General features: G+C 67.6%; 52 protein-coding genes and 1 pseudogene (1 of these 53 cut by a window edge). 34 read left to right on the top strand and 19 right to left on the bottom strand.

Going from position 1 to position 55,477, the window contains the following annotated elements; genetic code table 11:
• The 7 genes from CGK74_RS05910 to mgtE all read left to right on the top strand — a co-directional run.
• Positions 1–635, top strand: the 3' portion of a protein-coding gene (locus CGK74_RS05910) for a class I SAM-dependent methyltransferase (protein ID WP_094267576.1). The gene continues 262 nt to the left of window position 1, outside the view; 635 of the gene's 897 nt are visible here — the last part of the coding sequence; its start codon lies beyond the left edge, outside the window; the stop codon is at positions 633–635.
• Positions 636–781: 146 nt separating this feature from the next.
• Positions 782–1,699, top strand: coding sequence for an EamA family transporter RarD (rarD, locus tag CGK74_RS05905; RefSeq protein WP_276206043.1), 918 nt, complete (start codon positions 782–784; stop codon positions 1,697–1,699).
• A gap of 64 nt (positions 1,700–1,763) precedes the next feature.
• Entirely contained in the window at positions 1,764–3,671 is a 1,908-nt protein-coding gene (locus CGK74_RS05900; RefSeq protein WP_094267591.1) for a ribonuclease catalytic domain-containing protein, read from the top strand.
• A gap of 9 nt (positions 3,672–3,680) precedes the next feature.
• A complete protein-coding gene (locus tag CGK74_RS05895; RefSeq protein ID WP_094267574.1) occupies positions 3,681–4,589 on the top strand; it encodes an energy transducer TonB in 909 nt (302 codons plus the stop codon).
• 8 nt (positions 4,590–4,597) lie between these two features.
• Positions 4,598–5,431 (top strand): shikimate dehydrogenase, encoded by an 834-nt coding sequence (aroE, locus tag CGK74_RS05890; RefSeq protein WP_094267573.1) that lies wholly within the window; start codon positions 4,598–4,600, stop codon positions 5,429–5,431.
• Positions 5,432–5,437: 6 nt separating this feature from the next.
• The gene (gene mtgA, locus CGK74_RS05885; protein ID WP_094267572.1) at positions 5,438–6,139 is read left to right on the top strand and encodes a monofunctional biosynthetic peptidoglycan transglycosylase; all 702 of its coding nucleotides are present in this window, start codon (positions 5,438–5,440) and stop codon (positions 6,137–6,139) included.
• Between the two features lie 144 nt (positions 6,140–6,283).
• The gene (gene mgtE, locus CGK74_RS05880) at positions 6,284–7,726 is read left to right on the top strand and encodes a magnesium transporter (protein ID WP_094267571.1); all 1,443 of its coding nucleotides are present in this window, start codon (positions 6,284–6,286) and stop codon (positions 7,724–7,726) included.
• Positions 7,727–8,136: 410 nt separating this feature from the next.
• Here the strand turns inward: mgtE and hemL are convergent, their stop codons facing one another.
• The 3 genes from hemL to thiD form a co-directional block, all read right to left on the bottom strand.
• Positions 8,137–9,420, bottom strand: a complete 1,284-nt coding sequence (gene hemL, locus CGK74_RS05875) for a glutamate-1-semialdehyde 2,1-aminomutase (protein ID WP_094267570.1) — start codon at positions 9,418–9,420, stop codon at positions 8,137–8,139.
• A 107-nt stretch (positions 9,421–9,527) separates the two neighbouring features.
• Positions 9,528–10,178 (bottom strand): thiamine phosphate synthase, encoded by a 651-nt coding sequence (gene thiE / locus CGK74_RS05870; RefSeq protein WP_094267569.1) that lies wholly within the window; start codon positions 10,176–10,178, stop codon positions 9,528–9,530.
• Entirely contained in the window at positions 10,171–11,034 is an 864-nt protein-coding gene (gene thiD, locus CGK74_RS05865) for a bifunctional hydroxymethylpyrimidine kinase/phosphomethylpyrimidine kinase (protein ID WP_094267568.1), read from the bottom strand. The genes thiE and thiD overlap by 8 nt, the downstream gene beginning before the upstream one ends.
• A 114-nt stretch (positions 11,035–11,148) precedes the next feature.
• Here thiD and CGK74_RS05860 point away from each other — a divergent pair, with 114 nt between their 5' ends.
• The 6 genes from CGK74_RS05860 (at position 11,149) to CGK74_RS05835 (ending at position 20,717) form a co-directional block, all read left to right on the top strand.
• Positions 11,149–11,301 (top strand): rubredoxin, encoded by a 153-nt coding sequence (locus tag CGK74_RS05860; protein ID WP_276206042.1) that lies wholly within the window; start codon positions 11,149–11,151, stop codon positions 11,299–11,301.
• A gap of 82 nt (positions 11,302–11,383) precedes the next feature.
• A complete protein-coding gene (locus CGK74_RS05855; RefSeq protein ID WP_094267566.1) occupies positions 11,384–11,773 on the top strand; it encodes a response regulator in 390 nt (129 codons plus the stop codon).
• A 26-nt stretch (positions 11,774–11,799) separates the two neighbouring features.
• Positions 11,800–12,165: a response regulator gene (locus CGK74_RS05850; protein WP_094267565.1), complete on the top strand. Its 366-nt coding sequence runs from the start codon at positions 11,800–11,802 to the stop codon at positions 12,163–12,165.
• 7 nt (positions 12,166–12,172) lie between these two features.
• A complete protein-coding gene (locus tag CGK74_RS05845) occupies positions 12,173–12,682 on the top strand; it encodes a chemotaxis protein CheW (RefSeq protein WP_094267564.1) in 510 nt (169 codons plus the stop codon).
• Between the two features lie 56 nt (positions 12,683–12,738).
• Positions 12,739–14,877 carry a methyl-accepting chemotaxis protein gene (locus CGK74_RS05840; protein WP_094267563.1) on the top strand — a complete coding sequence of 713 codons (2,139 nt, stop codon included), beginning with the start codon at positions 12,739–12,741 and terminating at the stop codon, positions 14,875–14,877.
• A 26-nt stretch (positions 14,878–14,903) separates the two neighbouring features.
• Entirely contained in the window at positions 14,904–20,717 is a 5,814-nt protein-coding gene (locus tag CGK74_RS05835) for a hybrid sensor histidine kinase/response regulator (protein WP_094267562.1), read from the top strand.
• A gap of 102 nt (positions 20,718–20,819) precedes the next feature.
• Here CGK74_RS05835 and CGK74_RS05830 read toward each other — a convergent pair whose 3' ends face one another.
• On the bottom strand, positions 20,820–21,983 hold the full coding sequence (locus CGK74_RS05830; RefSeq protein ID WP_094267561.1) for a MalY/PatB family protein: 1,164 nt from the start codon (positions 21,981–21,983) through the stop codon (positions 20,820–20,822).
• 61 nt (positions 21,984–22,044) lie between these two features.
• A complete protein-coding gene (locus tag CGK74_RS05825) occupies positions 22,045–23,484 on the bottom strand; it encodes a cryptochrome/photolyase family protein (RefSeq protein WP_094267560.1) in 1,440 nt (479 codons plus the stop codon).
• A gap of 127 nt (positions 23,485–23,611) precedes the next feature.
• On the opposite strand from CGK74_RS05825, the gene CGK74_RS05820 reads away from it, so the two are divergent.
• The 5 genes from CGK74_RS05820 to CGK74_RS05800 all read left to right on the top strand — a co-directional run bounded on the left by CGK74_RS05820 (position 23,612) and on the right by CGK74_RS05800 (position 27,487).
• Positions 23,612–24,187, top strand: a complete 576-nt coding sequence (locus CGK74_RS05820) for a YqgE/AlgH family protein (RefSeq protein WP_094267559.1) — start codon at positions 23,612–23,614, stop codon at positions 24,185–24,187.
• Complete coding sequence (gene ruvX / locus CGK74_RS05815; RefSeq protein WP_094267558.1) at positions 24,180–24,659, top strand: Holliday junction resolvase RuvX; 480 nt, start codon at positions 24,180–24,182, stop codon at positions 24,657–24,659. The genes CGK74_RS05820 and ruvX overlap by 8 nt, the downstream gene beginning before the upstream one ends.
• Positions 24,646–25,149 (top strand): bifunctional pyr operon transcriptional regulator/uracil phosphoribosyltransferase PyrR, encoded by a 504-nt coding sequence (pyrR, locus tag CGK74_RS05810; protein ID WP_094267557.1) that lies wholly within the window; start codon positions 24,646–24,648, stop codon positions 25,147–25,149. The genes ruvX and pyrR overlap by 14 nt, the downstream gene beginning before the upstream one ends.
• 70 nt (positions 25,150–25,219) lie before the next feature.
• Positions 25,220–26,179, top strand: a complete 960-nt coding sequence (locus CGK74_RS05805) for an aspartate carbamoyltransferase catalytic subunit (protein WP_004292185.1) — start codon at positions 25,220–25,222, stop codon at positions 26,177–26,179.
• A gap of 27 nt (positions 26,180–26,206) precedes the next feature.
• Positions 26,207–27,487, top strand: coding sequence for a dihydroorotase (locus CGK74_RS05800; protein WP_094267556.1), 1,281 nt, complete (start codon positions 26,207–26,209; stop codon positions 27,485–27,487).
• Positions 27,488–27,580: 93 nt separating this feature from the next.
• On the opposite strand, the gene CGK74_RS05795 is transcribed toward CGK74_RS05800, so the two are convergent.
• The 3 genes from CGK74_RS05795 to CGK74_RS05785 are packed head-to-tail and all read right to left on the bottom strand — an operon-like array spanning position 27,581 to position 29,741.
• On the bottom strand, positions 27,581–28,162 hold the full coding sequence (locus tag CGK74_RS05795) for a YggT family protein (RefSeq protein WP_094267555.1): 582 nt from the start codon (positions 28,160–28,162) through the stop codon (positions 27,581–27,583).
• 6 nt (positions 28,163–28,168) lie between these two features.
• Entirely contained in the window at positions 28,169–28,993 is an 825-nt protein-coding gene (gene proC / locus CGK74_RS05790) for a pyrroline-5-carboxylate reductase (protein ID WP_094267554.1), read from the bottom strand.
• A 46-nt stretch (positions 28,994–29,039) separates the two neighbouring features.
• Positions 29,040–29,741, bottom strand: coding sequence for a YggS family pyridoxal phosphate-dependent enzyme (locus CGK74_RS05785; RefSeq protein WP_094267553.1), 702 nt, complete (start codon positions 29,739–29,741; stop codon positions 29,040–29,042).
• 91 nt (positions 29,742–29,832) lie between these two features.
• Between CGK74_RS05785 and CGK74_RS05780 the strand changes: the two genes are divergently transcribed.
• Positions 29,833–30,876, top strand: coding sequence for a type IV pilus twitching motility protein PilT (locus CGK74_RS05780; protein WP_094267552.1), 1,044 nt, complete (start codon positions 29,833–29,835; stop codon positions 30,874–30,876).
• A gap of 81 nt (positions 30,877–30,957) precedes the next feature.
• A complete protein-coding gene (locus CGK74_RS05775) occupies positions 30,958–32,091 on the top strand; it encodes a PilT/PilU family type 4a pilus ATPase (RefSeq protein ID WP_094267551.1) in 1,134 nt (377 codons plus the stop codon).
• A gap of 53 nt (positions 32,092–32,144) precedes the next feature.
• On the opposite strand, the gene CGK74_RS05770 is transcribed toward CGK74_RS05775, so the two are convergent.
• Positions 32,145–33,314 carry a THUMP domain-containing class I SAM-dependent RNA methyltransferase gene (locus CGK74_RS05770; protein WP_094267590.1) on the bottom strand — a complete coding sequence of 390 codons (1,170 nt, stop codon included), beginning with the start codon at positions 33,312–33,314 and terminating at the stop codon, positions 32,145–32,147.
• Positions 33,315–33,526: 212 nt separating this feature from the next.
• On the opposite strand from CGK74_RS05770, the gene CGK74_RS05765 reads away from it, so the two are divergent.
• Positions 33,527–35,197 (top strand): FecR family protein, encoded by a 1,671-nt coding sequence (locus tag CGK74_RS05765; RefSeq protein ID WP_240498638.1) that lies wholly within the window; start codon positions 33,527–33,529, stop codon positions 35,195–35,197.
• Complete coding sequence (locus CGK74_RS05760) at positions 35,197–38,064, top strand: EAL domain-containing protein (RefSeq protein ID WP_094267550.1); 2,868 nt, start codon at positions 35,197–35,199, stop codon at positions 38,062–38,064. The genes CGK74_RS05765 and CGK74_RS05760 overlap by 1 nt, the downstream gene beginning before the upstream one ends.
• 131 nt (positions 38,065–38,195) lie before the next feature.
• Here CGK74_RS05760 and CGK74_RS05755 read toward each other — a convergent pair whose 3' ends face one another.
• The 9 genes from CGK74_RS05755 to CGK74_RS05715 form a co-directional block, all read right to left on the bottom strand.
• On the bottom strand, positions 38,196–39,218 hold the full coding sequence (locus CGK74_RS05755; protein WP_206186190.1) for a formate dehydrogenase subunit gamma: 1,023 nt from the start codon (positions 39,216–39,218) through the stop codon (positions 38,196–38,198).
• 10 nt (positions 39,219–39,228) lie between these two features.
• Complete coding sequence (locus CGK74_RS05750) at positions 39,229–39,465, bottom strand: hypothetical protein (protein WP_094267549.1); 237 nt, start codon at positions 39,463–39,465, stop codon at positions 39,229–39,231.
• On the bottom strand, positions 39,462–40,094 hold the full coding sequence (gene fdh3B / locus CGK74_RS05745; RefSeq protein WP_004292194.1) for a formate dehydrogenase FDH3 subunit beta: 633 nt from the start codon (positions 40,092–40,094) through the stop codon (positions 39,462–39,464). Before fdh3B ends, CGK74_RS05750 begins: the two co-directional genes overlap by 4 nt.
• 18 nt (positions 40,095–40,112) lie before the next feature.
• Entirely contained in the window at positions 40,113–43,016 is a 2,904-nt protein-coding gene (locus CGK74_RS05740) for a formate dehydrogenase subunit alpha (RefSeq protein ID WP_094267548.1), read from the bottom strand.
• Positions 43,017–43,029: 13 nt separating this feature from the next.
• The gene (locus tag CGK74_RS05735) at positions 43,030–43,236 is read right to left on the bottom strand and encodes a hypothetical protein (RefSeq protein WP_094267547.1); all 207 of its coding nucleotides are present in this window, start codon (positions 43,234–43,236) and stop codon (positions 43,030–43,032) included.
• A gap of 35 nt (positions 43,237–43,271) precedes the next feature.
• Positions 43,272–43,907: a TorD/DmsD family molecular chaperone gene (locus CGK74_RS05730; RefSeq protein WP_094267546.1), complete on the bottom strand. Its 636-nt coding sequence runs from the start codon at positions 43,905–43,907 to the stop codon at positions 43,272–43,274.
• Positions 43,904–46,000, bottom strand: a complete 2,097-nt coding sequence (locus tag CGK74_RS05725; RefSeq protein WP_094267545.1) for a 4Fe-4S binding protein — start codon at positions 45,998–46,000, stop codon at positions 43,904–43,906. Before CGK74_RS05725 ends, CGK74_RS05730 begins: the two co-directional genes overlap by 4 nt.
• 151 nt (positions 46,001–46,151) lie before the next feature.
• Entirely contained in the window at positions 46,152–46,775 is a 624-nt protein-coding gene (locus CGK74_RS05720; RefSeq protein ID WP_094267544.1) for a DUF3306 domain-containing protein, read from the bottom strand.
• On the bottom strand, positions 46,772–47,239 hold the full coding sequence (locus tag CGK74_RS05715) for a DUF3305 domain-containing protein (RefSeq protein ID WP_094267543.1): 468 nt from the start codon (positions 47,237–47,239) through the stop codon (positions 46,772–46,774). Before CGK74_RS05715 ends, CGK74_RS05720 begins: the two co-directional genes overlap by 4 nt.
• A 159-nt stretch (positions 47,240–47,398) precedes the next feature.
• Here CGK74_RS05715 and CGK74_RS05710 point away from each other — a divergent pair, with 159 nt between their 5' ends.
• The 12 genes and pseudogenes from CGK74_RS05710 to CGK74_RS05655 all read left to right on the top strand — a co-directional run.
• Entirely contained in the window at positions 47,399–48,226 is an 828-nt protein-coding gene (locus tag CGK74_RS05710) for a formate dehydrogenase accessory sulfurtransferase FdhD (RefSeq protein WP_094267542.1), read from the top strand.
• A gap of 41 nt (positions 48,227–48,267) precedes the next feature.
• Positions 48,268–48,906: a molybdenum cofactor guanylyltransferase MobA gene (mobA, locus tag CGK74_RS05705; protein WP_094267541.1), complete on the top strand. Its 639-nt coding sequence runs from the start codon at positions 48,268–48,270 to the stop codon at positions 48,904–48,906.
• 7 nt (positions 48,907–48,913) lie between these two features.
• Complete coding sequence (locus tag CGK74_RS05700) at positions 48,914–49,852, top strand: helix-turn-helix transcriptional regulator (protein ID WP_094267540.1); 939 nt, start codon at positions 48,914–48,916, stop codon at positions 49,850–49,852.
• A 97-nt stretch (positions 49,853–49,949) separates the two neighbouring features.
• Positions 49,950–50,195, top strand: a complete 246-nt coding sequence (locus CGK74_RS05695) for a type II toxin-antitoxin system Phd/YefM family antitoxin (RefSeq protein ID WP_094267539.1) — start codon at positions 49,950–49,952, stop codon at positions 50,193–50,195.
• Positions 50,185–50,487 (top strand): type II toxin-antitoxin system RelE family toxin, encoded by a 303-nt coding sequence (locus tag CGK74_RS05690; protein ID WP_094267538.1) that lies wholly within the window; start codon positions 50,185–50,187, stop codon positions 50,485–50,487. Before CGK74_RS05695 ends, CGK74_RS05690 begins: the two co-directional genes overlap by 11 nt.
• A 27-nt stretch (positions 50,488–50,514) precedes the next feature.
• Positions 50,515–51,855: a glutathione-disulfide reductase gene (gene gorA / locus CGK74_RS05685; RefSeq protein WP_094267537.1), complete on the top strand. Its 1,341-nt coding sequence runs from the start codon at positions 50,515–50,517 to the stop codon at positions 51,853–51,855.
• 88 nt (positions 51,856–51,943) lie between these two features.
• Entirely contained in the window at positions 51,944–52,234 is a 291-nt protein-coding gene (locus tag CGK74_RS05680) for a type II toxin-antitoxin system Phd/YefM family antitoxin (protein ID WP_094267536.1), read from the top strand.
• A gap of 2 nt (positions 52,235–52,236) precedes the next feature.
• Entirely contained in the window at positions 52,237–52,671 is a 435-nt protein-coding gene (locus CGK74_RS05675) for a putative toxin-antitoxin system toxin component, PIN family (protein ID WP_094267535.1), read from the top strand.
• A 159-nt stretch (positions 52,672–52,830) separates the two neighbouring features.
• The gene (locus CGK74_RS05670; RefSeq protein WP_094267534.1) at positions 52,831–53,118 is read left to right on the top strand and encodes a type II toxin-antitoxin system Phd/YefM family antitoxin; all 288 of its coding nucleotides are present in this window, start codon (positions 52,831–52,833) and stop codon (positions 53,116–53,118) included.
• On the top strand, positions 53,115–53,423 hold the full coding sequence (locus CGK74_RS05665; protein WP_206186189.1) for a type II toxin-antitoxin system RelE/ParE family toxin: 309 nt from the start codon (positions 53,115–53,117) through the stop codon (positions 53,421–53,423). Before CGK74_RS05670 ends, CGK74_RS05665 begins: the two co-directional genes overlap by 4 nt.
• A gap of 65 nt (positions 53,424–53,488) precedes the next feature.
• Positions 53,489–54,615 (top strand): IS3 family transposase gene (locus CGK74_RS05660; protein WP_420823165.1). Its coding sequence is split into 2 segments (ribosomal slippage): positions 53,489–53,747 and positions 53,747–54,615, totalling 1,128 coding nucleotides; the frame shifts between segments, so codons are not numbered across the junction.
• A 141-nt stretch (positions 54,616–54,756) separates the two neighbouring features.
• Positions 54,757–54,957: pseudogene (locus CGK74_RS05655) on the top strand (hypothetical protein); the annotation flags it as partial.
• Between the two features lie 67 nt (positions 54,958–55,024).
• Here CGK74_RS05655 and CGK74_RS05650 read toward each other — a convergent pair.
• On the bottom strand, positions 55,025–55,477 hold a 453-nt coding region (locus CGK74_RS05650), incomplete at its 5' end, for an IS5 family transposase (RefSeq protein WP_133091790.1).

The raw sequence follows: 55,477 nt of genomic DNA, 5'->3' as shown, positions 1-55,477 counted from the left end.
GCAGCGTGCTTGCGACCGACATCGCCGAAGGCATGCTGGCCGAAGGCGCGCGCCGCTGCGGCGCCAAGGCCGACGCACCCTGCTTCGCCGCCGCCGACGCCGAACAGCTGTGCATCGCCGACGCGAGCATGGACCGCGTGCTCGCCGGGCTCGCGCTGTTCATCTTTCCGCATCCCGAGCAGGCACTGGCCGAGATGCGTCGCGTGCTGGCACCCGGTGGGCGGGTCGTGCTGTCGGTGTGGGGGCCGCGTCAGACCGTCCCCTTGATCCATCGCGCGCAGGACTGCATCGCCCGGCTGCTGCCGCCGCCGAAGGTGGCCCGTCCCTCGGTGTTCCGCTACGGCGAGCTCGAAACGCTGCACGCGACGCTGGCGGCCGCAGGCTTCGACGACATCGACATCCGGCCCTGCGAATTCAGCTGCCACTTCGCCAGCGCCGATGCCTACTGGCAAGCCTTCCTCGATCTCGCCGGCGGCGCGGCCGAAGCACTGGGACGTCTGCCGGAAGAAACGCAGCGTGCGCTGCAGGCCGCGGTCACGGAAGACCTCGCGGCGCATTGCTGTGACGACGGCCGGGGCGGCTACCTGCTGCCCGCGCGCACCCTGATCGCCAGCGCCCGCCATCCGGGCAACTGAGGCCTGGTGCCGCTCCACGCCGTGTCTGCATCCCCCGACTCGCGGCGTGCCCAATCCACGAATACCCTGACCGCCTTCTTTCCGTGTCCGCCCCCTCCTCCCCAACGCCCTCCGGCACCGATACGCAACAAGCGCGCAACGGCACGCTGGCTGCACTGGCCGCGTTCTGCATCTGGGGCATGGCACCGCTGTACTTCCGCGCCATCGGCAGCGTGCCGCCGTTCGAGATCGTCGCCCACCGGGTACTGTGGTCGGCCCTGTTCCTCGCCGCCCTGATCGCACTGCTGCCCTTCACCGGCGGCTTCGCCCGCGTGCGCAGCGTACTCGTGCAGCCGAAGCTGCTCGGCCTGCTCGCCATCACCGCCCTGCTCACCAGCAGCAACTGGCTGGTGTTCATCTGGGCGGTCGACGCAGAACGGCTGCTGGAGGCGAGCCTCGGCTACTTCATCAACCCGCTCGTCAGCGTCGCGCTCGGGGCGATCTTCCTCGGCGAACGCCTGCGACCACTGCAAGCCGCCGCGGTGGCGATCGCCTTTGCCGGCGTCGGCTGGCGCGTCTGGCAGCTCGGCAACCTGCCCTGGATCGCGCTCTTCCTCGCCGGCACCTTCGGTCTGTATGGTCTGCTGCGCAAGCGCGCCCCGATCGAGGCCGCGAGCGGGCTCTTCATCGAGACGCTGCTCGTCGCACCGCTGGCAATCGGCTGGCTGGCATGGCTCGCCTACCGCGGCGACCTCGGCTTCGGCGGCGGCGCCCACACCGACTGGCTGCTGCCGCTGTCGGGCATCATCACCGCCGTACCGCTGATGCTGTTCGCCATCGGCGCGCGGCGGCTGCCGCTGGCCACCGTGGGCTTCCTGCAGTACCTCGCGCCCAGCCTCAACTTCATCATCGCGATCTGGCTCTTCCGCGAGCCCTTCGATGCCGCTCAGTTCATCGGCTTCCTGCTGATCTGGGCCGCACTGGCGATCTACTCCGCCGACATGCTGCGCGCCTCCCGGAGTCGCGGCACGGCCAGCGCGGGAAAGCCCCCCGCTGAAACCCCGGTTCGATCCGACGGTCGATAGCGCTTTAGGGCAAGGCGTCCGAATCCAGTAAACTACGCGACTTGCTTTCTCCAGGCGGATGCCGATGTTCGTGCTGTATGAAGAGGACGGGGCCTTCAAGGCCGGTACGGTCCTCACCGATAACGAAGCCACGCTGCAGGTCGAGAACACCCACGGCAAGCGGGTGAAGCTCAAGCGCGCCAATGTGCTGCTCGAGTTCCGCGAGCCTGGCCCCGCCGAGCTGCTGAGCCGTGCAGAGGCCGCTGCGGAGGAGCTGGACACCGAGTTCCTGTGGGATGTCTGTGGCGATGGCGAGTTCGGCTTCGTCGAGTTCGCCGCCGAGTATCAGGGTCGCACGCCGACCGCGGTCGAATCCGCAGCCATCCTGCTGCGCCTGCATTCGGCGCCAATCTGGTTCCACCGCAAGGGCAAAGGGCGTTTCCGCAAGGCGCCGGCCGACATCCTGCAGGCCGCGCTGGCCGGCCTGGAGAAGAAGCGCCAGCAGGCCGCCGCCATCGAGCACATGCGCACCGAACTGGTCGAAGGCCGGCTGCCGCCCGAACTCGCCGCCCTGCTGCCGCAGGCGCTGTATCGCCCGGACCGCAACCGCCTCGAGATCAAGGCGCTGGAAGCCGCCTGCGTCGACACCGGACTGTCCGCTGCCCGCCTGCTGCTGAAATGTGGCGCACTCGGCTCGAGCTACGACTTCCACTACAACCGCTTTCTGTTCGAGCACTTCCCCGAGGGCGCGGGCTTTGCCGCCTTCGCGCCGGCCGCGCTGCCCACCGCGCTGCCGCGCGCGGATGTCGCCGCCTTCTCCATCGACGACGCTTCGACCACCGAGATCGACGACGCCTTCTCGGTCACCCCGCGTGCCGAAGGCGGCTGGCGCATCGGCATCCACATCGCCGCGCCGGCGCTCGGCTTTGGCCGCGGCACCGACCTGGACGCCATCGCGCGCCGCCGGCTATCCACCGTGTACATGCCCGGCGGCAAGATCACGATGCTGCCCGACGAAGTCGTGCAGACTTTCACGCTTGCGGAAGGCCGCGACTGCCCGGCCGTGTCGCTGTACCTCGACGTCACGCCGGGTCTGGCGATCGTCGGCGAGGAAAGCCGGGTGGAAATGGTGCCGATCGTCGCCAACCTTCGCCATCACGACATCGAACCGGTGTTCAACGACGAAACCGTGCATGGCGACGGCCCCGACTTTGCCTGGAAACGCGAACTGACGCTGCTGTGGGACCTCGCTACGGTGCTCGAAGCCGGACGCGGTAAAGCTGGCGGCAACGAGGATCGCATCGACTTCAGTTTCAGTGTGGACTGGACGCAGGAGACCGCCGATGGTCCGGGCCACGTCAGCATCGGCCGCCGTCTGCGCGGCTCGCCGATGGACAAGCTCGTCGCCGAACTGATGATCCACGCCAACGTCACCTGGGGCCGCCTGCTCGACGAGGCCGGCGTGCCCGGCCTGTACCGGGCGCAGGGCGGCGGCAAGGTGCGCATGACGACCGTGGCCGCGCCGCACGAGGGCCTGGGCGTGGAATGCTACGCGTGGTCGAGCTCGCCGCTGCGCCGCTACGTCGACCTGGTCAACCAGTGGCAGATCGTGTCGGTGCTGAAGGGCGAGGCCCCCACCTTCGCCCCACGCTCCGCCGACCTGATGGCCGCGCTGCGCGACTTCGAGCTCACCTACGCCGAGTACGCCGAATTCCAGCGCGGCATGGAGCGCTACTGGTGCCTGCGCTGGCTGCGCCAGCATGGCCGCGGCGAGGTCGATGCCGTGGTGCTGCGCGAGAACGTCGTGCGGCTGACGGAAATCCCGCTCGTATTCAAGGTGCCGTCGATGCCGCTGCAGCTGCCGGGCAGCGAGGTACGCCTGTGCGTCGAGCACACCGACCTGCTCGATGTGGACATCGAGGCCCGCTTCGTGCGCACGCTGTCCGAACCCGACCCTGCAAGCCTGACCGCCGACCCCTTCGGCCCGCTCTGACACGGCGCGATGAAAGCAAGCCAGCCCTCCTCCCCCAAGCCCCCGTCGCCCGCCATGCCGAGCCCCTGGGTGCGACGGCTCGGCGGTCCGCTGCTGGCGATTGCCTTCGTGATCTCACTGGGCGTCCATGCCGCGCTGCTGGGCCTGCAGTTCCGCATGCCTGAGACCAAACCGACCCGGGATCGCGGACTCGAGGTCGTGCTCGTCAATGCCCGCCATGCGAAGGCGCCGGAGCAGGCCGACGTGCTGGCACAGGCCAATGTCGACGGCGGCGGCACCTCGGAGCAGCAGGCACGGCCCAAGTCTCCGCTGCCGCCCCAGCCGGCCCAGCAGGAGGGCGACGCGCTGGTCGAAGCGAAGCGCCGTACGCAGGAGCCCGTACGCGAGCAGAAACAGGTGCTCACGCGCGACAAGGCGCCCGCCAAGGTCGCCGCGGCGCCGAAGCGGGTCGAGCAGCCTGCCCCGACGCCGCAGGTCAGCGGCCTGGACCTGCTCGACAGCGCCGCCGCAGTCGCGCGCCTCGAGGCCGAGATCGACCGAAATCTGGACGAACTGGCCAAGCGTCCGCGCAAGCAGTTCATCGGTGCCAAGGCCAAGGAGTACCGCTTCGCCCAGTACGTCGAGGACTGGCGCCTCAAGGTCGAGCGCGTCGGTACCCTGAACTACCCCGATGCCGCGCGCGGCCGCCTGTACGGCAGCCTGCTGCTGTCGGTCACGATCCGCGCCGACGGCAGCGTGGACAAGGTCGAGGTGCACCGCAGCTCGGGCCACAAGGTACTGGACGAGGCCGCCATCCGCATCGTCAAGCTGGCGGCGCCCTACGCCCCCTTCCCGCCCGACATCCGCAAGGACACGGACATCATCGAGATCACCCGTACCTGGTCCTTCACCAACACCGACCAGGTGCGCGCCAACTGAGGCCCGCCATGGACCGCTACGCCGTCATCGGCCACCCGATCGCCCACAGCAAGTCACCGCAGATCCACGCGGCATTCGCCCGCCAGACGGCGCAGGACATCAGCTACGAGGCGATCCTCGCACCACTCGACGGCTTCGTCGCCACGGTGCAGGCCTTCCGCGCCGCAGGCGGCCGCGGCATGAACGTCACCGTGCCGTTCAAGCTCGAAGCGTTCGCACTCGCCGACCGCCACACACCACGTGCGCGGGCGGCCGGCGCGGTGAACACCCTGGCGTTCGGCGCGGACGGCATCCTGGGCGACAACACCGACGGCGCAGGCCTGGTGCGCGACCTCACGGTGAACCTCGGCTGCGCCCTGCAGGGACGCCGCGTGCTGCTGCTCGGCGCGGGCGGCGCGGCGCGCGGCGCAATCCTGCCCTTGCTCGGCGAACGGCCCGCGGTGCTGGCCATCGCCAACCGCACCATGGCCAAGGCCGAGGAACTCGTCCGTGCATTCGCCGCCGATGTCGGTGAAACCCGGCTGAGCGCCAGCAGCTTCGCCGCGCTGGCCGGGCAGTCCTTCGACGTCATCATCAACGCCACCGCTGCCAGCCTGAGCGACGACGTGCCGCCGCTACCGCCCGGCCTCTATGCGGACGGCGCGCTGGCCTACGACATGATGTACGGCCGGGGCGACACCGCCTTCATGGCCGCCGCCCGCACCGACGGCGCCGCACGTGTCGCCGACGGCCTCGGCATGCTGGTCGAGCAGGCGGCCGAGAGCTTCACCCTGTGGCGCGGCATCCGGCCCGACAGCCGAGCGGTGCTGGCCGAGTTGCGGCGCCAGATCGACGCCGGCTGAGACCGGATGCGGACGCCACGCACCTGGCTGGGCTGGCTCGGACGCGCGCTGCTGGCGGCCCTGCTGTTGTTGCTGTTCTGGCAGATAGTGCTGTTCACCCAGGTCATCTGGTGGAGCCGCTTCGACCCGGACAGCACCAGTTTCATGCGCATGCGGCTGGCCGAGCTGCGCCAGACCGACCCCAAGGCCACACTGCGCCACCAGTGGGTGCCCTACGAGCGCATCTCGGTGCACCTCAAGCGTGCAGTGGTCGCCGCCGAGGACGATCGCTTCCTCGATCACGAGGGCTTCGACTGGGAAGGTATCCAGCGCGCACTGGAAAAGAACGAGCGCAAGGGGCGACTTGCCGCCGGCGGATCGACGATCTCCCAGCAACTGGCGAAGAACCTCTTCCTGTCGCCATCCCGCAGCTGGCTGCGCAAGGCGCAGGAGGCGGTGATCACGGTCATGATCGAGCGCACCTGGGACAAGCGCCGCATCCTCGAGGTCTATCTGAACGTGGTCGAATGGGGTAACGGCCTGTTCGGCGCCGAGGCGGCCGCCAGGCGGTATTACGGCGTTTCGGCCGCGCAACTCGGTCCCGGACAAGCTGCGCGACTGGCCGTGATGCTGCCGAACCCGCGTCGCTACGAGCACAACTACGGCCCGCGCCTCGCGGCCCACGCCGACCGTATCCAGCGCCGCATGGCCGCCTCGCAGGTTCCCTGACGCCGCACCGCGGAGCGACCGCGGTGCAGTGCAGCAAGAATTGCCCTCAAGTGGCGAAACCGCGCCCCCAAGAGGTGCGGGAAGGGTCGCGTGCAGCGCACCAAGCCCGTAGAATTCGGGTTCAAACCGCAACCGGCCGCGCCCATGACGCAGGAAGAGGAACTCCACCCCGACGACGTTCAACAGCACCTGCGTGAAGTGCAGGAGTTGCTCGCACGTCAGAAGGTCGTCGAGGATCTCGTCCATCGTCAGGACATGCCGCGCCACGAGCTGGTCGAGAACCTCGTGCACAAGCAGCACGAGGCCAGCCTGCGCGCCAAGCTCGACGAACTCCACCCAGCGGACATCGCCTACATCCTCGAAGCCCTGCCGCTCGAGGAGCGCCTTTACGTCTGGGACCTGGTCAAGGCCGAGCGCGACGGCGAGATCCTGCTCGAAGTCTCGGATGCGGTGCGCGAATCGCTGATCGAGACGATGGCGCCGGAAGAGCTGAAGGCCGCCGCCGAATCGCTCGACGCCGACGAACTCGCCGACCTCGCGCCCGACCTGCCGCCCGAGGTCATCCAGGACGTCTTCCAGTCGCTCGACACCGAGGGCCGCGAGCAACTGCGCACCGCGATGTCCTATCCGGAGGACTCGGTCGGCGCGCTGATGGACTTCGACATGGTGACGGTGCGTGAGGACGTCACGCTCGAGGTGGTGCTGCGCTACCTGCGCCGCTTCGACGAACTGCCCGACCATACCGACAAGCTCTTCGTCGTGGACCGCGAGGACCACCTGAAGGGCATCCTGACCCTGGAAAGCCTGCTGATCAGCGACCCCGAACTGGAGGTCGCCGAGGTGATGCGCTCGGAGACGGTGATCAGCTTCACGCCCGAGGACGAGGCGGACGAGGCTGCCCAGGCCTTCGAGCGCTACGACCTGATTTCCGCTCCGGTCGTCGACAGCGAGAAGCGCGTGATCGGACGCCTGACGGTGGCCGACGTGGTCGACTTCATCCGCGAGGAGTCCGAGGCCGAAATCCTGAGCAACGCCGGTCTGCGCGAGGAGGAGGACATCTTCGCGTCGGTGTGGGACTCGGTGAAGAACCGCTGGGCCTGGCTGGCGATCAACCTGGTGACCGCCTTCGTGGCCTCGCGGGTGATCGGCATGTTCGAGGATTCGATCGAGAAGCTGGTGGCACTGGCCGCGCTGATGCCGATCGTGGCCGGCATCGGCGGGAACTCGGGCAACCAGACGACGACGATGATCGTGCGCGCGATCGCGATGGGTCAGGTGGAGCAGTCGGCCATGCAGCGCCTGCTGAAGAAGGAGCTGGGGGTGGCGCTGTTCAACGGCCTGGTGTGGGGTGGCCTGCTGGGCGTGCTGGCATGGTGGCTGTACGGCAGCGCATCGCTGGGTGCGGTGATGACCAGTGCAATGACGCTGAACCTGCTGCTGGCCGCGAGCGCAGGCGTGATGATCCCGATGCTGCGCCAGCGCCTTGGCGCGGACCCGGCGATCGGCGGCTCGGTGATGATCACCGCGCTCACGGATTCAGGGGGCTTCTTCATCTTCCTGGGACTGGCGACGCTGTTCCTGATGTAAGCAGCATGCGCCGCCGCAATGGCAGTGCGGCAGGGGCGTTTCTCCGGGGGCTCGCAGGCGTCTCCGCTCGATCGCTCGCTGCGGGGACGTGTGCGGGGTGCTCCTTCCGGGTCTGCGGAACTCGCTTCGCTCGGACAGTCCTCGCCCCTTCAGGAGCACCCCGCACGCATCCTTGAATCGTGCAAGATGCTTAACGCAAAGGCCCCAGCGGGTCATATCTCCCGGCAGTGCTCGAAGCGACGGGACCCACTGCCGACGTGCGCATGTCTTTCAGCCTCCGAGCGAAGACGACGGTAGCCGGGGAGGCGCGGGGTATGCGTGAAGAGGCGAGGACTGTCTGAGCCCGAAGGGCGAGTTCCGCAGCCTCGGAAGGCATACCCCGCACCTCCCAGGCGGATCTCACCCCCCCGTCAACCCAGCTTCGTAAACACCTCGCGCGCCGCCGCCACCGTCGCGTCGATCTCCGCAGCGCCGTGCGCCGCCGACACGAAGCCGGCCTCGAAGGCCGAGGGCGCGAAGTAGTGGCCCGCGTCCAGCATGGCGTGGAAGAAGCGGTTGAAGCGCTCCTTGTCCGACGCCATCACATCGGCGAACGAAGCCGGCACCTTGTCGGCGAAATAGACGCCGAACATGCCGCCTACCGAATCCGCGCTGAAGGTGACGCCGGCGTCCCTGGCCGCAGCGGCAAGACCATCGACCAGGCGCTGGGCGCTGGCGGCCAGGCCTTCGTAGAAACCGGGCTCTCGCGTCAGCTTCAGCGACACCATGCCCGCCGCCACCGCCACCGGGCTGCCCGACAGCGTACCGGCCTGGTAGACACTGCCGAGCGGCGCGATCTTCTCCATGATGTCGCGGCGGCCACCGAAGGCACCCACCGGCATGCCGCCGCCGATGACCTTGCCCAGCGTGGTCAGGTCGGGGGAGATACCGGTCAGCCCGGCCACGCCCTGCGGGCCGACGCGGAAGCCCGTCATGACCTCGTCGAAGATCAGCACCGCACCGTATTCGGTGCAGAGGCGGCGCAGGCCCTCGAGGAAGCCCGGCTGCGGCTTGATAAGGTTCATGTTGCCGGCCACCGGCTCGACGATGATGGCGGCAATCTCGTCGCCGCGCGCCTTGAACACGTCCTCGACCTGCTGCAGGTCGTTGAAGTGGAGCACGATGGTGTGCTTGGCAAAGTCGGCCGGCACGCCACCCGAGGATGGGTTGCCGAAGGTCAGCAGGCCGGAGCCCGCCTTCACCAACAGGCTGTCGGCATGGCCGTGGTAGCAGCCCTCGAACTTGATGATCGCGTCGCGACCGGTGAAACCGCGCGCCAGGCGGATCGCGCTCATCGTCGCTTCGGTGCCGGAGCTGACCAGGCGCACCATCTCGACCGAGGGCAACAGCGCGCAGATCAGCTCGGCCATCTCGACTTCGCTTTCGGTCGGCGCACCAAAGGACAGGCCCTTCAGCGCCGCCTCGCGCACCGCCTCGACGATCGCCGGATGGGCGTGGCCGGCAATGGCCGGCCCCCAGGAGCCGACGTAGTCGATGTAGGCCTTGCCGTCGGCATCCCACACGCGCGCGCCCTCGGCGCGCTCGAGGAAGCGCGGCGTGCCGCCGACCGAACGGAAGGCACGAACGGGCGAATTGACGCCGCCGGGAATGGTCCGCTGGGCGCGCTGGAAGAGGGTTTCGTTGCGACTGGTCATGGTGCGTTCGTCCTGGACTGCATTCGAAAGGCGCCATTGTCGCGCCCGCAAGCCAGGCCGGTCCACCACACGGATCAAGAACGCGGCACGGCGCGGGCAACCCTGCGTCAGAAGAGCGTGCGATAGGCCGCAGCGCGCGCCGTCGGGTCCGCCGCGCCGAACACGTCGCTGACCACCGCGATCAGATCGGCCCCGGCCAAAATCACCTGCGCTGCGTTCTCCAGCGTGATGCCGCCGATCGCGGCCACTGGCAGGCCGAGTTCGTCCCGCGCGCGCGCCAGCAATGCAAGTGGCGCAGGAGGCGCATGCGGCTTGGTGGGAGAGGGGAACATCGCGCCGAAGGCGACATAATCGGCGCCCGCCGCAGCGCCCGCCTTCGCCCGACCCCAGTCGGCGTAACAGGTCACGCCGAGGATGCGGCCTTCGCCCAGCACGCGGCGCGCGGCTGCGGGATCACCATCGTCGCGCCCCAGATGCACGCCGTCGGCACCGATCTCGAGCGCGAGCGCCAGATCGTCGTTGACGATCAACGGCACGCCAGCTGCGCGGCACAGGGCCAGCAACGCCTCCGCCTGTTCCCGCCGCTCGGTGCCAGCGACGCGCTTGTTGCGATACTGCAACAGGGCTGGCCGGCCGGCCAGCACCCTGCGTGTCAGCTCGAGGAGGCGCGCGCCATCGGTCTCGTCGGGGGTGATGGCATACAGGCCACGCAGGCGCCGGCAAGCCAGGACAGGCGACGGCGGCGCCTGCTCACTCATCTTCCGCTCCCTTGCCACGCGCCCAGAAAAAGCGGTCCGGCAGTGCGACGCCCATGCCCGGCCGATAGGCATGACGCAGCGTCTGCTGGGTGAACTCCTGTGCCTCGCGTACCGCCTCAGCAACCGCCATGCCATGTGCCAGCGCAGCCGCCACCGCGGCGGCCAGAGTCGTCCCAGCGCCGAGATAGCGCTCGGCCAGCCGCGGCCACGCATCGGTGCGCAACACGCCGTCCTGCGCCACCAGGGTGTTGACGACCTGCGGTCCGTGCGCGGCGCCATCGGTCAGCAGAATGAACTCGGTGCCGCACGACAGCACCCGTTCGAGCGCATCGTCGACGCCGGGCTCGTCCCCCTCGTCGCCATCGGCGCCGTCATCCTCGGCAGCCCCGGTCATGCCGGCGAGCCGGCACAGTTCGTGGCGCCCCACCACCAGCAGCGTGGTCTGCGGCAGGATCAGGTCGGCCAGCGCCGAGGCCATCTCCTCCCCGCCCTCCGCCGTGTCGTTGGCCGAATAGAGGGCAGGCTCCACCACCAGCGGCAGTTCGGGGTAGTCGGACAGGATCTCCGCGATGGCCGCGATGTTCTCCACGCTGCCCGCGAACCCGAGCTTGAACGCCGCGACCGGAATGTCCTCGAGCACGGCCCGCGCCTGCGCCACGATCACCTCGGGCGACTGCGCCCAAGCCTCCTCGACAGCCCGCGTGTCGCGGGCGATCGCCGCCGTCTGCACGGCAAGCGGATGGCATCCCATGCTCGACAAAGTCAGCACATCGGCGACAATTCCGCCGCCAGCGGTTACGTCACCCGCCCCCAGGCAGAGTACTGCGGGGGGCATTTCCGGAATCTCGATTGGCATGAGCGAGAAGTCCGCCACAGAAGGCGGCGAAAAGTATGCGTTAATATTGCGTCCAATTTTACTCCCGCCCCCGGATTGAGTCGAAAGATGGCCGATACGCCTTACAAGACCTACATGTGTCTGATCTGCGGTTTCATCTATGACGAAGCCGCCGGTCTGCCCGAAGAAGGCATTGCGCCCGGCACGCGCTGGGAAGACGTCCCGCCGAACTGGACCTGCCCTGAATGCCAGGCGCGCAAGGAGGATTTCGAGCTCGTCGAAATCTGACACCCCGTTTCACTCCCCGAGGCTCGTCACCGGATCGCGATCCCGATGGGCCTGCACCACGATCAACCCGAGGACAGCTTGCATGGACCTTGCCGGACTGAAGGTGATGGTCATCGACGACAGCAACACGATTCGCCGCAGCGCCGAGATCTTTCTCGGCCAGTCCGGCTGTCAGGTGCTGCTCGCCGAGGACGGCTTCGATGCCCTGGCGAAGATCGCCGACCACAACCCCGACGTAATCTTCGTCGACATCATGATGCCGCGGCTGGACGGATATCAGACCTGCGCCCTGATCAAGAAAAACCCGCGGCTGGCCTCGACCCCAGTGATCATGCTGTCATCGCGCGACGGATTGTTCGATCGCGCGCGCGGCCGCATGGTGGGCTCGGACGAATACCTCACCAAGCCCTTCACCAAGGACAGCCTGCTGAAGGCCGTCGCGCAACACGCCGGCCGCAGCAGCGCCACTTGAATCAACCTTCCCTAGGACTTCACACGATGCCGATCCGCAAAATCCTCGTGGTGGACGATTCGCCCACCGAACGCCTCGCCCTGCAGGAAGTACTTGCCCGCAACGGTTACGAGATCATCACCGCCGAAAGCGGCGAAGAAGCCATCCAGCGCAGCAAGGCCGACAAGCCCGACCTGATCCTGATGGACGTGGTCATGCCCGGCATGAACGGTTACCAGGCCACGCGCACGATCTCGCGCGACGACGCCACCCGCAACATCCCGATCATCATGTGCACCACCAAGGGCGAAGAGACCGACAAGATCTGGGGCATGCGCCAGGGCGCCTACGCCTATATGGTGAAGCCGGTCGACCACAACGATCTGCTCGCCCGCATCCGGGCCATCGGCTGAGGCGATCATGGCCCGACGCAGCAGCCTGCGCGAATTCCAGGAAGGCCTCGCCCGCCGGCTGGCGGAAGCCCGCAGCACGGACCGACGCGGCCTGCTCGGATTCCAGGCCGGTAACGAGAACTGGTTGATTGACCTGTCCGAGGCTGGCGAAATCCTGCCGCCACCGCCGCTGTCGTCGGTGCCGCTGACCCGCCCGTGGTACCGCGGGCTTGCAAACGTGCGCGGCACGCTTTTCGGCGTTGTTGACCTGTCGCAGTTCCACGGCCACGCCCCGGTCATTGCCGCGGGTCGCGCCCGCCTGCTGCTCGTCGGCGCGAAGCAGGGCGTCAATTGCGCGCTGCTGGTCAGCAGCTCGCTGGGCTTGCGCAGCCAGGACGACTTCGAGCCCGACACGGACGCCGACGCGCGCCAGTGGGTGAGAAACCGGCTGCGTGACGCACAGAACAACCTCTGGCTGCAACTCGACGTCGGCAAGCTCCTGGCCAGCCCGGACTTCCTCGACGCCGGCCTGGCCTGATCCCCGTATTCATTCCCGATCCCCGCACATTCCTCCAACAAGGCGGAGCAAGCATCATGGCATTCAAGCTCTTCGGCAACAAAGCAGCGGCCCTCGAAACCCCGGGCAGCGACACCTCGACAATCATCGATACCGGCGCCGCAGTGGCCGCTGCCAAGGCAAAGGCCAAGCCGAAGGCTGACAGCGCGCCCGCTGCGTCGCTCACGATTGCCGAGCGCCTGCGCAACCTGGGCATGCTGTTCGGCGCACTGGCGATCACCACCGTAGGCCTGGCCCTGTATCAGGGGCAGCAGACGGCAAACGGCACCCTGCACGTCACCGCGTCGAGCGAACTGCAGATGCTCTCCCAGCAGATTGCGAAATCCGCCCAGCTTGCCGTGCGCGGAAACGCCAACGCATTCAACGAACTAGACGGCAGCCGCACCCGCTTCGCCGAGCTGCTGCAGGCGCTGAACCAGGGCGGCGCAGTCGGTGACGCAGTCGCGCCGCCGGCCCCGGCCGCGGTACGGGGGCAACTCGATGCACTGGGAAGCGCCTGGCAGGACACCGAGCGCAACACCGCACAGCTGATAAAGGAACGCCAGAACCTCATCGCGCTGTACTCCGTGGTGTCCGCAATGAACAACTCGAATGCCGAACTGCTCGACATCAGCGAGCGCGTCGTGCAGCTCGCCGAACAAGGGGGCGCGAACCAGGCCGGACAAAGTGCCGCCCACCGCGGCATGATGCTGACACAACGCCTGGCGAAGAACGCCAACGCGCTGCTCGCCGCCGACGTCATCGACCCCGAGGTCGCCTTCGTGCTGAGCCGTGACGCCGAAGCGCTGCGTTCCGAACTCGAGACGCTGTCGCGCACCGCCATCGACAGCGAGCTGCGTCGCCAGGTCGAAGCGCTCGCCACCGCGGCCACGCCGACCTTCGACGCAACAGACGAAATCCTCTCCACGATCCAGAACACCGTGCTGGCAAAGCAGGCCGGCAGCCGCATCTTCAGCGACTCGGTACCGCTGCTTGCCCGCGCGGGCGAGCTCACCGAAGAGCTGAACCGCAACTACCGCGGCCTCACCCTCATTCATCTGCTGATCGCCGCCGGCGCCCTGCTGAGCGTGCTCGTGCTGGTGGCGATGGTGCGTGCCTACCGCACGGACGTGGCCGAACGTAGCGCGGAACTGGAAGCCCAGCGAAGCAGTGCGGAAAACGAACGCAACCTGTCGCAGCAGGCCATTCTGCGACTGATGAACGAAATGGGCGACCTCGCTGACGGTGACCTTACCGTGCGTGCAACGGTGACCGAGGACATCACCGGCGCCATTGCCGACTCGGTCAACTACACGGTCGAGGAGCTCTCGGTGCTGGTGCGTCGAATCAACGACGCCGCAAGCCGCGTGACCAGCGCCACCGAGTCCGCCCAGCGCACGTCCAAGGAACTGCTCGAGGCGACCGAGCGCCAGTCGCGCGAGATCGAGGAAGCCGGTGCCACGGTCCAGCGCATGGCGCAGTCGATGACGGACTCGTCCGAGCTCGCCACCCAGTCCGCTCTGGTTGCACGCCGCTCGCTGGACGCTGCGCGCAAGGGCGCGGAAGCGGTGGAGAACACCATCCGCGGCATGAACGACATCCGTAGCCAGATCCAGGAGACCTCCAAGCGGATCAAGCGCCTGGGTGAGTCCTCGCAGGAAATCGGCGAGATCGTGGAACTGATTTCGGACATTACCGAGCAGACCAACGTGCTGGCACTCAACGCCGCCATCCAGGCCGCGTCGGCCGGCGAAGCGGGCCGCGGCTTCACCGTGGTTGCGGAAGAAGTGCAGCGTCTGGCCGAACGTTCGGCTGAAGCGACGAAGCAGATCGCAGCGATCGTGAAGACGATTCAGACCGACACCCAGGACGCCGTCGGCGCCATGGAGAACGCCACGCGCGACGTGGTCGAGGGCGCCCAGCTGTCCGACGCCGCAGGCCAGGCCCTGTCCGAGATCGACCAGGTTTCGCTCGAGGCCGCACGCCTGATTGAACAGATTTCGACCGACACGCAGCAGCAGGCGGCCACCGCCGACCGCGTTGCCGCAACGATGAAGGACATTCTGACCATTACCGAGCAGACCACGCTCGGCACGCAACAGACGGCAGTGTCGATCGGCCAGCTGTCCGACCTTGCCGTCGAACTGAAGGGCTCGGTTTCGGGCTTCAAGGTCTGAACGCGATCATCGTCGGGAATCAAGTCATGACATTAGCCACCGAGACGGATCTGGGCCCGCTCACCTGGGTGAAGGGCGAGATCGATGCCGCCTTGCAGCGCACGGCGGACGCCCTCGACCAGGCACGGAGCGCGGAGGACGCCGCGGGCCAGGTGCAGTTTGCACAGACGCATCTCCATCAGGTCCGTGGCGCGCTGTCGATCATCGGCCTCGATGGCCTGACCCAGTTCGCCGATGCGACCGAGCTTCTGCTCGGCCTGATGGCGCGCGGCGAGATGCCTGTCGACGAAACGACGCTGTCGCTCTCCACCCGCGCCGTGCACAGCCTGGGCAACTACCTCGAGGAACTCGCGCACGGGGCACCGGACCAGCCCATGCGGCTGGCTCCCCTGTACGAGGAAATCGCCGCTGCGCGTGGCCTGCCCCTGCCCTGCGCCGCGGACCTGTTCTATCCGGATCTGTCGCGCCGTCCGCCACGCCGCAGCGCCGTCGCGCGCGATCCGGCCACATCGCAGGCCATCCTGCGTCAGGCCCGTGCGCGTTTTGAACGCGGCCTGCTCGAGTGGCTGCGCGGCCGCAGCGCTGGCGCCGCCGCGATGCGAGAGGCCATCGCCGATGTCGAGTCGGTACAGGCCTCCGCGGCCAACCGCAGCCTGTGGTGGGCCGCACTGGCCTTCTACGACGCCCTGCTCAACGACAGCCTGGTTGGCGACATTGGCGTCAAACGCCTGTGCACCCAGATCGACGCCCAGTTCCGCCGTCTGCTCAAGGGTGCCCCCTCGGCACCCGACCGACTGTTGCGCGACATCCTCTACCGTGTGGCCGGCAGTCCGGCACGCACCGCGCACCAGCACGAAGTCCGCGCCTGCTGGCAGCTCGATGAACTAATGCCCTTGGCCGGCGCCCGCGTCAGCGATATCCCGCTCGGCCCCCTGCTGCAGAACCTTCAGCAGATCCTTGCCCCGGCGCGCGAGCAATGGGACAGCTTCTGCGAAGGCACGGCGGTGGCCCTCGGCCGTTTCGACGATCACCTGAAGGCGCTGGTCCAGGCCTCCGCCGCACTCGCGCGCCCCGCAACCCTGCAGCTCATCGCCGGTCTGAGCGATCTCGCCCAGTGGCTGCGCCGCGACCCCTTGAAGCACTCGGACGCCATCGCGATCGAGGTTGCGTCCGCCCTGCTGCTGCTCGAAAGCGACTTCGGACAGCGTTTCACCGACGTTGCGCTTGCCGAACAGATGAACCTGCGCCTCGCGCGCCTGGAAGCGCTGCAGCGCGGTGAGCTGCCCCCGGCGGAGACGGCCGGGCACGGCCTGCTGCATGCCCGCGAGAGCCAGGAGAAGGATGCGATCACCCAGCTCTGCCGCGAAATGCGATCGAGCCTGGCGCAGGTCGAGCAGACTCTGGACGACTACTTCCGCAACCAGAACAAGCATGAGTCCCTCGCGCAACTGCACCAGCCGCTGCAGCAGGTCGTCGGCGCGCTGAGCATGCTCGGGGAGACCGAGGCCCTGAGCCTCGTGCGTGACGCCGCGACCCGTATCGCCAGTCTCGCCAGCGCACCGACCGAAGCGGACCCCGCGGAGTTCGAGACCCTGGCGCACCAGCTGTCGGCACTGGGCTTCTACCTCGACGCCCTGCCGCTTGGCGCCGCCCGGCTCGAGGACTTCCTGCACCCCGAACGCCGCCGCACGGAGGCCGAAGCGGCCGAACCGGAACCCGAGTTCGCACCCGCGCTCGAGCCCCAGACCGAGGTCGGCGCCGTGCAAGTGCCGATCGAGCCGGCGCAACCGCTCGAAGTTGCCGCCGGCACGCCCGAGATCGCGGCGGAACCCACGACGGAGCCGGCCGAGGCGATCGAATCGCTGTTCGTCGAGGAACTGGAAGAGCTCGAAGACCTCGCCGTGGAGACCGCACCGGCGCCCCAGCCCATAGCCCCCGCGCCTGCGGCTGCGGCCGTCCTGCCGGAAAGCGACGCCGAGATCGACGCCGAACTGCTGGAGATCTTCATTGAAGAAGCGACCGAGGTCCTCGCCACCATCCGTGAGCACCTCGAGCTTGCGCGCAGTGCGCCGCAGGACAGCGAGCATCTGACCACGATCCGCCGTGGCTTCCATACCCTCAAGGGCAGTGGCCGCATGGTGGGGCTCAGCGCGCTTGGCGAGGCGGCGTGGGGGCTGGAACAGACCATGAACCGCTGGCTGCAGCTCGAATGGCCCGTCACCCCGGCATTGCTGCACCTTGTCGATGCCGCGCATCAGGTCTTCTCCGCGTGGGTCGAGCATCTGCAGACCGGCTGCGGACAACCCGACGCAAGCACCGTGCTGAGCGAGGCCGAACGCCTGCGCAGCAGTGATGCCGCGACCCTGGAACCGGGCGAAGTCTTCGCCGCCCCGGCAGCGCAGCCGGAAATGGCCGCCGCAGCGAGCGTCACCGACGAAGCGTGGCCGCAATTCCCGAACCTCGATCTTTCCGAGACGGGCGAGATCCTGCCGCTGCACGACGAAACCCTGCTGGAACTGGACGCCTCCTTCCTCGACGAACAGGAAGCGCAGCCGGAACCCGAAAGCGCCGGCGTCGCCGAGATCGACTTCGGCGCAGTACCGGAACCCGCCGTGGCAGGAGTGGCATCGACCACCGCCGAGCCAGAAGCACCGACGATCGAGTCGATCGAACTCGAGGCGCCGGAGATCGCCGCCGTCGATGTCGCGCTGCCGCCGGACGAGGTCATCGAAGCCGAACTGCCGGCCGCCGAAGAGCTCGAGCCGGCCGAGGAAGTCCTTGAGCCGTTCGAGGCGCTGGAAGTCGAGGCGCAGCAGCCCGAGACCGCCCAGGAAGAGACCATCCCACCGATCGCGGTAGAAGGCGAAGTCGGCCTCGAAGCCGAAGCCGCAATCGAACCCGAAGCCTGGGCCGAGGCGGAAACCGTGGTCGAGTTCGAGGCGATACCGGAACCCGCTGAGGCGCCCACGCCGTCCGTCGAGGTAGAGACGGAGAGTGCCGCAGCGACGCCAGCCGCCGAGACCTTGCGGATCGGCGATATCGAGATCTCGCCTGCCCTCTACGAACTGTACCAGTCCGAGGCCCGCCAGCACCTGGCGACGCTCGCACAGGACTTCGAGCGCCTGTCCCAGCACACCGACGCACAGCCGACGGAGTCGGCCATGCGCGCCGCGCACACGCTGGCCGGCATCTCGGGCACGGCGGGCTTCAACGCACCGCACGAGCTGGGCCGCGCCCTCGAACATGCAATCGAGCGCCTGCGCGAGCAGGGGCGCGCGCCCCAGCGTGACGAACTCGCGGTGCTGCGCAGGGCCCAGACCGCGCTGCAGGGCATGCTGGCCGAAGTCGCGCTGCGAGCCGTTCCCGAGGCCTCGGGCACGCTTGTCGCCGAACTCAATGCGAGCTGCCACGTCCCGGCGCCCAGTCCGATGCCTGTCATGGCAGAAGAGCCGCTCGCAGAAGAGCCGCTCGCCGAAGCGCAGGCAGTCGCAGCCACGGCGGAGCCGGGCGAACTGGCACCCGCAACGTCTGCCGCAGCGCCGAGCGCGCCCCCAGCCGATCTGCTGCCCGTTCCGCAGGACGAAATCGACACCCAGCTGCTGCCGATCTTCCTTGAGGAAGCGGCCGAGCTCATGGGCCAGCTGCATGCCGCCGTCCGGGCCTGGCATGCGGCGCCGGATGCAACGCAGTACCCGACGACCATCGCGCGCCAGTTGCACTCCCTCAAGGGCAGCGCGCGCATGGCCGGTGCGATGGCGCTGGGCAGCCACCTCCATCAGCTCGAATCCCGGCTGGAGGACGGACTGGCCGACAAGGCCGGCCCGGGCACGCTGTTCGAAGACCTCGCCTTCGGCCTCGACCTGTGCGAACAGATGATCGATGGGCTGGCGGGCCTGCCCGCGCCCGGCGCCGAGCAGGCCGCTGCTGGCGAAAGCGCCACAGCCCCCGCCGCTGCAACGGCGGCGGCGGTCGCCACCGTCACCGGCGAAGTGGCGGCAGAAGGCGAAGCAATCGCTTCGGCGACGCTGCGTGTACGCGCCGAACAGGTCGACCGTTTCGTCAACGAAGCCGGCGAAATCGGCATTGCGCGCACCCGCATCGAAGGCGAGCTGCGCACGCTGCGCCGCTCGCTGCTCGACCTGACCGAGAACGTGATCCGCCTGCGCAACCAGTTGCGCGAGGTCGAGATCCAGGCCGAAGTGCAGATGCAGTCGCGTATCGCCCAGGCCGAATCGCATCACGCCGAGTTCGACCCGCTCGAGATGGACCGCTACACGCGACTCCAGGAACTCACGCGGATGATGGCCGAGAGCGTGAACGACGTGACCACCGTGCAGCAGACCCTGCTGCACAACCTGGACGGCGCCGACCTCGCCCTGAACGGTCAGGGCCGCACCACCCGCGAGCTGCAACAGGGGCTGATGCGCGTGCGCATGCTGCCTTTCGACAGCCTGGCCGACCGCCTGTATCGCGTCGTGCGCCAGAGCGCGAAGGAGCTCGGCAAGCGTGCCAGCCTCGACCTGCGCGGCGGCCGCATCGAGATCGACCGCAGCGTGCTGGAACAGATGGCCGCACCGCTCGAGCACCTGCTGCGTAACGCGGTGGCACACGGCATCGAGAGCCCGGCCGACCGTACGGCTGCAGGCAAGCCCGAAACCGGCCAGATCGTGCTGACGGTCACGCAGGAAGGCAACGAAATCGCCATCGACCTGCAGGATGACGGCAGTGGCCTCAATTTCGAGCGCATCGCCGAGCGCGCGCGCAAGAACGGGCTGATCGGGCCCGACGAGCACCCGGACACCAAGCGCCTGACCAACCTGATCTTCCTGTCCGGCTTCAGCACGGCCGGCCAGCTGTCGGCCGTGTCCGGCCGCGGGGTCGGCATGGACGTGGTGAAGGCGCAGACCGCGTCACTGGGCGGGCGCATCGACGTCGCCAGCACCGCCGGTCAGGGGACGAACTTCCGCATCTACCTGCCGCTGACGCTCGCGGTGACTCAGGCGCTGCTCGTGAAGGCCAGCGGCCGCACTTGGGCGATTCCGTCGAACATGGTCGCGCAGGCGATGGAGCTCAAGCCCGATGCGCTCAAGCGCGTTCAGGACGAACGCGGTATCGAGTGGCAGGGCCAGCATTATGCCTACCGCTACCTGCCGCGCCTGCTCGGCGACCGCGCGAGCCTGCCCGAAGAGCAGCGCTACAACTGGCTGCTGCTGCTGCGTGCCGGCGCGCAGACCCTGGCACTGCATGTGGACAGCATGCGCGGCAACCAGGAAATCGTGGTCAAGAACGCCGGACCGCAGCTCACCCGCATCGTCGGCATGACCGGCGCCACGGTGCTCGCCGACGGCGAGATCGCGCTGATCCTGAACCCGGTCGCCCTTGCCAGCCGCAGCCTCGACAGCGGCACCGAAACGGACGAGGCGCGCATCGTCGCCGAAGCGCCGCCGGTCGCGGTGCACCAGCCGACGGTCATGGTGGTCGACGATTCGCTGACGGTGCGCCGCATCACCGGCCGCCTGCTCGAACGCGAGGGCTACCGCGTGATCACGGCCAAGGACGGCGTGGATGCGCTGGAGCAACTGGTCGACATGGTCCCCGACGTGGTCCTGTCGGATATCGAGATGCCGCGCATGGACGGCTTCGATCTGGTCCGCAACATCCGCGCCGATGCCCGCACCCGCCAGGTCCCGGTGATCATGATCACCTCGCGCCTGGCGGACAAGCACCGCCGCTACGCGGAGGAAGTGGGCGCCAACCACTATCTGGGCAAGCCGTACCAGGAAGAGGAGCTGCTGGCCCTGCTGGCCGGCTACACCCGGCCCGAGACCGCCGCAGCCTGAGCTGCACCGCGGCAGACGCCCCGGTTTCCGCCGCATGCAGGCGGGCCGGGGCGTTTTCTTTCAGGCAGCCCGTTTCAGGCCACCGACGTCAGACCACCGACGTCAGGCGACCAGGGCTGCCGCCATGCGCGCGAGCGCCTCGTCCAATGTCGCCCGCGGACAGCCGAAGTTGAGCCGCAGCCAGCCCGGCGCACCGAAATAACGCCCGTCGGACAGGCCCACGCCGGCCGCCTCGAAGAAGGCCGCCGGGTCCTCGACGCGGCGCGCCGCCATCATGCCGCGGCAGTCGATCCACGCCAGGTAGGTCGCTTCGGGCCGCGTTGCCGTTAATCCGGGCATCGCCGCGACAGCTTCCAGCACGCGAGTACGGTTGCCGCGCAGGTAATCGAGCAGCGCCGTACGCCAGGCTCCGCCGTCGCGGTATGCGGCTTCCGTCGCCACCATGCCGAGCACGTTCACGTGCGGGATCAGCCCGCGCATCGCGTGGCGGTAACGGCGGCGCAGTGCGGCATCGGGAATGATGGCGAACGCGCAGTACAGCGCGGGGATGTTCCAGGTCTTGGACGGCGCCATCAGCGTGATCGTGCGCTTCGCCACGGCCTCGTCCAGCGCGGCGATCGGGCGATGCGGTCTGTCCTCGTCGAGCACAAGGCCGCAATGGATCTCGTCGGAACAGATCAGCAGGTCGTGGCGCGCAGCAAGATCCGCCAGCCGCCGCAGCTCCGTGCTGTCGAACACACGCCCCACCGGGTTGTGTGGCGAGCACAGCAGCAGCATCCGGCTGCGCGCATCCACCGTCCGCTCGAGCGCGTCCCAATCCCATTGCCAACGGCCATCAGCCAGCACCAGGTCGCAGCGCTGCAGCAGGCGGCCGGTGTTGTCGGGTGCGGACAGGAAGGGCGGATACACCGGCGCGGCGGTAACGATGCCGTCCCCCGCTTCACCGGCGATCGCGCATGCGAGATTGAAGCCGGTCACCACGCCGGGCAGCCACACCAGCCAGTCGGGCTCGATCGACCAGCCGTGGTCGCGCCGCAGCCCCTCGACCACCGCCTCCACCAGTGACGGCCAGGCCTCGGTGTAGCCGAACACACCGTGGTCGATGCGTCGGTGCAGGGCCTCGATGACCGTTGGCGGCGCAGCGAAATCCATGTCCGCCACCCACAGGGGCAGCACGTCGCGACCGGCATAGCGGCCCCATTTCTCGCTCGGCAGGCTGCGGCGGTCGATGATGCGGTCGAAGTCGAAAGCGGCAGCGTCGCTCATGGGAACAATCCGGTCGTGAGATCGGAAGGGATTGTCCCGCATTCGCGCGGCAGGCGGGCACTCAGCCCTTGAGCACCCCGAAACGCTGCAAGGTGCGCTCTCGCGCCATGGCATGATCCACGACGGGGCCGGGGTAATCGACGCCGATCTTCGTCCGGCACGCGGTCTGGTCGATGCTGCCCATGGTCCACGGCGCATGGATGAACTTGTCCGGCACCCGCGCCAGCTCGGGCAGGTAGCGGCGGATGAAGCGCCCCTCCGGATCGAACTTCTCCGACTGCGTCACCGGATTGAAGATGCGGAAGTAGGGCTGCGCGTCGCAGCCGGTGGAAGCCGCCCACTGCCAGCCGCCGTTGTTGGCGGCGAGGTCGTAGTCGTTGAGGTGGGTGGCGAAGTAGCGCTCGCCCAGGCGCCAGTCGATGCCCAGGTCCTTGGTCAGGAACGAGGCAACGATCATGCGTAGGCGGTTGTGCATCCAGCCGGTCTGGTTCAGCTGACGCATCGCGGCATCCACGATCGGATAGCCGGTGCGCGCCTCGCACCAGGCGGCGAAGAGCGCCGGCGCGTCGTCCCACTTCACCGCGTCGTACTCGGGACGGAAGGCGCGTTCGACCACCTGCGGGTGGTGCCACAGGATCTGGTGGTAGAAGTCGCGCCAGATCAGCTCCGACAGCCAGGTCTCCGCCCCCTCGCCGCCGTGCGCACGGGCATGGGCGGCGAGCTGGCGGATCGACACGGTGCCGAAGCGCAGGTGCGTCGACAGGTAGCTGACACCCTTCACCGCCGGGAAGTCGCGCGCACGCTTGTAGCGGCCGATGCGTGCGGCGAAGTCCTCGAACAGGCGCTTGCCGCCGCTCATGCCGACCGGCATCTGAAGTTCGCCGAGATTGGTGGGCTCGAAGCCGATGTCGGCCAGGCCGGGCAGGCTCTCGCCCACCGGCTTGGGGGCGAGATGCGCAGCGTACTCTTCCACCGGCCAGGACTTGAGCTGGGCCGCATCCACGGCCTTCAACCAGGCATTCTTGTAGGGCGTGAATACGCTGAAGGGCTTGCCTGCCTGGGTCAGCACCTCGTCACGTTCGAAGATCACCTGGTCCTTGAAATCATCATAGCCGATGCCCTCCCCGGCCAGCGCCTGCGCCACGCGGCTGTCGCGCACGATCGCGTCCGGCTCGTAGTCGCGGTTGGCGAAGACCTTGTCGACGCCGAGTTCGCGTGCCAGGCGCGGGATCTCGTCCTCGGCATGACCATGGCGCACGATGAGTCCGGCACCCGGCACCCCTGCCACCCGTGCCATCGCCTCGAGGGCCACATCCAGTTCGGCCACGCTTGCATGGATGAACTCGACCCGGCGGTCGCGGCGCGAAGGCAGCACATCGAGGATGGCGGTGTCGAAGACGAAGGCGCAATGCACGCGCTCGGCGAAACGCAGCGCGTGATGGAGCGCGGCATGGTCGAAACTGCGCAGGTCGCGGCGAAACCAGACAAGGGCTGAGGGCATGGTTTTGTCCTGGACAAAGTTGGCACATTATGGCGCATCCGCAGGTACGTGGGGTTGAGCCCGGCGTTTGAGCCTGCGCCCATCGTGACAGCGCGCCGGCGCCAAGAACCCCGACGATCGGCGTAAAATGCCGTGCATGGAAACTCCCACGGCCAACTTCACGCATCACTTCCTGATCGCCATGCCCAACATGGCCGATCCTCATTTCGCGCGCACGCTGACCTACATCGCCGAGCACAACGAGCAGGGCGCGCTCGGCATCATCGTGAACCGCCCGATCGACATGACGCTGGCCACGCTGTTCGAACGCATCGAGGTGCCACTCGAGGCTGATGGCTTCGAAGCCCAGCCGGTCTATTTCGGCGGCCCGGTGCAGACCGACCGCGGCTTCGTGCTGCACCGCCCGGTCGGTGACTGGCATTCGACGCTGAAGGTCAGCGAAGACGTCGGACTTACCAGCAGCCGCGACGTGCTGCAGGCCATCGGCGCCCACGGCGAACCAAGGGACATGCTGGTGACGCTCGGCTATGCCGGCTGGGCCGCGGGCCAGCTCGAACAGGAGCTGATGGACAACGCCTGGCTGACCGTGCCGGCCGACATGGCCATCGTCTTCGACCTGCCCCCCGAAGAACGCCTGGCCGCAGCGATGCAGAAGCTCGGCGTGGACTTCACCAACCTCAGCGAGGTCGCAGGGCATGCCTGACGCGGCTGCCGCCGCCCTCGCCCCCCAGGCCGCACTGCCCGCGCGCGGCACCCTGCTCGGCTTCGACTTCGGCCTGGCGCGCATTGGCGTCGCCACCGGCGAACTCGAGACCGGCCAGGCCAGTGCCCTGGTCACGCTGCACGACGAATCGAACGACGCCCGCTTCAAGGCGATCACCAAACTGATCGCCGAATGGCGTCCGGTGGCGCTGGTGGTGGGCATTCCCACCCATCTCGACGGCAGCGAGCACGAGCTCACCACGCGCTGCCGCCGCTTCGCCAACCAGCTGCACGGCCGCTTCGGCCTGCCCGTGTTCGCGACCGACGAACGCCTGTCCTCGGTCGCCGCCGAATCCGAACTTTCCGCCGGCAACCTCAAGGGCTGGCGCCAGCGCAAGGCGGTGCTCGATGCCGCCGCCGCCCAGATCATCCTGCAAACCTTCCTGGACGCACGCCGCCATGAAACAACTTGATGCCGAAGCGCTATGCCGGCAACTCGCCGAACAGATCCGCCCTCACGTCACGCCGGCCACCGCACTGGTCGGCATCTACACCGGCGGCCTGTGGCTGGCCGAGCGCCTGCACAAGGAACTCGGCATCCAGCAGCCGCTGGGTGCGATCGACGTATCCTTCTACCGTGACGACTACGGCAGCAAGGGCCTGCACGCCAAGCCGCAGAAGACGGGGATTCCGTTCAACGTCGATGGCGCGCACGTGATCCTGGTGGACGACGTGCTCTACACCGGCCGCACCACCCGCGCTGCGCTCAACGAGCTGTTCGACTTCGGCCGCCCGGCCGCGGTGGAACTGGCGGTGCTGGTCGACCGCGGCAGCCGCGAGCTGCCGATCGCCGCGCGTTACTGCGCCCACACCCTGCCCGAAGCCCTGCCGCGCGACCAAAGCCTCGAGCTGCAGCGCGACGACACTGGCGGCTTCACGCTGAAGCTGACGCAGCGCACCTGACACACGGCCGAACACCGCATGACACCGACCCACCTTTCCCTGCCCACTCGCTGACTCCGAGGCACGCCCGATGCGCAACCCCCAGCTCAACCAGCACGGCGAACTGCAGCACCTGCTCACGCTAGACGGTCTGCCGCGCGACATCCTCACCGCCATCCTCGACACCGCCGCGCCCTTCACCGAAGTCGCCGAGCGCGAGGTCAAGAAGCTGCCGCTGCTGCGCGGCAAGAGCGTGTTCAACCTGTTCTTCGAGAACTCGACGCGCACCCGCACCACCTTCGAGATCGCCGCCAAGCGCCTGTCGGCCGACGTGGTGAACCTCAACATCAACACCAGCTCGGCGGCCAAGGGCGAGAGCCTGCTCGACACCGTCGACAACCTGTGCGCGATGCAGGCCGACATGTTCGTCGTGCGCCACGCCGCCAGCGGCGCGCCGATGCTGATCGCCCAGCACCTGCAGAACACCGGGCGTGACCACATCCACGTGGTCAACGCCGGCGATGGCCGCCATGCGCACCCGACGCAGGGCCTGCTGGACATGTACACGATCCGCCACTTCAAGCAGGACTTCACCAACCTCACGGTGGCGATCGTCGGCGACGTGCTGCACTCGCGCGTGGCGCGCAGCCAGATCGCCGCGCTGACCACGCTCGGCGTGCCCGAGGTGCGCGTGATCGGCCCCAAGACCCTGCTGCCGACCGAGGTCGAGAAGCTTGGCGTGCGTGTCTTCCACGACATGCGCGAAGGCCTGAAGGGCGTGGACGTGGTGATGATGCTGCGCCTGCAGAACGAGCGCATGAACGGCGCGCTGCTGCCCACGCCGCAGGAGTACTACAAGATCTGGGGTCTCACCGCCGAGAAGCTGGCACTGGCCAAGCCCGACGCCATCGTGATGCACCCCGGCCCGATGAACCGCGGGGTCGAGATCGACTCGGCGGTGGCCGACGGCGCGCAGGCGGTCATCCTGCCCCAGGTCACCTTCGGCATCGCCGTGCGCATGGCGGTCATGAGCATGCTGGGCAGCCACTAAGCGCCCACTACCGATAGGCAATCAAGCATGAACATCCTGATTTCCAACGGCCGCGTCGTCGATCCGGCCAACCGCAGCGATGCGGTGCAGAACGTCTATGTTTCCGGCGGCAAGATCGTCGCGCTGGGCGCGGCACCCGACGGGTTCGTCGCAGAGCGCACGCTCGACGCCAGCGGACTGGTCGTCGCCCCCGGCTTCATCGACCTCGCCGCGCGCCTGCGCGAGCCCGGCTTCGAATACCGCGCCACGCTCGAATCCGAGATGGAAGCGGCGATGGCTGGCGGCGTCACCAGCCTCGCCATTCCGCCCGACACCGACCCCGCGCTCGACGAGCCTGGCCTGGTCGAGATGCTCACCTACCGCGCCAAGAAGCTGAACCGTGCGCACATCTATCCGGTCGGTGCGCTCACGCTCGGCCTCAAGGGCGAGCGCCTGTCGGAGATGGCCGAACTGGTCGAGGCGGGTTGCGTCGCTTTCTCGCAGGCCAATGTGCCGATCGTCGACAACGCCGTGCTGATGCGCGCACTGCAGTACGCCGCCACCTTCGGTTTCCGCGTCTGGCTGCAGCCGATCGCGCCCTTCCTCGCCCGCGGCGGCAATGCCCACGACGGCGAGGTCGCCACGCGGCTTGGCCTGGCCGGCATTCCGGTCGCGGCCGAAACGGTGGCGCTGTACACCTACCTTGAGCTGGCCAAGATCACCGGCGCACGCCTGCACATCACCCGCCTGTCGTCCGCTGCGGGTCTCGCGCTGATAGAACAGGCCCGGGCGGAAGGCATGGACGTCACCTGCGACGTGTCGATCAACCATGTGCACCTGTGCGACTTGGACATCGGCTACTTCAATTCGAACTGCCACCTGATCCCGCCGCTGCGCAGCCAGCGCGACCGCGAGGCGCTGTGCAGGGGGCTGGCGGAAGGCCGTATCAACGCGCTGTGCTCGGACCACACCCCGGTGGACGACGACGGCAAGCAGGCGCCGTTCTCGGAATCGGAACCCGGCGCCACCGGGCTGGAGCTGCTGCTGCCGCTGACGCTGAAGTGGGCGGACCGTGCCAGCCTGCCGCTGCTCGATGGCCTCGCGCGCATCACGTCCGATGCTGCGAGGATCGTCGGCATCACCAAGGCGGGGCACCTGTCGGTTGGGGCACGTGCCGACGTTTGCGTGTTCGATCCGGCCGCGCACGTCACCATCACGCGCGAGAACCTCAGGAGCCAGGGCAAGAACACGCCCTTCCTGGGTATGGAACTGCCCGGCAAGGTGCGCTACACCCTGGTCGAAGGCCAGGTGATGTACGAGGGCCGCTGAGTCCGGGACGGTGGCGACAAGGTCGTCACCGATTGCCTGAAAAAGGAAGGGGCGGCCATGTGGCCGCCCCTTCCTCATTGGGAACGCTGCGGGTCAGGCGCCGAACAGCAGCGGCGCAAAGCTGTTGCGGATGCCGCCGAGCACCATCAGCACGATCTGCAGCACCAGCAGCAACACCAGCGGCGACAGGTCGACGTTGGCGATGGTCGGCACGATGCGGCGGAACGGGCGCAGGAAAGGCGCGGCGAGCGAATGCAGCAGCGGCGCGAGCGGCGCGTGCGGGCTCACCCATGACAGCACCGCGGAACCGAGCACGACCGCGAACACCAGATACACCATCATGCGCATCAGCTCGATCAGGCCCACGCCCCACAGCCCGAGCAGCACCGCGCCTGCGTTGCCGCTGAAAACCGCGCCACGCAGGCTCAGCTCGAACAGCACCAGAAGCACCTGCACCAGCCAGGCCGGCAGCAGGCTCGCCATGTCCAGCCCGAACAGGCCGGGAACGAAACGGCGCAGCGGACGCACGATCCAGTCGGTCGTGGTGACGACGAACTGCCCGATCTGGTTGCGGAAGGAGATGCGCTGCCACTGCATGTAGAAGCGCGCCAGCAGCATCAGCGTCAGGAAGCCGCCCGCGGTACTCAGGATCAGCAGCAGGATGTTGGTCAGCATGTCGGATCAGTCCCTGCCCAGCTCGGCGCCGAGCTCGCGCCCGCGCATTTCAGCCGCCTTCACCGCGGCAACCAGCGCATCGTGCCAGCCCGACGCTGCCAGGCTGCCGAGCGCGGCTTCGGTGGTGCCGCCCTTGGACGTCACCTTCTGCCGCAGCACCGCCGGGGAGTCCTCCGAACCGGCGGCCAGCTTCGCCGCGCCGAGCACAGTGTCGATCGCCAGCCGGCGCGCGCCCGCCTCGTCGAAGCCCAGCGCACGCCCCGCGGCCTCCATCGCCTCGATGAAGTGGAACACGTAGGCCGGCCCGCTGCCCGAGATCGCCGTGACGGCGTCCATCTGTGCCTCGGTTTCGGCCCAGACGGTGCTGCCCACGGCCGCGAGGATACTTTGCGCGGCATCACGGCCGGCCGCATCGACGCTCGGGTCGGCGAACAGGCCCGTCACCCCCGCGCCGATCAGCGCCGGCGTGTTCGGCATGCAGCGCACCAAGCGGGTGTAGGGCGCACCCGGACCGCCCAGCCAGCGCCCGAGATCGGCCAGGCGCAGGCCGGCGGCAATGCTGATCACCAGCTGGCCGCCGAGGCGACCGGCGATCGGCATCAGCGCGGCCTTCATCTGCTGCGGCTTCACCGCCAGCACCAGCACATCGCAGCCCAGCGCCACGTCGTCCATCGCCTCCACCGCCCGCACACCGAAGCGTTCGCTCAGGCCTGCACGCGCCTCGGCACCCAGCTCGATGACCTGGATGTCCGCCGCGGCAAAGCCGCGCTCAACCATGCCGCCGATCAGCGCAGCCGCCATGTTGCCGCCGCCCAGGAAAGTTATCTTCATGCCTGTGTTCTCGTGTGGATTGCGAGACCGTGCCAGGCGGCCGGTCTCAGTTGGGATTTGCCGGGCGCGCGCGCTCGCCGAAGATCGCGGTACCCACGCGCACGATCGTGGCGCCTTCGGCAACCGCCGGCTCGATATCGTGCGACATGCCCATCGACAGCGTGTCGAGCGAGAGGCCCGCGGCGATCAGTTGCGCCTGCAGTTCGCGCAGCAGCGCAAAGCGCGCACGTAACAGAGTGACATCCCCGGTCGGTTCGGGAATGCACATCAGGCCGCGCAGACGCAGCCGCGGCAAGTCCGCTACCGCTTGCGCCAGTGCGGCGACCTCGCCGGGGGCGACGCCGCTCTTGCTCTCTTCGCCGCTGACATTGACCTGGAGGCAGACGTTGAGCGGCGCCAGATGCACGTCGCGCTGCGCGGACAGGCGCTCGGCGATCTTCAGCCGGTCGATGCTGTGCACCCAGTCGAAGGCGCTGGCGACCAGCCGGGTCTTGTTGCTTTGCAGCGGGCCGATGAAGTGCCACTCGAGACCGAGTTCGCGCAGGGCCTCGATCTTGTCGACGCCCTCCTGCACGTAGTTCTCGCCGAAGGCACGCTGCCCTGCGGCGGCAGCCTCGCGCACGGCCGCGGCCGGCCAGGTCTTGCTGACGGCCAGCAAGTGCACCTCGTCCGGCGTCCGCCTGGCGGATGTCGCCGCGGCGGCCACCCGGGCCCGCACATCCTGCAGCCGGTCCGAAATTGTCTTCATGTCCGTGGTCTTTTTCCTCTGGCGAAGGCCGCGAAAAGTATAACATCGCGACATCAGCGTTCTTTTCGCACCCGCTCGCCAAAGGGATCAGATGGACATCACCGAACTGCTCGCCTTCGCCGTCAAGAACAAGGCCTCCGACCTTCACCTCTCGTCCGGCTTGCCGCCCATGATCCGCGTGCACGGCGACGTGCGCCGCATCAACCTGCCACCCATGGAGCACAAGGAAGTGCACGCCATGGTGTACGACATCATGAACGACGGACAGCGCAAGCAGTTCGAGGAAACCTGGGAGTGCGACTTCTCGTTTGCCGTTCCCAACCTCGCCCGCTTCCGTGTGAACGCGTTCAACCAGAACCGCGGCGCGGGCGCCGTGTTCCGGACCATTCCGTCCAAGGTGCTGACGCTCGAGGAACTGAACTGCCCGAAGATCTTCAAGGAGATCGCGAACCAGCCGCGCGGCATCGTGCTGGTGACCGGCCCGACCGGCTCCGGCAAGTCGACCACGCTCGCGGCGATGATCGACTACGTCAACGAGAACGAGTACGGCCACATCCTCACCGTCGAGGACCCGATTGAATTCGTGCATGAATCCAAGCGCTGCCTGATCAACCAGCGCGAGGTCCACCGCGACACCATGTCCTTCAACAACGCGCTGCGTGCCTCGCTGCGCGAGGACCCGGACGTGATTCTTGTGGGCGAAATGCGCGACCTGGAGACCATCCGCCTGGCACTGACCGCAGCGGAAACCGGTCACCTCGTGTTCGGCACGCTGCACACCTCGTCCGCCGCCAAGACCATCGACCGTATCGTCGACGTGTTCCCGGCGGCGGAGAAGGACATGGTTCGCTCGATGCTGTCCGAATCGCTGCGCGCGGTGATCTCGCAGACCCTGCTCAAGACCAAGGACGGCTCGGGCCGGGTCGCCGCACACGAGATCATGATCGGCACGCCCGCCATCCGCAACCTGATCCGCGAGAACAAGATCGCGCAGATGTATTCGGCGATCCAGACCGGCCAGAACGTCGGCATGCAGACGCTGGACCAGTGTCTCGCCGACCTCGTACGCCGCAACGTGGTGTCCGCTGCCGAAGCGAAGCTCCGCGCACAGAACAAGGACAACTTCGCCGTTTGATCCCAGGGTCGCGCACGACCGCGACGCAACCACCGGACACGCAAACGGGGCCGCGACGCCCCGCCCGCAGGAGCAAGACAAATGGAACGCGACCAGGCACTCAAGTTCATGCACGACCTGCTGCGGCTGATGCTGCAGAAGAACGGCTCCGACCTCTTCATCACCGCCGGCTTCCCGCCGGCCGTGAAGGTCGACGGCCGCATCACGCCGCAGTCGAACCAGGCGCTGCAGGCGCAGCACACGGCCGAACTGGCCCGCGCGATCATGAACGACCGCCAGGCTGCCGAGTTCGAAGCGAGCAAGGAATGCAACTTCGGCATCTCGCCAGCCGGCATCGGCCGCTTCCGCGCCAACGCCTTCATGCAGCAGGGCAAGGTCGGGCTGGTGTTGCGGACCATCCCGCAGCGCATCCCGAATTTCGATGAACTCGGCCTGCCCCCCGTGCTGACCGACATCGCGATGAGCAAGCGCGGCCTGGTGATCTTCGTCGGCGGCACCGGCACCGGCAAGACGACCTCGCTGGCGTCGATGGTCGATTACCGCAACGAGAACAGCTACGGCCACATCATCACGGTCGAGGACCCGATCGAGTTCGTGCATACGCACAAGAACTGCATCGTTTCGCAGCGGGAGATCGGCATCGATACCGACTCGTGGGAAGCGGCGCTGAAGAACACCCTGCGCCAGGCGCCGGACGTGATCCTGATGGGCGAGATCCGCGACCGCGAGACGATGGACTACGCGATCGCCTTCGCCGAAACCGGCCACCTCTGCCTTGCGACGCTGCACGCCAACAGCGCCAACCAGGCCATCGACCGCATCATCAACTTCTTCCCCGAAGAGCGTCGCCAGCAGCTGCTGATGGACCTGTCGCTGAACCTGCGCGCCATGGTCTCGCAGCGCCTGCTGCCGCTGAAGGACCGCAAGGGCCGCGTACCGGCCGTCGAGGTGATGCTGAATTCGCCGCTGATCTCGGACCTGATCTTCAAGGGCAACGTGCCCGAGATCAAGGAGATCATGAAGCGCTCGCGCGAACTGGGTATGCAGACCTTCGACCAGGCGCTGTTCGACCTCTACGAGGCGGAGAAGATCTCCTACGAGGACGCGCTGCGCAACGCCGACTCGATCAACGACCTGCGCCTGCAGATCAAGCTGCACAGCAAGCTGGGCGAGCGCGACCTCAGCAGCGGCACCGAGAACCTCGGCATCGTCTGAACGGGCCGCAAAGCGAAGCCGCCGGCCTCAGTTGCCAACCTCGGTTGCCAACCTCAATCGCCGGCGGTTTCCTCGCGTTCCTTGCGCCGGTTGCTGCCGGCCACCATGCGGTATTCGTACAGGCGGCATTCCAGCGCGCCGTTGAACAGCGGCGTGCGCTTGCTGGCCTTCAGCCCGATGAGCTTGGGCAGATTGGCATCCGCGGTGAAGAAGTAGCAGCGCCAGCCGCCCCAGCGCTGCTTGAGCGCATCGCCCAGTCTCGGATAGAGCGCCGCCAGCTCCTCGGCCTCGCCGATGCGCACTCCGTAGGGCGGATTCGTCACCATCACGCCTTCCGCTGCGGGCGGCACGCGCTCGAGCAGATCGGCACGTTCCAGCGTCACGCAATCGGCCAGCCCGCCTGCCTCGAGGTTCACCCGGCTGCGCCGCACCCACTCACCGACGATGTCCGAGCCATGGATCGCCAGCCGGCGCGGTGCCTGCCGCCGGTTCTCGGCCGCCTTGCGCACCGCCGCCCAGCCGGCGCGGTCATGATGACGAAACTTCTCGAAGCCGAAGTGCCGCCCCAGCCCGGGCGCGATGTCCAGTGCCATCATCGCCGCCTCGATCAGGAAGGTGCCGCTGCCACACATCGGGTCGAGCAGCACCTCGTCCGGCTGCCAGCCTGACAGGCGCAGGATGCCCGCCGCCAGGTTCTCCTTCAGCGGCGCCTCGACGGCGGCCGGCTTGAAGCCACGCTTGTAGAGTGGCTCGCCCGAGGTGTCGATGTAGAGGGTCGCGGTGTCTGCCGTCAGGAACAGGTGGATGCGCACCGCCGGGTTCGCCGTATCGACGCTGGGGCGCTTGCCGCTGACCGTGCGGAAGTGATCGCACACCGCATCCTTAACCCGCAGCGTGATGAACTCGAGGCTCTTCAGCGGCGACTTCTGCGCCGTCACGTAGATGCGGATCGTGTCGTCGGGCGTGAACCACTTCGCCCAGGTCACGCTGTAGGCCAGCTTGTAGATGTCGACCTCGGCACGGTAGCGCCCCTGCGCCACCCGCCACATCACGCGCGTCGCCAGCCGGCTCTCGAGGTTCGCGCGATGGCAGGCCGCCCAATCGCCTTGCCAGGCAACCCCACCGTGCAGGGTCTGGACGCCCGACGCACCGAATGAGCGCAGTTCATCTGCGAGCAGGGTCTCCAGTCCGCGAGGACAGGGGGAAAAGAACGCTTCGGCCATCGCGGGCTCCTTGCACAGTACGGCCCGCATTGTACCTTCCGCCACCCGCCATGCCGCGTCCTTCGTCTGCGCACCGTCCCCGCCGGCGATGCCCGGAATTTTCTCTCGCGAGCCGGCGCTCGGGCGGACGATCCGCGCAGTATCGGAATATGATGAAGGGGTTGCTTCACGCTGCCGTTTGCCGCCCCTGCCGCGGCCCCCGGAGGACTTCGATGATGAACCTTCTCGCCTTGCCGAATCGCCCGATTCGCCGCCGGGCCCGGACGCTTGCGCTGATCCTCGCCGCACTGCTCGGGACCGCACCCGCCGCAGCGGCACAGGACTTCATCTACGTGGCGAAGCCCGGTGACAACCCGTGGAACCTCACCCAGCGCTACCTGAAGAGCATCGACTACTGGCCGCGCATCCAGCACTACAACGGCATCACCGAGCCCAACTCGATCCCGACCGGCACGCGCATACGCATCCCGCACGCATGGATGCGGGGCGAGACCGTGCTCGCACATGTCGTCGATGTAAATGGCGACGTCGCCTGCGACATCGGCAACGGCCTCGAACCCGTTCGGTCCGGCATGGCACTCGGCCCCGATGCGCTGATCCGCACCGACGCCAATGGCAGCCTGACGCTCGAGTTTGCCGACGGCAGCCGCAGCCTGATCGGCGGCGGATCGGAGCTGCGCATTCGCACCACGACGCGCCTGAAGGCCTCGGGCGCACAGCAGGTGCATCTCGACCTGTTGCGCGGCCAGGTCGAGAACGTCGTCACGCCATCGACGATCGGCGGCCGACGCTTCCAGATCGAGACCCCCGCGGCAGTCGCGGCGGTACGCGGTACCGATTTCCGCATCGCGCTCGACGCCGATCGCATGCGCGCCGAAACGCTGAGCGGCGAGGTCGCAGTGCGCAACCAGCGCGGCGAAGCCCGCCTGCAAGCAGGCACCGGCATCGCGACAGCGCGCGACGAGCGCCCGGGACGCCCCCTGCCGCTGCTGCCTGCCCCCGCGCTCGACGCCCTGCCCGAACGCATCGAGCGACTGCCCGAACGCATCGAGCGACTGCCCGTCCGCCTGCCCATCGAAGCAGTCGAAGGCGCTGCGGCCTACCGCAGCCGGTTCGCACCGCGCGACCGCCCGGGCGTGCTGGCCTCGGACCGCCAGTCGAACACGGCCGAAGTCGTCGGCAACGCCGACCTGCCCGATGGCCGCTACCAGCTCAAAGTGCGTGCCATCGGCACGCAGGGCCTCGGCGGACTCGATGCCGTACGCGAGATCGAGATCGACGCCCGACCCGAGCCGCCGTTCCCGATGAGTCCGGCGCACGAGACTGCCGCCATCGACGAGCGGATCGCCTTTGCCTGGGCGCAGACTCCGGACGCGCATGCCTATCATTTCGAGCTCGCCGGCGATGCAGGATTCCAGAACCAGATCCTGCGGCAGGACGACTTGAGCTCGACCAGCCTCGTGGTCGACGACGAGCTCCCGCCCGGCGACTACTTCTGGCGCGTCGCGGTCAGCACGGACGAGGGCCGGGGGCCGTATTCCGACATCCAGCGCTTCCGCCGCCCCCCGCCCGGCCCCACGGCCGAGCCGCCGGAGATCGGAGACGAAACGCTGCGACTGCGCTGGCGCGAAGGCAACCAAGGCGACAGTTATCAGGTCCAGCTCAGCCGAGGTGCCGATTTTGCCGCTCCCGAGCACAGCTTCGACACGAACCTTGCGGAACTGCAGGCCCCGCGCCCCGAGCCCGGCACCTGGCATGTCCGCATCCGCACGCTCGAAGGCGGCGTCCAGCCCGGTCCCTGGAGCAAGCCGCAGCTGATCGAGATCCCGCATGACCACTGGCGTGCCCTGTGGATCCTGCTGCCCATCCTGCTTGCACTGTGATGCCCCGGCGACACGGCCCCATCCTCGAGCGCTACGGCGTCTGGCTGGTCGCGGCGCTGTTCGCCTGCATCACCGGCCTCGGCGTCTGGTCGCCGCTGCACCGGCTCGACCTGTTGGCCTACGACGCCATCGAGCCGGTTTTCCGCGGCCCGGCGTTGACGCCCGCATCGGTGATCGTCGCCATCGACGACGACACGCTCGATGCGCTCGGGCAATGGCCGTGGAGCCGTGCCGTCCATGCCGAGATGATCGACCGCCTCGACGCCGCGGGCGTGGCGGCGATCGGTGTTTCCATCCTGTTCAGCGAGCCGGGCCCTGACGATACCCGGCTCGCAGCATCGATCGCCGCCTCCGGACGCGTCGTACTGCCGGTCGCACCGCGGGCGGGCTCGGGAGGCGAAGGGGTCATCGAACTGCTGGCGACCGCGAAACTCGGAGAAGGCGCGGCGGCCTACGGTCATGTCGATGTCGAGCTCGACGCCGACGGCCTGTCGCGTCGCACTTTCGCCCAAGCGGGCAGCGGCTCGCCGCACTGGGATGCGCTCGCACTGGCCACGCTCAAGCAGGCGAGCCGCGCCTCCGACGGCGGCGCGGCCCAGCGTGTCGGCGCCGACACGTGGATACGGCCGGTCACGAGCCGGACGTCATGGATGCGCCGGGGCGAGATCCTTCTGCCCTATCCTGACGGACGCGGCGCCCCCGCCTACCTGTCCTATTTTGACGTGCCGTCCCGCCCGGAACTGCTCCGCCAGCTTCAGGGCAAGACGGTGTTCATCGGCGCCACGGCGAGCGGCATCGACGCCGCATTGGCAACCCCGGCCGGCGCCCAGGGCGGACGGATGGCGGCGGTCGAGTTCCACGCCCGCGCTTTCGAGGCCTTGCGCAGCGGCCTCGTCTATCGCAGCGCAGACCCTGTGTGGACCGTGGTCCTGAGCCTCGCCTTCCTCGTTCTGCCCGCAACGCTCTTCGGACGGGTTCCGGCGACGCTGGCCTTTGCCGGGCTGCTCGTGGCGCCGCCGCTGGGAAGTGGCCTCGCCTTGAATACGCTGCAGCTCTGGATTCCGCCGATGACGGCGCTCGTCGGCCTGATCCTCGGCAGCATCCTGTGGTTTGCGCTGCATCTGGTACGCACGCGCGGCTCGCTGAACCTCGCGCTCAACGACGCCGACGCCACGCTGCGGTCCATCGCTGATGCCGTCATCACGCTCGACGCCAGCGCCCGCATCACGCTGACCAATCCTGTCGCCGAGCAGCTGAGCGGCCTCAGCCGCAGCGGCGCGCGCGGACAGTCGATCGACGCCCTGGTGCGCAACCATACCGAACAGGCAGGGTGGGCCATCGAAGCCGTGCTTGCCTGCCTGAAGACACGCCGGACGATCCGCGTGCCCGACCCGATCCGCTGGACGACCCCGGACGGCGAAGCCCACATGCTGCGCCTGACGGCCACGCCTGTCGGGGGCACCGGCGACGGCGCGGTGCTGGCCCTCACCGACGTCACCGACACGCTCGCGATGACCGCCCGGTTGCAGCATGAAGCCACCCATGACCCGCTCACCGGCCTGCCCAACCGCGCCCTCCTGCTCGACCGCCTGCACCAGGCACTGGCAAACGCGGAGCGGCGCGGCTCACTGCTTGCCCTGCTGTTCGTCGACCTCGACCGCTTCAAGCGCATCAACGACAGCCTCGGTCACAGCGCTGGCGACCATGTCCTGCGCGTCGCGGCCGAGCGCCTGCAGAGCTCGGTCCGTGCCGGCGACACCGTCGCCCGTTGGGGAGGCGACGAGTTCATCATCCTGCTCGACAACATCACCGACACCCATGCAGTAGTTGCGGTGGCGGACAAGCTGCTCGGGCTGCTCGAGCGTGACCTGCGTACCGAGAGCGGCACCGACCTCGTGCTCTCGTGCAGCGTCGGCATCAGCATCGGCCCCAAGGACAGCAAGGATGCCGCGACCCTGCTGTCGATGGCCGACAAGGCGATGTACCGCGGCAAGATCGAGGGCGGCCACCGCTACGCCTTCTACTCGCCCGAAATGAACACCTGGTCGCGCGAACGCCTGAGCCTGGAGGCGGCACTGCACCACGCGCTGGCGAACCGGGAGTTCGAGCTGTTCTACCAGCCCCAGATCGACATCGCGACGAGCCGGCTGGTCGGACTCGAATCCCTCATCCGCTGGCGCAGGCCGGACGGCGGATTGGTCAGGCCGGACGCCTTCATCCCGGCTGCCGAGGAATCCGGCCTCATCTGCAGCATCGGTGACTGGGCAATCGGCGAGGCCTTGCAACAGGGCGCCCGCTGGCGCGCTGAGGGTTTGCCCCCCGTCCCTCTCTCGGTCAACGTGTCCGCGCGCCAGTGTTCGGACATGCGCATCGTGGACACGATTCGCCACGGACTGGCCGACACCGGCCTCGAGCCTGGCCTGCTGAAGGTCGAGGTGACGGAATCCACGGCCATGCACAGCGCCGAGCGCGCCGCTGAACTGCTCCACAGCATCGACGCTCTGGGTGTCGGACTGTCGGTGGACGATTTCGGCACCGGCTACTCCTCGCTCTCGCTGCTGAAGCGCTTTCCGATCTCGGAACTGAAGATCGACCGCAGCTTCGTCGGCGATGTCGGCCGCGAAGGCGACGACGCGGCGATCGTGCGCGGCACCATCGCCCTAGCCCACGGACTGGGCATGAGCGTGGTCGCCGAAGGCGTGGAAACACAGGCCCAGCTGCGCTTCCTTGCCGGCCAGGGGTGCGACGCCGCCCAGGGCTACCTGTTCTCGCAACCCCTGCCCGCGGCCGAGGTGCGGGAGTGGCTCAAGGCACCGCCGCCACATGTCCCCCGCTCGATCCACCTGATTTCGGGAACACTGCACTGAAGGCCCATGGGGCACAGCCGACGCCTGGAAATAAAGAACCCCGTCCGCCACCGGGGCAGGACGGGGTTGAAAGGTTCGGGCGATGAGGGAGGGAGGTGCCCGAACCGGAAAAGTGCTTTGGTCGTGACTGCTCAGGGATGGCCGGACTTGCCCGCCTTGACGTCCTCATACCAGATCGCGTGGTGCTCCTTGGCCCAGGTCTCGTCCACGTAGCCGGTCTTCATCGACTCGTAGGCGCCTTCCACACCGACCGTTCCCATGTAGATGTGACCGAAGGACAGGGCCAGCAGCACGATGGCACCGACCGCATGCACGATGTTGGCGATCTGCATCTCGCCGCGCGTCCAGCCGTAGTTCGGAAAGTCCATCACCAACCCGGAGATCGCGACCGCCAGCCCGAGGAAGGTCACGCCCAACCAGAACCAGGTCTTCTCGCCGAAGTTGAAGCGGCTTGAAGGCACGTGGTTGCCGTCGAGCAGTCCGCCGGCACGGCGGATCCAGATCGCGTCGCAGGCCTGCCACACGTTGTCGCGCAGGAAAGTCAGGATCATCAGCAGCAGGAACACGCCGAACACCGGCCCCACGTAGTTGTGGATCAGCTTGCCCGCGGTCAGCAACAAGGCGAGGAAGTCCGAACCCAAGATCGGCGCCAGCACATGCTTGCCGAACAGGATCGCCACCCCGGTGACCGCCAGCAGCAGAAAGCTGAGGGCCGTACCCCAGTGCACGAAACGCTCGAAGCCGGAGAAGCGCTTCATCGTGCGGCCGGTGCGCGCGCCGTGCAGCTTCATCGTGCCCTTGACCAGCCAGAACAGCGCAATGGCCGAGGCCATGGCGATGAGCAGCGCGCCGCCGTACACGGTGATGGGACCGTTGCGCAGATGGCGCCACGAGTTGCCTTCGGCCTGGATCAGCACGCCGGCCTCGGGGCCGCGCACGGTGGTGAAGTGCGCTTCGCCCGAACGCACCGCGCGCCATACCGGCGCGTTGTTGCCGGGACGCTCCTGCTGCCGCTCGGCCTGATCGGCGGCCGTGCTGCCGGTGTGCGCGTGATCGGCCGCCCGCACCGGCGGCGCCGATGCAAACAGCGTCAGCACGAGCAGCAGCACGGCGAGCAGCGCACCGCCCGGCCGTCGCATGAAGAATGCCTTCATGGTGCTCTCCTCAATCGCCGCGGTTGTACTCGTTCTGGCCGCGCGCACGATTCTTCAGCGCAGCCTCCCAGGCAGCCTTGTCACCCTTGAACTCGGCGCTCTCCCACGGCCGGGTGTCGGCCTTGCCGGAGTACTTGCCGTCCTTGTACACCGGCACCTGCGAAGTCTCGCCGCAGGCCGACAGGCCCAGCGCCAGGACGCCGCCGAGCGCGGCGGTACGCAACAGCTTCATGGTCGGCATGCTCATTTCTGGCCCTCCCGCTCGCGTTTCTGTTCGCGCTTCTGCTCGCCGCCGCCATAGGCGGTCTGCCAGCCCCAGGCATCGGTTCCGCCACCACGGCGCAGCACGCGCTCGCGGAAGATGTCGGCCACCACGTTGGCGTCGCCTGCCAGCAGCGCCTTGGTCGAGCACATCTCGGCACACAGCGGCAGCTTGCCCTGGGCCAGGCGGTTGGAGCCGTACTTCTCGTACTCGGCCTGCGAGCCGGTCTCTTCCGGACCGCCCGCACAGAAGGTGCACTTGTCCATCTTGCCGCGCGCACCGAAGGCCGCCGGGCCGTTCGGGAACTGCGGCGCACCGAACGGACAGGCGTAGAAGCAGTAGCCGCAGCCGATGCACTGGTCCTTGTCGTGCAGCACCACGCCTTCTTCGGTCTTGTAGAAGCAGTTCGTCGGGCACACCGCCATGCACGGCGCATCCGAACAGTGCATGCACGCGACCGAGATCGAGCGCTCGCCCGGCACGCCGTCGTTCATGGTCACCACCCGGCGGCGGTTAACGCCCCAGGGCACCTCGTGCTCGTTCTTGCACGCGGTGACGCAGCCGTTGCATTCGATGCAGCGCTCGGCGTCACAGAGAAATTTCATGCGTCCCATCTTTTCTTCTCCTCGCCCTTACGCTTTGCTCACGCGGCACAGGGTGGTCTTGGTTTCCTGCATCATCGTCACCGGGTCGTAGCCATAGGTCGTGGCGGTGTTGACCGCCTCGCCGCGCACGATCGGTGCCGCGCCCTCGGGGTAGTACTTGAGCATGTCCTGGCCCTGCCACCAGCCGGAGAAGTGGAAGGGCAGGAACACCGTGCCCGGCGCCACGCGCTGCGTGACCTGGGCGCGCACCTTCAGCTTCGCCTTGGTGGGCGACTCGACCCAGATGTAGTCGCCGTTGCGGAAGCCCGCGTCGTTGGCGTCCTTGGGGTTCACCTCGGCGAACATCTCCTGCTGCAGTTCGGCCAGCCAGGGGTTGGAGCGGGTTTCCTCGCCACCACCTTCGTACTCGACCAGACGGCCCGAGGTCATGATCAGCGGGTAATCCCTGGAGATGTCCTTGACCTTTTCCTGCAGCGACTTGTAGAGGGTCGGCAGGCGCCAGAACTTGGCCTTGTCGTCGTGGGTCGGGTACTTGGCGACCAGATCCGGACGCGGCGAGTAGATCGGCTCGCGGTGCAGCGGCACCGGGTCGGGGAAGTTCCACACCAGCGCGCGCGCCCTGGCGTTGCCGAAGGGGTGGCAGCCGTGGTTCTTCATCGCCACGCGGATGATGCCGCCCGACAGGTCGGTCTTCCAGTTCTTGCCCTCGGCCTCGGCCTTCTCGGCATCGGTCAGTTCGTCCCACCAGCCCAGCTTCTTCAGCAGGGTGTGGTCGAACTCGGGGTAGCCCATCTGCAGGTCAGCGCCCTTCGAGGCCGAGCCTTCGGCCGCGAGCAGTGACACGCCGTCCTTCTCCACGCCGAAGTTAGCGCGGAAGTTGCCGCCGCCGTCCATGACGTGCTTGGAGGTGTCGTACAGGTTGGGCGTGCCCGGATGCTTCATCTCGGGGTTGCCGTAGCACGGCCACGGCAGGCCGAAGTACTCGCCGTCGCACGGGCCACCGGCCGCCTTCAGCGTCTTCACGTCGAAGGTGTGCATGTTCTGCATGTGCAGCTTCAGGCGCTCGGGCGACTGGCCGCTGTAGCCGATGGTCCAGGTGCCGCGGTTGATCTCGCGCAGGATGTCCTCGATGTTCGGCTCGTCCCAGCCCTGGGCGTCCTTCTCGAGCTTGATGTTCTTCACCAGCTCGTCGCCCCAGCCGAACTTCTTGGCGAAGGCGTACATGATGGTGTGGTCGGGCTTGGACTCGAACAGCGGCTCGATGACCTTCTCGCGCCACTGGATCGAGCGGTTCGACGCCGTGGCCGAGCCGGTGGTCTCGAACTGGGTGCAGGCCGGCAGCAGATACACGCCGTCCTTGCGCACCATCGCTGCCATCGACGCGGTCGCCGACGGATAGGGGTCGATCACCACCAGGGTGTCGAGCTGCTTCATCGCCTCGACCATCTCGGCGCCGCGGGTCTGCGAGTTGGGCGCATGGCCCCAGTACACGACAGCGCGCAGGTTGCTCGGCTGGTCGATCAGCTCCTTGTTCTCGGTCACGCCGTCGATCCAGCGCGACACCGTGATGCCCGACTTGGTCATCAGCGCTTCGGAGGCGTAGCGGCTCTTGACCCACTCGTAGTCGACGCCCCACACGCGGCACCAGTGCTTCCAGGAGCCGGCAGCCAGGCCGTAGTAGCCGGGCAGCGAATCCGGGTTGGGACCGACGTCGGTCGCGCCCTGCACGTTGTCGTGGCCGCGGAAGATGTTGGTGCCGCCGCCCGACACGCCGACGTTGCCCAGCACCAGCTGCAGGATGCACATCGCGCGCACGTTGGCGTTGCCCACCGTGTGCTGGGTCTGGCCCATGCACCACACGACGGTCGAGGGCCGGTTCATCGCCAGTGTCTGCGCGACCTTGAACACCTGCTCCTCGGGGATCCCGGTCACTTCCTGAACGCGCTCCGGCGTCCAGGTCATGATCTCTTCCTTGACCTTCTCCAGGCCGAAGACGCGGTCGTCGATGTACTTCTGGTCTTCCCAGCCGTTCTTGAAGATGTGGTACAGCATGCCCCAGATGAAGGGGATGTCGGTGCCCGAGCGGATGCGCACGTACTGGTCGGCCTTTGCCGCCGTACGCGTGAAGCGCGGGTCGACGACGATCATCTTGCAGCCGTTTTCCTTGGCATGCAGCATGTGCAGCATCGACACCGGATGCGCCTCGGCGGCGTTCGAGCCGATGTACAGCGCCGCCTTCGAGAACTGCATGTCGTTGTAGGAGTTCGTCATCGCGCCGTAACCCCAGGTGTTCGCCACGCCTGCCACGGTGGTGGAGTGGCAGATGCGCGCCTGGTGGTCACAGTTGTTGGTGCCCCAGAAGGACACGAACTTGCGCAGCAGGTAGGCCTGCTCGTTGCTGTGCTTCGACGAACCGATCCAGTACACCGCGTCGGGGCCGGATTCCTCGCGGATCTTCAGCAGGCGGTCGCCGACTTCGTTCAGCGCCTGTTCCCACGAGATCTTCTGGTACTTGCCGTCCACCAGCTTCATCGGGTACTTCAGGCGGTGTTCGCCGTGGCCGTGCTCGCGCAGCGAGGCGCCCTTGGCACAGTGCGCGCCGAGATTGATCGGCGAATCGAACACCGGCTCCTGATGCACCCACACGCCGTTGCGCACGATGGCGTCGGTCGCACAGCCGACCGAGCAGTGCGTACAGACGGTGCGGCGCACATCGGCCTTGCCCTCGCCACGCGACACGCCGGGCGCCGCGGCTTCGGCAGCGCCGATCAGGTTGTACGGCAGTTGCGTCGCGATGGCCCCGGCGCCAACGCCCAGGCCGGAGCGCTTCAGGAAGGCGCGGCGGTCCATGGTCTGGCCGAGGGCACGCGCCGCGGAACCCCGCAGGCGACGGGCGCTGCCCGTGGCGGCGCTGCTTTTCTTGGTCAACATCGTCGCGTCCTCCTCAGACCCGCGCGCTGCGGTAGTAATTGCGCATGAGCTCGCTCACACCCTTGTCCGCTTCCTCGCGGCGGGCGGTCTCGACGGCCTGCGCAGCGCCCGGCACCGTCTTGGTCGCGGTGGCGGCCAGTGCCGCTGCACCCGCGGCGCCACTGGCACCGATCGCCATCAGGAAATTCCGCCGCGACAGCTTCGTGTTGTCGTCTTTCATCCTCGCTCTCCCCTTCGATAAAGGTCCGGCGCCGCTCATTCGGCGGGCGCCTCCAGCATGTCGAACGCCTCGCGTTCGATGTCCATGAAGGCCAGCAGCAACGCGCCGACCCTCGCATAAAAATCCACTCCCGGCGCCTTCGCCAGGGCTGCCGCCAGGTCCGCATACCAGGGCGCGATGTGGCGGCCGAAGAAACGCTGCTGCCGCGCCAGCCCTGCCCCGTCCGGTCCGGTCAACACCAGGTGGCGCATCACCTCGGCCAGCGCGGCGATGTGGTCCTCGGTCTCGGTCACGCCCTGGCGGCGCCCCAGGCCAAGTTCGGCCAGATCCTCGCGCAGATCGGCCAGCGGCTCCTCCTGCAGGAAACCGGTGATGTACCAGGAGCCGTTCGTCATCACGACCGGCTTGGAAACGCTGACGAAGAGCGCATCGAACTCGGCGCGCACGTCTTGCAGCGGCAGGCTGGATGCGACCGCCGCAAGCGCGGCCCAGGCCTGCGGCAGCGCCCCCTCAGTGCCGCCCAGGCTGCGCCCGGCCTGCACCAGCGCGTCGAGCAGCGCCGCGTCGGGCGCGGCATGGAACAGGCGCGCCAGCAGCGCGTAGTGGTCGGCGCGCGCGCGGTCCTCCTCGGACCAGGTCGGCTGCGACTGGATGGAAATCGGCGCGCTCATTCGCTCAGGTCCCAGGCTTTGACCGCCGGTTCGGTCTTCATCATGTCGATCACGCGACAGTCGGCACACATGCGCAGGCGGGCGCGCTCGGCCTCGGTGGCGAACATGGAATGGCCGGACAGGCGGGCGATCATGGCTTCGATCAGCGGCGTCGCGCCCATCGCCTTGCCACAGGCGGTGCAGTGGAAGACATCGGCCTCGCGCAGCGCGCGGGCGCGGCGTGCGTCTTCCGTCAGCAGCAGGCGCGGCTCGAGGCTCAGCGCCGACTCCGGACAGGAACTCACGCACAGGCCGCACTGCAGGCAGTTCTTCTCGACGAACTCGAGGCGATAGCTGTCGCCCGATGCGCGCAAGGCGCTCGCCGGACAGGCGCCGGTACAGGCCATGCACAGCGTACAGGCGTCGGACGCGATGACCTGGCCGAAAGGCGCGCCGGCCTTCAGCGCGATCGCCGCCGGCAGGCCCGCCTCGGCTTTCGCCGCAGGGGCGTGCTCGACGAGGTGGCGCAGTGCGAAATCCAGCGTTTCGCGTTTCTTCGGCAGCAGGCGGAAACGCGCCGGCGCGGCGACAGCGGCGGCCGGCGCCCACGACCACAGCGCGGTTTCCAGCGCCTGCCAGTCGTCGGCGTCGGCCTCGATGATGCGCAGATGTTCGCCGGTGTAGCCGAGCGCCGAGAGGATGGTCTGGCCATGCCCGGCCTGTGCCTTCAGCGGCGCGGCATCATGGCTGCCGGCAGCAAGCACCGCCACCTGGCAGGCGCCCAGCGCCAGGCTGCCGAGCATCAGGTCCAGCCCGACCGCATCCGCGCTCCACACCTCGACCGGAATCACCCGCGCCGGCAGTCCGCGGCCGCGGCGCGCGAGCCGGCCGATTGTGGCCGTGCCGGCCTCGGCAGCGTGGAACAGGATGCAGGCATCCGTGCCGCCGGCCTGCGCATACTCGGCCAGCAGCGTCTTCACCCGCTGCCCCAGGTCCGGCACACGCGGGAACTGGAAGCCCAGGGCGCCCGACGGACACACCGTGCTGCAGGTGCCACAGCCCTTGCAGAGGTAGGGGTCGACCGCGATCACGTCGCCATTGGAGCGAATCGCATCGGTGGCGCAGACCTCGATGCAGTTCGTACAGCCCGTCTTCTTCGAGCGGCTGTGCGCGCACAGCCCGGCGTCGAAGGCGACGTAGCGCGGCTTCTCGAACTCGCCGACGAATTCGCCCAGCCCCTGCACTGCCAACGCCTGCTCGAACGGGTCGCGGCCCGGCGCGGCGTAGCCGTCGGGCAGTTCGACGCGCTTCAGCAGCGGCTCCGCGGACAGGTCCAGCACCAGGTCGAAACGCTCGCTGCGGGCGACATCCTTGCGCGCAAAGTCGATCGCGCCGATCTCGCTACAGGCGGCGACGCAGGCACGGTGGCTGCGACAGGCGTCGAGGTCGACCTGCAGGTCGAAACCGATGGCGCCTTCCGGACAGGCCTTGACGCAGGCGTTGCAGCGCACGCACAGCTCGAGGTCGATCGGGTTCTGCTGCGCCCAGTGCAGCTCGAAGGCACCGAGGTGGCCGGACAGCTTCATCGGCTTGCCCGACCACACCGGGTATTCATTGACCGCCGGCAGCTCAACCTCACCGGCGCGCTGGGTGATCAGCACCGCGGGTTCGAAACTGCCTGCCAAGCGCTCGGCCCAGCCCAGCGCAACGCCCGCCTCGCCGATGATCAGCAGGCTGCGGCCGGCGCGCATCTGCACCGCGGGCACCGGCTCCGGTTCCGGCAAAGTGATCGCGGCGGCGATCAGCGCAGCGAGCTTGGGCGTGGCCTGCGCGGATTCGGCCGACCAGCCGGCGTTCTCGCGCAGATTGAAGAAGTGAATGCGCTGGCCGGCCTGCTGCGACTCGGCCAGTTCGCCGAACAGCGCGGTTTCCTGCGTACAGGACACGAAGACGTCGCGCCCCGCCGCCAAGTCGGTTTCCAGCGCCGGCAGCTCAGCGCCACACAGGGCGTGATGACACGCAAGACTGCCCGCCCCAGCGGCCAGCCGCTCGGCGTCGAGACTGAAGCTGCGATTACAGTCGCAGAGATGAATCTGTTTCTGGGTGTTCTGCATCGATGCATCCGTTGGATCTATTCATAAGAAGCACTCCGCGGGCCAGCGGAGGAAGCGCGATTAGCGCCAGAAGCGCCAAAACCGATCACCCTTGGAGCCCCGCCAGACGACACGTGCGACAAATTGTCCCGACCGAGCCGTTTTGTCCGGATCAACCACGAGCAGCCGGGCGTGGCTGGGGCGTTACCGCACCGATCTCGTCCGGCGCGTTGCTGCCAGACTCTGCCCCAGCCTCGGCGCTGACATCCGCATCGTCGTCCTGAACGGCGCGGGGCGCACCATCGGCCTCGCCCACCGCCTCGTTCGCGACTTCTTCGCGGGCTCCGGCAGCTTCGTCCTCGGTTTTCTCCTCGACGTCGTCCAGCCACTCACGCGCGTGCCTGAGCTTCTCCATCATCGACGGCGGAATCGGGTCGGCGATCGAGTAGTCGTCGATATAGATGTCCAGCCCGTCCATCTGGTTGAAATGCGGATCGGCGAAGAGCTTCTTCAGCGCCTGCCTGCGCAGCGACTCGCTGACCTCTTCCTTCAGGAAAGCGGTGAAATCGGATGCCAGCGTCAGCTCCTCGACCGGCGGCAGCGCGGCTTCGACCGCGGCACGGTCCCGCGCTTCGCCTGCGACGCCCGCAGACAGCCCATCAGCCGCGTCAACGGAAACCCGCGCATCGGCGTCGGCGGTCACGCCCGCTTCGGCCGCCGCCGGTTGGCTGGCAGCGGAAAGCGAAGCGGCCAGCTTGCGCTTCGACCAACGCGACAGGAAGCCGCCCGCGCTCACGCCCGCCCCCGGTCCTGGGCCAACGGGTCGTTGCGCCGCACCTTCTTGCGCGGCGCCGGCTTGTAGTGCGTGTTGACGAAATCGCCCACCCAGTCGGCGATCTCGCGTGACATCGGCACACCGTCGACCTGCTCGCCCGAATCCAGCCAGCGCGCCGCCTCGCCATAGCTCGCCGACACCGCCGCAGGCAGCGCCAGTTCGCCTTCCTTGCGCCACATCACGAACACCTTGGGGATCGGCGAACTCATGTTGAGGAAGTAGTTGTCCGCCTCGTCGCGGAACAGCTCGATCGCCCAGCCACCGATGCGCCACTGGCGGCGGTCCGGCTCGGACACGATCTCGACCGGCGCGGGATCGGCCAGATCGAAGGCGGGGACCACGCCCACCGCCTCCCAGGCCTCGTCCACCCAGGGATTGTTCAGGCGGCGGCACTCCATGACCACCGCAACCGGGAATTTCTCCATGCCTCGCACCCGCATCTTTTATCGGCTTATGAAGTCCACAGCATACGTCGCCGATCGCCGCATCGCGACCGTGAAAACCCGCGCGCCCCGCCACCCCCTGGCCGGCAAGCCGCTACAATCGTCCGCCTGACGCCTACCGCAACCCAGCGAACGCCCCCGATGAATGCGTCCCAACGCCCCCTGCTGAGCCAGGCCAGCCGCCCGCTCACCGTCGAGATCCCGGCCATCAACGAGCATGGCGAAACCGTGCCCACCGCCATCGCCGGCGAGCATCCGCTCACGCTCTACGTGGACAAGCGCGAGATCGTCACGCTGATGACACTGGGCGCCGCGCCCGAGGCGCTCACCATCGGCTGGCTGCGAAACCAGCGTCTGGTGCGCAGCCTAGACGAGATCGCCTCGGTGCAGGTCGACTGGGAGGTCGACGCGGTGTCGGTGACCACCCGCAACGGCCTGCGCGACGCCGACGAGAAGCTCGGCAGCCGCACGGTCACGACCGGCTGCGGCCAAGGCACCGTGTTTGGCGGCTTGATGGACGAGATCGACCAGGTGCGTCTGCCACACGACCGCCTGCTGAAGCAGTCGACGCTGTACGCGCTGATGGAGGCCGTGCGCCACCACGAGTCCATCTACAAGCAGGCCGGCGCGGTGCACGGCTGCGCGCTGGCACAGGCCACGCCCGGCGGCTGCGAGATCCTGATGTTCTTCGAGGACGTCGGCCGCCACAACGCGGTGGACGCCATCGCCGGCCAGATGTGGCTGGACGGGCTCGAGGGCGCGGACAAGATCTTCTACACCACCGGCCGGCTCACCTCGGAGATGGTGATCAAGACCGCGCAGATGGGCATTCCCTTCCTGGTGTCGCGCTCGGGCCTGACCCACATGGGCTGGCAGATCGCACAGAACATCGGCCTGACCATGGTCGGACGCGCACAGGGCAAGCATCACCTGCTGTTCACCGGCGCCGACCGCTTCGTGCGCGACTGAACGCCCGCCCTTCGACAGACCACATCATGACGGACAGAACCATGAGCGCCAGCCCCGCCACGCCGAACGCCCCCCGCCCCGCCGAACGCCGCATCACCGGCGTGCTGCTCGCCGGCGGCCAGGGCAGCCGCATGGGCGGCGTCGACAAGGGCCTGGTCGAACTCGCCGGACGGCCGATGGCGGCGCACGCGCTCGAACGCCTCGCCCCCCAGGTCGACGAGCTGATCATCAACGCCAACCAGAACCTCACGGCATGGCAGGCTTTCGGCTACCCGGTGTTCGGCGACGACATCGGCGGCTTCGCCGGCCCGCTGGCCGGGCTGCACGCGGCCCTGTCGCGCGCCGGCCACCCGCTGGTCGTCACCGCCCCCTGCGACTCGCCCTTCCTGCCCGCCGATCTGGTCGAGCGCCTGGCCGCCGCGCTGCACGCGGCCGACGCCCAACTGGCAGTCGCCAAGACCTTCGACCAGCCGCACCCGGTGTTCTGCCTGTGCCGCCGCGACCTCGCCGGCCACCTCGGCGACTTCCTGGCCAGCGGCGGGCGCAAGATCGACCGCTGGTACGGCACGCTGAAGGTCGTCGAAGTGCCCTTCGATGACGAGGAAGCCGCCTTCCGCAACATCAACACCCGCGACGAACTCGCCGAAGCGGCGCGCGACCTGCCGGCCGGAGCAGGCTGAGGCCCGCATGAGTCCGCGCAACGTCCACGCTCCGGCACCGGCCATACCGGACGCCGAAGCCTCGCCCGGCGCCTGCTTCACCGTCCGCGAAGCCGCTGCCTTTCTCAACCTGAACGAGAAGAAGCTCTACGAGCTCGCCAACAGCAAGGACATCCCGGCCGCGCGCATCGGCGGCAAGTGGCTGTTTCCGCGCGCGCTGCTCGAGGAATGGCTGCTGGAGCAGGCCCACGGCGGCGCCCTGACCGATCGCCTGCTCATCACCGGCAGCGACGACCCGCTGCTGGCCGCCACCGTGTCGGCGCTGGCGCCCACACTCGGCGCCGAGGCCTTCGTCGCCTACAGCCCCACCGGCACGCTCACCGGACTGGAACTGCTCGCTCGCCGTCGTGCCAACGTCTGCGCCCTGCACTGGGGAGGCGTCGAACACAGCGAACAGCAGCACGCCACGCTGCTGCGCAGTTTCGGCGGTCACCGCCAGTGGGCGCTGGTACGCCTCGCGCTGCGCGAACAGGGCGTCATCCTGCGCCGCGGCTTGCACATCGACGGCATCGAGACACTGGCCGGTTTCGACTACCGCTGGGCGATGCGCCAGACCGGCGCCGGCTCGCGCCACTTCCTCGAATCCGCCCTCGCCAGCCGCGGCTTCTCGGCCGCCGACTGCACGGTCGTCGCCACCGCCCACACCGAACGCGAGGCCGCCGGCATCGTCGCCCGCGAGGAAGCCGACTGCGCACCGGGCACCCGCGCCGCCGCCGCGGAGTTCGGCCTCGACTTCCTGCCGCTCGGCTGGGAAGCCTTCGACCTCGCCCTGCCGCGCGACATCCTGTTCCGCCGCCTGTTCCAGGACCTGCTGCGCGCGCACGCCGGCCCGGCATCGCAGGCCCTCGCACAGCGTCTCGGCGGCTACGACCTGTCGCCGCTGGGGCAGGTCATCGGGCTGGACTGAGGCGGGCCCGGCGAACGTCCCGCCGCCTCACCAAGGGTCCAGGCACGGATTTGAGTGCTATATTCAGCATCAAATCCATCGCCTTTGGAGACCTTCAATGCAAACCATCATGGCCGACCTGACGGTCAGCGTCACCGAACTCAAGCGCAATTTTTCCAGCATCCTTGCGCAGGCGGACGACAGCCCGGTGGCTGTGCTCAACCACAACCGCCCCGAGGCCTACCTCATCTCCGCCGCGCATTACGAACGCCTCATGGCTTACCTGGAAGACCTCGAAGACATCGCGCACGTGCGCGAGCGCAGCACGGGGCCGTTCGTCGAGGTGAGCCTGGATGAGCTATAAGCTGCGCTTTCACAGTCTCGCGCTCGCAGAATGGCGAAAGCTCGACGGCAGCCTGCGGCTGCAGTTCAAGAAGAAGCTCGAAGAGCGCCTCATCACCCCTCGCGTCCGCTCGTCTGCCCTCTCCGGCATGCCTGACTGCTACAAGATCAAGCTGCGCGCAGCCGGCTACCGCCTGGTCTATCGCGTTGATGAAGACGTGGTGTTCGTGACCGTCATCTCGGTCGGTCTGCGAGACAAGCAGCGAGTCTATTCAAAGGCCCACTCCCGCCTGGATGAGCCTGGGCCGGACTGAGTGTCTTTGAAAGAAACGGAGTACGTAATGAAGACCTACGACTACATCGTCATCGGCGGCGGCAGCGGCGGCGTCGCCACCGCCCGCCGCGCGGCGGAGTACGGCGCCCGCGTGCTGCTGGTGGAGGCTGCGCGGCTTGGCGGCACCTGCGTGAATGTGGGCTGCGTGCCCAAGAAGGTCATGTGGTACGCCTCGAACATCGCCCAGGCGATGCGCGACGCGCCAGGCTACGGCTTCGCCGCCGCAACGGTGTCCCTCGACTGGGCCACCCTCAAGACCCGGCGCGACGCCTACATCGCCCGCCTCAACGGCATCTACGCCGACATGCTGGGCAAGGCAGGCGTCGAGATCGTCCATGGCTTTGCGCGCTTCGCCGATACCCACTGCATCGAGGTCGACGGCCAGCGCTTCAGCGCACCGCACATCGTCATCGCCACCGGCGGACGCCCGGTCGTACCCGACATCGAAGGCGCCGAACTCGGCATCGACTCCGACGGTTTCTTCGCCCTTGACCACCAACCACGTCGGGTCGCGGTCGTCGGCGCGGGCTACATCGCGGTGGAGCTGGCCGGCGTGTTCAACGGCCTCGGCAGCGAAGTCGACATGCTGGTGCGCGGCGCGCAGCTGCTGCGCCCCTTCGACGCCCTGCTGCGCGACGAACTGGCCGCGCAGATGCAACAGGACGGCGTGCGCATCCACTTCGGTGCGCAGGTAAAGCGCGTCGCCCGCGAGGCCGACGGCAGCCTGCGCATCGAGCGCACGGATGGCCCGCCGCTGCAGGTCGATGCGCTGGTGTGGGCCACCGGCCGCCGCGCCAACACCGACCGCCTGAACCTCGCCGCCGCCGGACTCGCCGCGGATGCGAAGGGCGTGATCGCCACCGATGCCTTCCAGAACACCACCACCCCCGGCGTCTACGCCATCGGCGACATCACCGGCCACGCCGAACTCACCCCGGTCGCCATCGCCGCCGGACGCAAACTGGCAGCGCGGCTCTTCCTCGACCTGCCCGACAGCCGGCTGGACTACGACTGCATCCCCACCGTGGTCTTCAGCCACCCGCCGATCGGCACCGTCGGCCTCACCGAGGACGAAGCCCGCGACCGCTTCGCCGCGGTCAAGGTCTACACCACCCGCTTCACCGCCATGGCCCACGCCCTCACCGAGCATCGGCCGAAGACCGCGATGAAGCTGGTGTGCGCCGGCGACGACGAGCGCATCGTCGGCCTGCACGTCATCGGCGACGGTGCCGACGAGATGCTGCAAGGCTTCGCCGTCGCCGTGCGGATGGGCGCCCGCAAGGCCGACTTCGACCGCACGCTCGCCATCCACCCCACCAGCGCCGAAGAGTTCGTCACTCTGCGTTGATGACGAACAGGAGCTACTACTGATCCTCCAGCTTGCCGCCGTGTAGCAGCATGATCATAATGACCGTATTGATCAAAAGGAGGCACGCATGATCACTGAAGCCAGCGCCGTGACTTTTCGCCAGAACCTCGGCGAAATGCTCAATCAAGTCCAGTACCGCCACGACAGTGTACTGATCAACAAGGACGGCAAACCCGTGGCCGCGCTCGTCGATGCGCGACTGTTCGAACGCATCCGCCGCATGCAGGCCCGTTTCGACCAGCTTTGCCAGCGGATCGAGGCCGGCTATGACGGCGTGCCAGAGGAAGCCGGCATCGCCGAGATCGAGGCCGCGATCGCCGCAGACCGCCGCCAGCGCAATCAACGAACGCCGGGCTGAACATGCCGTCCGCGCTACGTGTCGTCCTCGACACAAACGTGCTGATGTCCGGCGTGGCTTACCCTGGGAGCCTCCCGGGCCGGATCATCGCCGCGTGGCGGCACGGGTCGGTCGACGTTGTGCTATCGAACTTCATCCTCGATGAACTGCGGCGCGTGCTGCCGAGACTCGTCGCCCGCCACGGCCTGTCCGACCGTGAAATCGAAGACCTCGTAGATATCCTCTCCATCCAGGCCGAACTCGTGGAGCCAGCCCCGATCGCCGACGAAGCATTGCGCGACGAGAATGACCGGCCGGTACTGGGTACCTTGCTGGCAGGCATGCGGAGCGGAAAGGTCGATTACCTGATCACCGGCGACAAGGACCTGCTCGCCATGGCAGACGCCTACCCCATCCTTACGCCCGCAGCCTTCTGGAATCGGCACGGGGGCGTCTAATCGCCATGATTCGCGCAAGGCCGACTTCGACCGCACGCTCGCCATCACCCCACCAGCGCCGAAGAGTTCGTCACCCTGCGCTGAGTGCGAATGCGCAGCTGGCCCCTCCACTTACCGTGAACTAGAATTCAGACCCGAATTCTGCACCGAGGCCTCGCCATGCCAATCCGGACTCAGGACATTGTTTCCCTTACAACCGCACGGTCGCAGTTGTCCGAACTCGCCGATCAGGTCAGGGCAGGTGCCGAGAAGATCATCACCCGAAACGGCGAGGCCAGCGTCGCGCTCGTCGATGCGCGCCGGCTCGATTACTACCATCGTCTCGAGCAGGCGCAAATCCACCTGCTGATGCTCGACGAAGCCCGGCGCGCGCTCGAGGATGTCACCGCTGGCCATACGCGTGACGCACGAGATGCCCTGGCAGCACGCAAGCAAGCCCGCGCATGAGCGTACGTGCCGCAGTCCGGGCCACGCGCAATTTCGAGCGCAACCTCGACGGCATCGAGACATTCCTGACCAAGGCCGAAGCGCCGGGCGCGTTCGTCGCGCTGCTGGACGAACTGGCCGACATGCTCGTACCGACGCTGGAACGCCACCCGGACATCGGTCGTGATTTTCTCTCCCGGATTACGGAGTCGGCCGAAGCCGAACTCTGCATCGAGCGCGTGCATCATCTCTTGCACGGGCTCGACGCTTCGGCATCACTGCGGGAGTACGTCATGGCGCACTACCTTGTGCTTTACGCCCATTGACCTGCTCCCCATTTTCAGTGCCAGTGTGAAGTTAGTAGAGTCCGTTTTCAGCAAGGAGAACGGACGTGAAGAAGCGGTTTTCGGAAGAGCAGATCATTGGGTTCCTGAAGCAGGCTGAGGCGGGTGTGCCGGTGCGCGAGTTATGCCGGCAACACGGTTTCAGTGATGCCTCGTTCTACAACTGGCGCGCCAAGTACGGGGGGATGACGGTGCCTGACGCGAGGCGGTTGAAGGAGCTTGAAGGGGAGAATGCCCGGCTCAAGAAGCTGCTGGCCGAGGCGCTGTTGGACACCGAGGCGCTCAAGGCCGCCCTGGGCCGAAAGCACTGACCCCACAAGGCCGACGAGAGGCAGTGATGGCGATGCGCATGCAGACGAGTATTTCCGAGCGTCGCGCCTGCCGTCTTGTGGGGGTATCGCGCACCGTCGTTCGCTACTCGCCCACGGAATCGATGCGCAGCGCGGTCTTACGGTCGCGCCTGATCGAGCTGGCGGCAGAGCGACGGCGGTTCGGCTATCGGCGCCTGCACGCGCTCATCCGCCGGGAGGGCATTGAGGCAAACCACAAGCGGGTCTATCGGCTGTACTCGGAAGCTGGGCTGGCCGTGCGTCGGCGTCGCAGGCGCGAGCGTGTTGCGGTCGAGCGTGAGCCACTGAGTCTGCCATCGGCCCCGAACGAAGTCTGGTCAATGGATTTCGTCAGCGATGCACTGGCTGATGGACGGCGGATCAAGATCCTGACCATCGTCGATGACTACACCAAGGAGTCGGTGGAGCTTGCGGTCGACCACGGCATAAGCGGTCAGTACGTCACGCGCGTGCTTGATCGGGCGGGCCGCTTTCGGGGTTTGCCGCGCGCCATTCGTACTGATCAGGGGCCGGAGTTCACTGGCAAAGCCCTCGACCAATGGGCGTTCGAGAACGGCGTCAGCCTGAAGCTCATCGAGCCTGGCAAGCCGACCCAGAATGCCTTCATCGAAAGCTTCAACGGCCGCTTCCGCGATGAATGCCTAAACGACCAATGGTTCACCAGCCTCGCCCAGGCGCGTATTCTCATCGCCGCCTGGCGCCGCGATTACAACGAGGTAAGGCCGCACAGCGCACTCGACTACATGACGCCGGCCGAGTTCGCCGCCCGTCATCGGGTGAATTCACCCGATGACGGGCAAACCAACCACCACTCGAAAGAGTGAAATTTCGGGACTCTGCTAACCAGGCGATGGCACTAAAGACGGGGGCAGGTCACCATGTCACAGACACGGTGTACCTGTTGTCGATACGGCACCAACGGCAATCGGTTTTCGATGTCACCCTCCGCTAGGACCAGACCCACCATGCCCATGACCTACGAACAGCACCTCGACGAAGTCGCCACCCTGCTCTACGAACGCTACGACCAGAGCGAGGAAGCCGCCATCAAGCTGGTGATGGCCGCCCAGGCCGACGACTTCTTCAGCGGCCACGACGACGACCCGTCGATCTGCACGCAGGAGCGCGCGGAGGCCGACGCGCGCGCGGTGTTCCGCAAGTACGGTGCGAGGCAGAAACCCGCCGGCGCGAAGGCGCCACCGCGGCGGGGGCAGCCGAAACACTAGGCTCTGTTCACATATAGCGATATGAAATCACCGCACAAACGATTCGCACGAATGCCATGTAGCTGCATGCGAGCTTGTCGTAGCGTGTGGCGATCCGACGGTAATGCTTGATACGGTTGAAGAAGCGCTCGATCAGATTTCGCGCGCGGTACGCGCAGCGGTCGTAGTGCCTGGGGGCAATGCGGTTGGATCGAGGCGGGATGACTGCTTGGGCACCGGATGCTTCGATACTCATGACCAAAGCGTTGGCATCGTATCCCTTGTCGGCAACCAGACTGGCGCACGGCATATCGGCAATCAAATCGTGCGCACACTCGATGTCGGCGACCTGTCCTGCGCTCAGAATCATGCGCAGCGGTTTGCCCAAGGCATCGACGGCAAAGTGCAGCTTGCTCGTCAGGCCTCCACGTGAGCGCCCCAACGCCTGCGGTCCTACTTTTTTTGGGCGCCTGAGGCGTGC

It is taken from the genome of Thauera propionica, from assembly GCF_002245655.1.
Classification (GTDB): Bacteria; Pseudomonadota; Gammaproteobacteria; order Burkholderiales; family Rhodocyclaceae; genus Thauera; species Thauera propionica.
This window is presented reverse-complemented; position numbering and strand designations above follow the sequence as displayed.

What these genes read in the sequence shown, in the direction of transcription:
- CGK74_RS05770 (WP_094267590.1), bottom strand. Translation starts at nt 33,314, where the DNA reads ATGGCCGAAGCGTTCTTTTCCCCCTGTCCTCGCGGACTGGAGACCCTG.
- CGK74_RS05755 (WP_206186190.1), bottom strand. Translation starts at nt 39,218, where the DNA reads ATGAAGGCATTCTTCATGCGACGGCCGGGCGGTGCGCTGCTCGCCGTG.
- CGK74_RS05710 (WP_094267542.1), top strand. Translation starts at nt 47,399, where the DNA reads ATGAATGCGTCCCAACGCCCCCTGCTGAGCCAGGCCAGCCGCCCGCTC.
- CGK74_RS05895 (WP_094267574.1), top strand. Translation starts at nt 3,681, where the DNA reads ATGAAAGCAAGCCAGCCCTCCTCCCCCAAGCCCCCGTCGCCCGCCATG.
- CGK74_RS05830 (WP_094267561.1), bottom strand. Translation starts at nt 21,983, where the DNA reads ATGAGCGACGCTGCCGCTTTCGACTTCGACCGCATCATCGACCGCCGC.
- fdh3B (WP_004292194.1), bottom strand. Translation starts at nt 40,094, where the DNA reads ATGGGACGCATGAAATTTCTCTGTGACGCCGAGCGCTGCATCGAATGC.
- CGK74_RS05735 (WP_094267547.1), bottom strand. Translation starts at nt 43,236, where the DNA reads ATGAAAGACGACAACACGAAGCTGTCGCGGCGGAATTTCCTGATGGCG.
- CGK74_RS05760 (WP_094267550.1), top strand. Translation starts at nt 35,197, where the DNA reads ATGCCCCGGCGACACGGCCCCATCCTCGAGCGCTACGGCGTCTGGCTG.
- CGK74_RS05795 (WP_094267555.1), bottom strand. Translation starts at nt 28,162, where the DNA reads ATGCTGACCAACATCCTGCTGCTGATCCTGAGTACCGCGGGCGGCTTC.
- mobA (WP_094267541.1), top strand. Translation starts at nt 48,268, where the DNA reads ATGAGCGCCAGCCCCGCCACGCCGAACGCCCCCCGCCCCGCCGAACGC.
- CGK74_RS05695 (WP_094267539.1), top strand. Translation starts at nt 49,950, where the DNA reads ATGCAAACCATCATGGCCGACCTGACGGTCAGCGTCACCGAACTCAAG.
- CGK74_RS05665 (WP_206186189.1), top strand. Translation starts at nt 53,115, where the DNA reads ATGAGCGTACGTGCCGCAGTCCGGGCCACGCGCAATTTCGAGCGCAAC.
- CGK74_RS05820 (WP_094267559.1), top strand. Translation starts at nt 23,612, where the DNA reads ATGCCGTGCATGGAAACTCCCACGGCCAACTTCACGCATCACTTCCTG.
- proC (WP_094267554.1), bottom strand. Translation starts at nt 28,993, where the DNA reads ATGAAGATAACTTTCCTGGGCGGCGGCAACATGGCGGCTGCGCTGATC.
- CGK74_RS05675 (WP_094267535.1), top strand. Translation starts at nt 52,237, where the DNA reads ATGCCGTCCGCGCTACGTGTCGTCCTCGACACAAACGTGCTGATGTCC.
- CGK74_RS05850 (WP_094267565.1), top strand. Translation starts at nt 11,800, where the DNA reads ATGCCGATCCGCAAAATCCTCGTGGTGGACGATTCGCCCACCGAACGC.
- CGK74_RS05775 (WP_094267551.1), top strand. Translation starts at nt 30,958, where the DNA reads ATGGAACGCGACCAGGCACTCAAGTTCATGCACGACCTGCTGCGGCTG.
- aroE (WP_094267573.1), top strand. Translation starts at nt 4,598, where the DNA reads ATGGACCGCTACGCCGTCATCGGCCACCCGATCGCCCACAGCAAGTCA.
- CGK74_RS05835 (WP_094267562.1), top strand. Translation starts at nt 14,904, where the DNA reads ATGACATTAGCCACCGAGACGGATCTGGGCCCGCTCACCTGGGTGAAG.
- CGK74_RS05700 (WP_094267540.1), top strand. Translation starts at nt 48,914, where the DNA reads ATGAGTCCGCGCAACGTCCACGCTCCGGCACCGGCCATACCGGACGCC.
- thiD (WP_094267568.1), bottom strand. Translation starts at nt 11,034, where the DNA reads ATGCCAATCGAGATTCCGGAAATGCCCCCCGCAGTACTCTGCCTGGGG.
- mgtE (WP_094267571.1), top strand. Translation starts at nt 6,284, where the DNA reads ATGACGCAGGAAGAGGAACTCCACCCCGACGACGTTCAACAGCACCTG.
- CGK74_RS05725 (WP_094267545.1), bottom strand. Translation starts at nt 46,000, where the DNA reads ATGCAGAACACCCAGAAACAGATTCATCTCTGCGACTGTAATCGCAGC.
- CGK74_RS05805 (WP_004292185.1), top strand. Translation starts at nt 25,220, where the DNA reads ATGCGCAACCCCCAGCTCAACCAGCACGGCGAACTGCAGCACCTGCTC.
- CGK74_RS05680 (WP_094267536.1), top strand. Translation starts at nt 51,944, where the DNA reads ATGATCACTGAAGCCAGCGCCGTGACTTTTCGCCAGAACCTCGGCGAA.
- CGK74_RS05840 (WP_094267563.1), top strand. Translation starts at nt 12,739, where the DNA reads ATGGCATTCAAGCTCTTCGGCAACAAAGCAGCGGCCCTCGAAACCCCG.
- hemL (WP_094267570.1), bottom strand. Translation starts at nt 9,420, where the DNA reads ATGACCAGTCGCAACGAAACCCTCTTCCAGCGCGCCCAGCGGACCATT.
- ruvX (WP_094267558.1), top strand. Translation starts at nt 24,180, where the DNA reads ATGCCTGACGCGGCTGCCGCCGCCCTCGCCCCCCAGGCCGCACTGCCC.
- CGK74_RS05750 (WP_094267549.1), bottom strand. Translation starts at nt 39,465, where the DNA reads ATGAGCATGCCGACCATGAAGCTGTTGCGTACCGCCGCGCTCGGCGGC.
- CGK74_RS05670 (WP_094267534.1), top strand. Translation starts at nt 52,831, where the DNA reads ATGCCAATCCGGACTCAGGACATTGTTTCCCTTACAACCGCACGGTCG.
- CGK74_RS05860 (WP_276206042.1), top strand. Translation starts at nt 11,149, where the DNA reads ATGTGTCTGATCTGCGGTTTCATCTATGACGAAGCCGCCGGTCTGCCC.
- pyrR (WP_094267557.1), top strand. Translation starts at nt 24,646, where the DNA reads ATGAAACAACTTGATGCCGAAGCGCTATGCCGGCAACTCGCCGAACAG.
- CGK74_RS05765 (WP_240498638.1), top strand. Translation starts at nt 33,527, where the DNA reads ATGATGAACCTTCTCGCCTTGCCGAATCGCCCGATTCGCCGCCGGGCC.
- CGK74_RS05785 (WP_094267553.1), bottom strand. Translation starts at nt 29,741, where the DNA reads ATGAAGACAATTTCGGACCGGCTGCAGGATGTGCGGGCCCGGGTGGCC.
- CGK74_RS05800 (WP_094267556.1), top strand. Translation starts at nt 26,207, where the DNA reads ATGAACATCCTGATTTCCAACGGCCGCGTCGTCGATCCGGCCAACCGC.
- mtgA (WP_094267572.1), top strand. Translation starts at nt 5,438, where the DNA reads ATGCGGACGCCACGCACCTGGCTGGGCTGGCTCGGACGCGCGCTGCTG.
- gorA (WP_094267537.1), top strand. Translation starts at nt 50,515, where the DNA reads ATGAAGACCTACGACTACATCGTCATCGGCGGCGGCAGCGGCGGCGTC.
- thiE (WP_094267569.1), bottom strand. Translation starts at nt 10,178, where the DNA reads ATGAGTGAGCAGGCGCCGCCGTCGCCTGTCCTGGCTTGCCGGCGCCTG.
- CGK74_RS05740 (WP_094267548.1), bottom strand. Translation starts at nt 43,016, where the DNA reads ATGTTGACCAAGAAAAGCAGCGCCGCCACGGGCAGCGCCCGTCGCCTG.
- CGK74_RS05845 (WP_094267564.1), top strand. Translation starts at nt 12,173, where the DNA reads ATGGCCCGACGCAGCAGCCTGCGCGAATTCCAGGAAGGCCTCGCCCGC.
- CGK74_RS05730 (WP_094267546.1), bottom strand. Translation starts at nt 43,907, where the DNA reads ATGAGCGCGCCGATTTCCATCCAGTCGCAGCCGACCTGGTCCGAGGAG.
- CGK74_RS05715 (WP_094267543.1), bottom strand. Translation starts at nt 47,239, where the DNA reads ATGGAGAAATTCCCGGTTGCGGTGGTCATGGAGTGCCGCCGCCTGAAC.
- CGK74_RS05825 (WP_094267560.1), bottom strand. Translation starts at nt 23,484, where the DNA reads ATGCCCTCAGCCCTTGTCTGGTTTCGCCGCGACCTGCGCAGTTTCGAC.
- CGK74_RS05780 (WP_094267552.1), top strand. Translation starts at nt 29,833, where the DNA reads ATGGACATCACCGAACTGCTCGCCTTCGCCGTCAAGAACAAGGCCTCC.
- CGK74_RS05900 (WP_094267591.1), top strand. Translation starts at nt 1,764, where the DNA reads ATGTTCGTGCTGTATGAAGAGGACGGGGCCTTCAAGGCCGGTACGGTC.
- CGK74_RS05855 (WP_094267566.1), top strand. Translation starts at nt 11,384, where the DNA reads ATGGACCTTGCCGGACTGAAGGTGATGGTCATCGACGACAGCAACACG.
- CGK74_RS05690 (WP_094267538.1), top strand. Translation starts at nt 50,185, where the DNA reads ATGAGCTATAAGCTGCGCTTTCACAGTCTCGCGCTCGCAGAATGGCGA.